The organism is Nocardia sp. 852002-51101_SCH5132738 (assembly GCF_001665695.1).
GTDB lineage: Bacteria > Actinomycetota > Actinomycetes > Mycobacteriales > Mycobacteriaceae > Nocardia > Nocardia nova.
The window spans coordinates 1-57,671 of record NZ_LZML01000068.1; the positions used below are offsets into that span (position 1 = coordinate 1).

49 protein-coding genes, 2 tRNA genes and 1 other RNA gene (1 of these 52 running past the window's edge) are annotated in these 57,671 nt (G+C 67.7%); 30 read left to right on the top strand and 22 right to left on the bottom strand.

Annotated elements, in window-relative coordinates:
• Window positions 1-406, top strand: a 406-nt coding sequence (locus A5789_RS10380) for an AraC family transcriptional regulator (protein ID WP_156747603.1), incomplete at its 5' end; no start/stop codon positions are given.
• Window positions 407-431: 25 nt separating this feature from the next.
• A complete protein-coding gene (locus A5789_RS10385; RefSeq protein ID WP_064902795.1) occupies window positions 432-1,265 on the top strand; it encodes a dienelactone hydrolase family protein in 834 nt (277 codons plus the stop codon).
• Window positions 1,266-1,275: 10 nt separating this feature from the next.
• Here A5789_RS10385 and A5789_RS10390 read toward each other — a convergent pair whose 3' ends face one another.
• Complete coding sequence (locus tag A5789_RS10390) at window positions 1,276-2,052, bottom strand: maleylpyruvate isomerase family mycothiol-dependent enzyme (RefSeq protein ID WP_063010834.1); 777 nt, start codon at window positions 2,050-2,052, stop codon at window positions 1,276-1,278.
• 113 nt (window positions 2,053-2,165) lie between these two features.
• Here A5789_RS10390 and A5789_RS10395 point away from each other — a divergent pair, with 113 nt between their 5' ends.
• Complete coding sequence (locus A5789_RS10395; RefSeq protein ID WP_227462883.1) at window positions 2,166-3,725, top strand: esterase-like activity of phytase family protein; 1,560 nt, start codon at window positions 2,166-2,168, stop codon at window positions 3,723-3,725.
• 171 nt (window positions 3,726-3,896) lie between these two features.
• On the opposite strand, the gene A5789_RS10400 is transcribed toward A5789_RS10395, so the two are convergent.
• From A5789_RS10400 to A5789_RS10410, 3 genes are all read right to left on the bottom strand, one after another.
• Window positions 3,897-4,679, bottom strand: a complete 783-nt coding sequence (locus tag A5789_RS10400; RefSeq protein ID WP_082856748.1) for a DUF998 domain-containing protein — start codon at window positions 4,677-4,679, stop codon at window positions 3,897-3,899.
• 78 nt (window positions 4,680-4,757) lie between these two features.
• The gene (locus A5789_RS10405; protein ID WP_064902794.1) at window positions 4,758-5,174 is read right to left on the bottom strand and encodes a very short patch repair endonuclease; all 417 of its coding nucleotides are present in this window, start codon (window positions 5,172-5,174) and stop codon (window positions 4,758-4,760) included.
• Window positions 5,175-5,454: 280 nt separating this feature from the next.
• On the bottom strand, window positions 5,455-6,597 hold the full coding sequence (locus A5789_RS10410; RefSeq protein ID WP_064902800.1) for a DNA cytosine methyltransferase: 1,143 nt from the start codon (window positions 6,595-6,597) through the stop codon (window positions 5,455-5,457).
• Window positions 6,598-6,956: 359 nt separating this feature from the next.
• Between A5789_RS10410 and A5789_RS10415 the strand changes: the two genes are divergently transcribed.
• From A5789_RS10415 to A5789_RS10425, 3 genes are all read left to right on the top strand, one after another.
• On the top strand, window positions 6,957-8,828 hold the full coding sequence (locus A5789_RS10415) for an ABC transporter ATP-binding protein (protein ID WP_082940612.1): 1,872 nt from the start codon (window positions 6,957-6,959) through the stop codon (window positions 8,826-8,828).
• Entirely contained in the window at window positions 8,782-10,755 is a 1,974-nt protein-coding gene (locus tag A5789_RS10420; RefSeq protein ID WP_082940615.1) for an ABC transporter ATP-binding protein, read from the top strand. The genes A5789_RS10415 and A5789_RS10420 overlap by 47 nt, the downstream gene beginning before the upstream one ends.
• A 64-nt stretch (window positions 10,756-10,819) precedes the next feature.
• Entirely contained in the window at window positions 10,820-11,440 is a 621-nt protein-coding gene (locus tag A5789_RS10425; RefSeq protein WP_030516859.1) for a putative glycolipid-binding domain-containing protein, read from the top strand.
• A 14-nt stretch (window positions 11,441-11,454) separates the two neighbouring features.
• On the opposite strand, the gene A5789_RS10430 is transcribed toward A5789_RS10425, so the two are convergent.
• Entirely contained in the window at window positions 11,455-12,405 is a 951-nt protein-coding gene (locus tag A5789_RS10430) for a prephenate dehydrogenase (protein ID WP_064902793.1), read from the bottom strand.
• A gap of 58 nt (window positions 12,406-12,463) precedes the next feature.
• On the opposite strand from A5789_RS10430, the gene A5789_RS10435 reads away from it, so the two are divergent.
• From A5789_RS10435 to A5789_RS10445, 3 genes are all read left to right on the top strand, one after another.
• Window positions 12,464-13,000, top strand: coding sequence for a tRNA adenosine deaminase-associated protein (locus A5789_RS10435; protein ID WP_030516861.1), 537 nt, complete (start codon window positions 12,464-12,466; stop codon window positions 12,998-13,000).
• Window positions 12,997-13,467 (top strand): nucleoside deaminase, encoded by a 471-nt coding sequence (locus tag A5789_RS10440; protein WP_063010857.1) that lies wholly within the window; start codon window positions 12,997-12,999, stop codon window positions 13,465-13,467. Before A5789_RS10435 ends, A5789_RS10440 begins: the two co-directional genes overlap by 4 nt.
• Window positions 13,468-13,513: 46 nt before the next feature.
• A tRNA-Ser gene (locus A5789_RS10445) sits at window positions 13,514-13,604 on the top strand.
• Window positions 13,605-13,721: 117 nt separating this feature from the next.
• Here A5789_RS10445 and A5789_RS10450 read toward each other — a convergent pair.
• Window positions 13,722-14,057: a hypothetical protein gene (locus A5789_RS10450; protein ID WP_064902792.1), complete on the bottom strand. Its 336-nt coding sequence runs from the start codon at window positions 14,055-14,057 to the stop codon at window positions 13,722-13,724.
• Between the two features lie 84 nt (window positions 14,058-14,141).
• On the opposite strand from A5789_RS10450, the gene A5789_RS10455 reads away from it, so the two are divergent.
• Window positions 14,142-14,732, top strand: coding sequence for a TetR/AcrR family transcriptional regulator (locus A5789_RS10455; RefSeq protein WP_064902791.1), 591 nt, complete (start codon window positions 14,142-14,144; stop codon window positions 14,730-14,732).
• A gap of 17 nt (window positions 14,733-14,749) precedes the next feature.
• On the opposite strand, the gene A5789_RS10460 is transcribed toward A5789_RS10455, so the two are convergent.
• Complete coding sequence (locus A5789_RS10460) at window positions 14,750-15,157, bottom strand: hypothetical protein (protein ID WP_146098704.1); 408 nt, start codon at window positions 15,155-15,157, stop codon at window positions 14,750-14,752.
• Window positions 15,158-15,661: 504 nt separating this feature from the next.
• On the opposite strand from A5789_RS10460, the gene A5789_RS10470 reads away from it, so the two are divergent.
• From A5789_RS10470 to A5789_RS10485, 4 genes are all read left to right on the top strand, one after another.
• Window positions 15,662-16,258: a GNAT family N-acetyltransferase gene (locus A5789_RS10470; RefSeq protein WP_227462882.1), complete on the top strand. Its 597-nt coding sequence runs from the start codon at window positions 15,662-15,664 to the stop codon at window positions 16,256-16,258.
• A gap of 120 nt (window positions 16,259-16,378) precedes the next feature.
• The gene (locus tag A5789_RS10475; protein ID WP_064923005.1) at window positions 16,379-22,705 is read left to right on the top strand and encodes a type I polyketide synthase; all 6,327 of its coding nucleotides are present in this window, start codon (window positions 16,379-16,381) and stop codon (window positions 22,703-22,705) included.
• Window positions 22,706-22,745: 40 nt separating this feature from the next.
• On the top strand, window positions 22,746-24,143 hold the full coding sequence (locus tag A5789_RS10480; RefSeq protein WP_064902451.1) for an aminotransferase class I/II-fold pyridoxal phosphate-dependent enzyme: 1,398 nt from the start codon (window positions 22,746-22,748) through the stop codon (window positions 24,141-24,143).
• 113 nt (window positions 24,144-24,256) lie between these two features.
• Window positions 24,257-25,192: an LLM class F420-dependent oxidoreductase gene (locus A5789_RS10485; RefSeq protein ID WP_063010939.1), complete on the top strand. Its 936-nt coding sequence runs from the start codon at window positions 24,257-24,259 to the stop codon at window positions 25,190-25,192.
• Window positions 25,193-25,214: 22 nt separating this feature from the next.
• Here the strand turns inward: A5789_RS10485 and A5789_RS10490 are convergent, their stop codons facing one another.
• On the bottom strand, window positions 25,215-27,524 hold the full coding sequence (locus A5789_RS10490; RefSeq protein ID WP_064902452.1) for an MMPL family transporter: 2,310 nt from the start codon (window positions 27,522-27,524) through the stop codon (window positions 25,215-25,217).
• A gap of 257 nt (window positions 27,525-27,781) precedes the next feature.
• On the bottom strand, window positions 27,782-30,163 hold the full coding sequence (locus A5789_RS10495; RefSeq protein WP_064902453.1) for an MMPL family transporter: 2,382 nt from the start codon (window positions 30,161-30,163) through the stop codon (window positions 27,782-27,784).
• Window positions 30,164-30,369: 206 nt separating this feature from the next.
• Here A5789_RS10495 and A5789_RS10500 point away from each other — a divergent pair, with 206 nt between their 5' ends.
• The 5 genes from A5789_RS10500 (at window position 30,370) to tgt (ending at window position 36,696) form a co-directional block, all read left to right on the top strand.
• Window positions 30,370-30,966 carry a TetR/AcrR family transcriptional regulator gene (locus A5789_RS10500; RefSeq protein ID WP_030516871.1) on the top strand — a complete coding sequence of 199 codons (597 nt, stop codon included), beginning with the start codon at window positions 30,370-30,372 and terminating at the stop codon, window positions 30,964-30,966.
• Complete coding sequence (locus A5789_RS10505) at window positions 30,966-31,451, top strand: Rrf2 family transcriptional regulator (protein ID WP_064902454.1); 486 nt, start codon at window positions 30,966-30,968, stop codon at window positions 31,449-31,451. Before A5789_RS10500 ends, A5789_RS10505 begins: the two co-directional genes overlap by 1 nt.
• Before the next feature lie 114 nt (window positions 31,452-31,565).
• Window positions 31,566-33,302, top strand: coding sequence for an ABC transporter ATP-binding protein (locus tag A5789_RS10510; protein WP_064902455.1), 1,737 nt, complete (start codon window positions 31,566-31,568; stop codon window positions 33,300-33,302).
• Window positions 33,303-33,447: 145 nt separating this feature from the next.
• Window positions 33,448-35,394: an ABC transporter ATP-binding protein gene (locus tag A5789_RS10515; protein ID WP_064902456.1), complete on the top strand. Its 1,947-nt coding sequence runs from the start codon at window positions 33,448-33,450 to the stop codon at window positions 35,392-35,394.
• A 33-nt stretch (window positions 35,395-35,427) separates the two neighbouring features.
• Complete coding sequence (gene tgt / locus A5789_RS10520) at window positions 35,428-36,696, top strand: tRNA guanosine(34) transglycosylase Tgt (RefSeq protein ID WP_063010883.1); 1,269 nt, start codon at window positions 35,428-35,430, stop codon at window positions 36,694-36,696.
• Between the two features lie 34 nt (window positions 36,697-36,730).
• Here tgt and A5789_RS10525 read toward each other — a convergent pair whose 3' ends face one another.
• Window positions 36,731-37,504: a queuosine precursor transporter gene (locus A5789_RS10525; protein WP_030516876.1), complete on the bottom strand. Its 774-nt coding sequence runs from the start codon at window positions 37,502-37,504 to the stop codon at window positions 36,731-36,733.
• Between the two features lie 49 nt (window positions 37,505-37,553).
• Between A5789_RS10525 and A5789_RS10530 the strand changes: the two genes are divergently transcribed.
• Entirely contained in the window at window positions 37,554-38,090 is a 537-nt protein-coding gene (locus A5789_RS10530) for a DUF4190 domain-containing protein (RefSeq protein WP_030516877.1), read from the top strand.
• A gap of 53 nt (window positions 38,091-38,143) precedes the next feature.
• Here the strand turns inward: A5789_RS10530 and gluQRS are convergent, their stop codons facing one another.
• Window positions 38,144-39,064, bottom strand: a complete 921-nt coding sequence (gene gluQRS / locus A5789_RS10535; protein WP_064902457.1) for a tRNA glutamyl-Q(34) synthetase GluQRS — start codon at window positions 39,062-39,064, stop codon at window positions 38,144-38,146.
• Entirely contained in the window at window positions 39,061-39,531 is a 471-nt protein-coding gene (locus A5789_RS10540) for a DUF309 domain-containing protein (RefSeq protein ID WP_155525693.1), read from the bottom strand. The genes gluQRS and A5789_RS10540 overlap by 4 nt, the downstream gene beginning before the upstream one ends.
• 396 nt (window positions 39,532-39,927) lie before the next feature.
• On the opposite strand from A5789_RS10540, the gene A5789_RS35440 reads away from it, so the two are divergent.
• The 3 genes from A5789_RS35440 to helR all read left to right on the top strand — a co-directional run bounded on the left by A5789_RS35440 (window position 39,928) and on the right by helR (window position 44,097).
• On the top strand, window positions 39,928-40,137 hold the full coding sequence (locus A5789_RS35440; protein WP_064902458.1) for a DUF397 domain-containing protein: 210 nt from the start codon (window positions 39,928-39,930) through the stop codon (window positions 40,135-40,137).
• 136 nt (window positions 40,138-40,273) lie between these two features.
• Window positions 40,274-41,701 (top strand): hypothetical protein, encoded by a 1,428-nt coding sequence (locus A5789_RS10545; RefSeq protein ID WP_155525692.1) that lies wholly within the window; start codon window positions 40,274-40,276, stop codon window positions 41,699-41,701.
• Between the two features lie 194 nt (window positions 41,702-41,895).
• Window positions 41,896-44,097, top strand: coding sequence for an RNA polymerase recycling motor ATPase HelR (gene helR / locus A5789_RS10550; RefSeq protein ID WP_193615518.1), 2,202 nt, complete (start codon window positions 41,896-41,898; stop codon window positions 44,095-44,097).
• A gap of 15 nt (window positions 44,098-44,112) precedes the next feature.
• Here the strand turns inward: helR and A5789_RS10555 are convergent, their stop codons facing one another.
• The 4 genes from A5789_RS10555 to A5789_RS10570 all read right to left on the bottom strand — a co-directional run bounded on the left by A5789_RS10555 (window position 44,113) and on the right by A5789_RS10570 (window position 47,178).
• Window positions 44,113-44,448, bottom strand: a complete 336-nt coding sequence (locus A5789_RS10555; protein ID WP_228794872.1) for a hypothetical protein — start codon at window positions 44,446-44,448, stop codon at window positions 44,113-44,115.
• A gap of 153 nt (window positions 44,449-44,601) precedes the next feature.
• Window positions 44,602-45,516 carry a methyltransferase gene (locus tag A5789_RS10560; protein WP_197516586.1) on the bottom strand — a complete coding sequence of 305 codons (915 nt, stop codon included), beginning with the start codon at window positions 45,514-45,516 and terminating at the stop codon, window positions 44,602-44,604.
• Window positions 45,517-45,590: 74 nt separating this feature from the next.
• Window positions 45,591-46,481 (bottom strand): RNA polymerase sigma-70 factor, encoded by an 891-nt coding sequence (locus A5789_RS10565; RefSeq protein WP_063010891.1) that lies wholly within the window; start codon window positions 46,479-46,481, stop codon window positions 45,591-45,593.
• 88 nt (window positions 46,482-46,569) lie between these two features.
• Entirely contained in the window at window positions 46,570-47,178 is a 609-nt protein-coding gene (locus tag A5789_RS10570; protein ID WP_064903243.1) for a TetR/AcrR family transcriptional regulator, read from the bottom strand.
• A 128-nt stretch (window positions 47,179-47,306) separates the two neighbouring features.
• On the opposite strand from A5789_RS10570, the gene A5789_RS10575 reads away from it, so the two are divergent.
• The gene (locus tag A5789_RS10575; protein WP_063010893.1) at window positions 47,307-47,804 is read left to right on the top strand and encodes a nitroreductase family deazaflavin-dependent oxidoreductase; all 498 of its coding nucleotides are present in this window, start codon (window positions 47,307-47,309) and stop codon (window positions 47,802-47,804) included.
• Window positions 47,805-47,863: 59 nt separating this feature from the next.
• Here the strand turns inward: A5789_RS10575 and A5789_RS10580 are convergent.
• Both A5789_RS10580 and A5789_RS10585 read right to left on the bottom strand, forming a co-directional pair.
• Window positions 47,864-47,951 (bottom strand) — tRNA-Ser (locus A5789_RS10580).
• A 44-nt stretch (window positions 47,952-47,995) separates the two neighbouring features.
• The gene (locus tag A5789_RS10585) at window positions 47,996-48,967 is read right to left on the bottom strand and encodes a hypothetical protein (RefSeq protein ID WP_064903239.1); all 972 of its coding nucleotides are present in this window, start codon (window positions 48,965-48,967) and stop codon (window positions 47,996-47,998) included.
• Between the two features lie 107 nt (window positions 48,968-49,074).
• Here A5789_RS10585 and ffs point away from each other — a divergent pair.
• Together ffs and A5789_RS10595 are read left to right on the top strand one after the other, a co-directional pair.
• Window positions 49,075-49,169, top strand: an RNA gene (gene ffs, locus A5789_RS10590) — signal recognition particle sRNA small type.
• Between the two features lie 125 nt (window positions 49,170-49,294).
• The gene (locus tag A5789_RS10595; RefSeq protein WP_030516553.1) at window positions 49,295-50,581 is read left to right on the top strand and encodes an aminotransferase class I/II-fold pyridoxal phosphate-dependent enzyme; all 1,287 of its coding nucleotides are present in this window, start codon (window positions 49,295-49,297) and stop codon (window positions 50,579-50,581) included.
• A 99-nt stretch (window positions 50,582-50,680) separates the two neighbouring features.
• Here A5789_RS10595 and A5789_RS10600 read toward each other — a convergent pair whose 3' ends face one another.
• A complete protein-coding gene (locus A5789_RS10600; protein ID WP_064903238.1) occupies window positions 50,681-51,520 on the bottom strand; it encodes a methyltransferase domain-containing protein in 840 nt (279 codons plus the stop codon).
• A 140-nt stretch (window positions 51,521-51,660) separates the two neighbouring features.
• On the opposite strand from A5789_RS10600, the gene A5789_RS10605 reads away from it, so the two are divergent.
• Complete coding sequence (locus tag A5789_RS10605; protein ID WP_064903236.1) at window positions 51,661-52,248, top strand: HhH-GPD-type base excision DNA repair protein; 588 nt, start codon at window positions 51,661-51,663, stop codon at window positions 52,246-52,248.
• Window positions 52,249-52,269: 21 nt separating this feature from the next.
• Here the strand turns inward: A5789_RS10605 and A5789_RS10610 are convergent, their stop codons facing one another.
• Both A5789_RS10610 and A5789_RS10615 read right to left on the bottom strand, forming a co-directional pair.
• The gene (locus A5789_RS10610; RefSeq protein ID WP_064903241.1) at window positions 52,270-53,025 is read right to left on the bottom strand and encodes an SDR family NAD(P)-dependent oxidoreductase; all 756 of its coding nucleotides are present in this window, start codon (window positions 53,023-53,025) and stop codon (window positions 52,270-52,272) included.
• A gap of 154 nt (window positions 53,026-53,179) precedes the next feature.
• The gene (locus A5789_RS10615) at window positions 53,180-54,331 is read right to left on the bottom strand and encodes an LLM class flavin-dependent oxidoreductase (RefSeq protein WP_063010949.1); all 1,152 of its coding nucleotides are present in this window, start codon (window positions 54,329-54,331) and stop codon (window positions 53,180-53,182) included.
• Window positions 54,332-54,505: 174 nt separating this feature from the next.
• On the opposite strand from A5789_RS10615, the gene A5789_RS10620 reads away from it, so the two are divergent.
• Both A5789_RS10620 and A5789_RS10625 read left to right on the top strand, forming a co-directional pair.
• Window positions 54,506-55,201, top strand: a complete 696-nt coding sequence (locus tag A5789_RS10620) for a hypothetical protein (protein ID WP_030516548.1) — start codon at window positions 54,506-54,508, stop codon at window positions 55,199-55,201.
• Between the two features lie 234 nt (window positions 55,202-55,435).
• Window positions 55,436-56,149, top strand: coding sequence for a hypothetical protein (locus A5789_RS10625; RefSeq protein WP_064922899.1), 714 nt, complete (start codon window positions 55,436-55,438; stop codon window positions 56,147-56,149).
• Between the two features lie 100 nt (window positions 56,150-56,249).
• Here the strand turns inward: A5789_RS10625 and bla are convergent, their stop codons facing one another.
• A complete protein-coding gene (gene bla / locus A5789_RS10630; protein WP_064902097.1) occupies window positions 56,250-57,200 on the bottom strand; it encodes a class A beta-lactamase in 951 nt (316 codons plus the stop codon).
• A gap of 127 nt (window positions 57,201-57,327) precedes the next feature.
• On the opposite strand from bla, the gene A5789_RS10635 reads away from it, so the two are divergent.
• Window positions 57,328-57,671 carry the start of a LysR family transcriptional regulator gene (locus A5789_RS10635; protein ID WP_227462804.1) on the top strand. The gene runs 553 nt beyond the window's last position, so 344 of the gene's 897 nt are visible here — the first part of the coding sequence; the start codon lies at window positions 57,328-57,330; its stop codon lies off the right edge, out of view.

The window sequence follows — 57,671 nt, forward strand, 5'->3', positions numbered from 1 at the left end:
CCGGCCCGAGCGCACACCGGATGCGGAAGTCGTGGCCGGGTGGAATCGTATCGTCGCGGACCGCGGGCAGGTCCGCGTCGCCGAACTGGCCGAATCCTGCGGCTGGAGTCGCAAACGGCTGTGGACCAGGTTCGAATCGCAGATCGGACTCACGCCCAAACGCGCCGCGATGCTGGTTCGGTTCCGGCGTGCGGTCGAGGGGCTGGTGGCGGGCCGGCCGGCCGCCGATGTCGCGGCCTCCTGCGGTTACAGCGATCAGGCCCATATGTCCCGGGAGATCGCGAGTTTCGCCGGGCGCACGCCGAACACGCTGGCACGGGAACCGCACACGCCGATCGGGCAGCACCGATACCAGGCCTGGGGAACATTTTTTCAAGACCCGGCGGGGGTGGTCGGCCGAGGGTGAAGGCCCGAACGAGAAAGGGCCGGCCATGGCAGACGACGATCTTCACGATTTCGAACACGCGACCTTCACCCATGAGGGCAAGTCCCGCACGATCTTTCGGCAGGGCAGCGGGCCCGCGGTGATCGTCATGGCGGAATTCCCCGGCATCTCGCCGGACGTCTTCGACTTCGCCCGGCGGGTAGCGCGCATCGGCTGTACGGCGGTGGTGCCGCATCTGTACGGCAATCCAGGGCGGGACCCGGATCCGGCCGCGCATGGCACTCTTGCCGCGCTGGCGAACGTCGCCGGTCAGTTCGGGCCGATCTGTGTCAGCCGGGAGTTCGTGGTGCTGGCGACCGGCCGCACGTCCCCGGTGGTGGAGTGGCTGCGGGCGCTGGCCGCCGATGAGCATCGGCGGTGCGGCGGACCGGGAGTCGGTGCCGTCGGAATGTGTTTCACCGCAGGTTTCGCGCTGGGGATGGCTGTGGACGACCGATTGGTCGCACCCGTGCTCTCACAGCCCGGCCTGCCGCTGGGTTTCACCACCCGGCAGAAACGCTCGATCGACCTCTCGCCCGACGATCTGGAGCGCGTCAAACAGCGTTGCGGCGAGGGTCTTTCGGTGATGGGGCTGCGTTTCCGCGGTGACCGGCGCTCACCCGCGCAACGTTTCGAATTCCTGCGCCGGGAACTAGGCGACGCCTTCATCGCCATCGAACTCGACGATGCCGCCGCCAATCCGGAGGGCGTGCTGAGCGCGCATTCGGTACTCACCGAACATCTCATCGACGAACCGGGCGAACCGACTCAGGCCGCGCTGCACCGCGTCCTGGATTTCCTCGCCGAACGGCTCGACGTTCCGGGGCGCGTGAACCGGTGAGTCCGCCGCCTCACAACCAGGCGGGCAGATTCGGCAGATATCCGGTGAGTCCCACGCCCTCGCTGCGGCCGATCAACCACGCCAGCAGCTCCGCTGCGGGCCCGGAGATGGTGTCGGAAGGGTCGGGGCCCACCTTGGCGGTGAAATCGGTGTCGGTGGCGACGAGGGTGAAACTCGGCGGCGGTGGCTGATCCGGGTCGGAGGTCATCGGCTTGGCATCGGCGGGGCGATGTGCGGAGGCCGCGTGGTCGAATCCGGCGGACACCTCCGGCAGCATGCGGGCCACGAAGGCGGCCGGCCAGTCCGCGGGCCGGTAGCCGATGTTCAGGTCGACGCGGTGAATCTCGATCTCGCGCAGGCGCAACCACGGCACCACCGCGGTGGCCAGCTCCTTACCCGTGCGAGCCCGCACCCGGTACTGCCAGCGTTCCGGCGGCATGGCCCGGGCGAGGCCGAGGAAGCGATCGGCGGAGGCGCGCAGATCGCCCAGTTGCTCGGCGAGCGGGCGCGGCGCACCGGCCTCGATATCGGAATCGCGCAGCAGTTGGCTTGCGTACTGCGGGGTTTCGATGCCGGTGCGGGCCCACAGCAGCAGGTTCACCAGACCGTCGGCATTGCGGGACAGGTGGGCCAGCAGATGGCCGCGCGTCCAGCCCGGCAGCAGTGACGGTTCGGCGATATCGCTGTCGTGCAAGGCTTCCACCGCGCCGACCAGCGACTCGGTCGCCGTATGCACGGCTTCGAGCAGGTCGACGGGAACGGCTGATTCCGGCGCTTCGCTGGTCACCTGGGTGACCCTACCCAGCGCTGGGAACGCGCGCTGGGCGAACTCGATTGCCGTCGGATAACTGTTCAGGTGCCCGACAGCTGATCGTCGACTCGGCAGGATAGGTATCACCGGTGGGAACCAGGCACATGCTCCGATTCGCCCTCGCCGGCGCCGTACTCTGCGCGGCTGCCGCCTGTTCGTCCGGCGGTGGCGAACCGCAATGGCACACCGGCCGGGACCGGCCGCTGACCGTATCGCTCGACGATCTGGCCGCCCGCACCGGCGGTGGTGCGGCCGTCGCCTTCGGCACCCCGGCCCACGGCCGCCTGGACCGCACCGCCGACGGTTCCCTGCGCTACACGCCGGAGCCCGGATACCAGGGCGAGGACACCTTCACGGTGACCACCTCCGATGCGGTTCACCTCTACACCACCGATATCGCGCCGCTCGGCGAGTTCGGTGGAACCACGGTGCAGGGCAGCGGATTCGGGTCCGCGTGGACGCCGGTGCCGGGGTCGGCCGACGAATTCTACGGACTCACCGACCGCGGCCCGAACGTCGACGGACCCGGCAAGAACGAAAAGCTCGTTCCCATCCCGAGTTTCGTGCCGAAGATCGGCAAATTCCGGTTGACCGGAACGCGCGCGGCGCTGGAATCCACCATCGACCTGAAGAACCGTGCGGGCGTCGGCTTCAACGGACTCGTCGACACCGCGGCGTCGACCGGCGAAACCATGCGCGATCTCGACGGCCACCTCTTGCCGCCCATCGACCACGGCCTGGATCCGGAAGGATTGGTCGCGCTGCCCGACGGCACCTTCTGGGTCTCCGACGAATACGGTCCGTTTCTCGTGCACTTCGACGCATCCGGCACCGAAATCGACCGCCTCGCACCCGGTTCCGGGTTGCCGCGCGAATTGTCGCTGCGGGCGCCGAATCAGGGCATGGAAGGCCTGACCGTCACGCCGGACGGGCGGCGATTGGTCGGTGTGATTCAAAGCGGTTTGCAGACACCGGGATCGGCTTCCGCACGGGAGGTGCCGATGACCCGAATCGTCACGGTCGACTTGCAGACCCGCGTCGTAGCCGAATTCGTGTACCCGCTCGAGGATCCGAAGCGCAAACTGGCCGTCTCCGAAATCACCGCACTCGACGACCACACCTTTCTCGTGGACGAACGCGACGGCGAACTCGCGCCGAAGGCGAACAAGAAACTGTGGACGATCGATCTGAACGGCGCCACCGATATCGGACCGCGAGCCGCCGTTCCCGGCACCCGATACGATCCGAATCTCGGCCTGCTGGTCGGCGACGAACCGCTGGAAACCTATGTCGGCAAGGTATCGACCGCCGACGGGATCGCCGCGCTCGGCAAGGCGGGTATCACCCCGGTCGCGAAGAAGTCGAACCTGGATCTCGCCGGATTGGTCGCGGGGCTGAATCCGGCCGGCGCATTCTTCGGCCACGACAAAATCGAGGGGGTCGCCACCACCGACGGCGGCCGCACGCTCTACATCTCCGACGACAGTGATTTCGGATTGGCCGGAAGCAGCGGTAGCGAGCCGCCCTTCGGCCTGAAACCGAAGATCTTGCCGGACGGCCGCCAGGACACCGGCGAAATCCTGCGCGTAGATACCGGGGCGCTTCCGGCACGCACCACGACGCACACCGTCACCGTCTCGGTGGGCTAGCCGGCATTCTCAGGTTTTACCCATGTTCTGCACAAATGCATGCCAGTCGCCGCTGTCACCGTGGGTATATGAACACAATTGTCGAGGTACTGGTAATGGGCGTCATACTGGCCACCTTCGCGGCCATGGCGATCGCGGGCGCGGTGGCGGAATCGGCGCCCCGCTCACTGGTCATGCTGCGGAACGACGAGCCCGTGCGCGCTTCCGCCCGTCGCCGCTGATCACGCGCTGCGCAACCCAGATCTGCACCGCGAGCGCGATCAGCCACAGCGACATGGATCCGACCTGGATGCGCTGGGCGATGCCCAGTGCGTAATTGCCCGGCAGATTGTCGGCGATCAGCATCCAGGCCGTAGCGGTCGAGCCGATGATGAGGATCCACAATCCGGAATGCCGCAGAATCGGCCAGCGCCGATAGCGGAAGGCGGCGACGCTGAAGGCGATCATCGCCACGAATATCGACGTGACCGCGAGCGTGCTGGTCAGCGCGTGGATCTGGTGCAACTGCGGAAACATGCCGCTGTCCGACGGCGGGCACGGCGCCGAGCAGGTGTGCAACGGCCATTGCGCATCGGCGATCGTGGACGCGCCGAAACAGCCCAGCGCCACCCAGCCGACGGTCGACAAACGCCGCCGCGAGAAAACGAACATCGCCGTAATCGCGGAAATCAAGGTGAGCGAACCGGCGATGGTGTCGCCCAGGTCGAACACCCAGCGAAAAGGACGGCCCTCGGCGTCCAATTCGCTCAGGAACGACCTGATCGGATTCAGATGGATCGGCAGGACGAATTCCAGGACCCACGACGAATAGCAGACCCCCGCGACGGCGACAGCGGCCGCGATCAGTAAGCGGACCAAGCGGAACCGCACGCGCGCGGGCGCGTGGTCTCGCTCCAGTACGGCGACCGCACCGGATCGGTCCGCCGCACGATCATGCGGCTCGCTCGGCGTCATTGCCCTCGTTTCACGTCATCGCCCACGTCCGGAAGTGCCGTATTTCCGCTGCAATGTCGGCTGCACTTCCATCATGGTCTATCGATCCGACAAAGCCGACTGCACCCGTTCCGCGGCGGCCATCGAATCCTCGTGTTCCCAGACCCGAACCACCAGCCAGCCCGCGGCGGTGAGCCGCGCATCGGTATCGCGGTCGCGGGCCACGTTGCCGGCCAATTTCTCGGCCCACCACTCGGCGTTGTTCTTCGGGTAGGTGGCGTGTTCGGGGCAGCAGTGCCAGAAACACCCGTCCACGTACACCGCCACCTTGCGGCGCGGGAAAACCAGGTCGGCCCGGCGGCGCAAACCCGGAAGCGGGGCGCGGTCCACGAAGTAGCGCAGGCCTCGCCGATGCAGTTCGGTACGCAACGCGGTCTCCGGGGCCGTACCCGTCCGCCGCTGCCGAGCCATCCGGGCACTGGTCACCGCGTCGGTGACGGGACGGCCGGAACTCATGCACAACCCTTACAGCGTCCACCGGCGGGCGGGTGTTCCCGGGGTCGGATTCGGTGACCTATTCGACACCTCACGCCGCCGCTGAGACGTGCGGGACACCCGCGCCCGGTCGGCCGCGCGAGTGGGCTGCGCATTATCACTCACGCCGCCGCTGGGACGTGCGGGACACCCGCGCCCGGTCGGCCGCGCGAGTGGGCTGCGCATTATCACTCACGCCGCCGCTGAGACGTGCGGGACACCCGCGCCCGGTCGGCCGCGCGAGTGGGCTGCGCATTATCACTCACGCCGCCTCCTGTGGCAGGCCTCCCATGCGGATCAGGTGGTTCTCCACATCGGCGAGGAAACCGGGCGGGAAGCGCAGCGTGCCGCGGGCGGCGCGGCGCAGGAAACCGGCGGTCGCGCGGGCCGACAGCAAGCGGGCGTCGTCGAGGAACCAGCGCAGATCCTCGTACGGCTCGTGCACCGGCCACGTCGAGACCGGGACCCGATAGGCCGTGCCGGCATGACCCCAAGCCGCCGCCGGCCAGCGATGCGCGGTCAGCGGCGCGTAGTCCGCGGCCACGCCGTCGGAGGGAGACGCCAAGCGGGAGCCGATCCACGACGCCATCCGCACACTCACCGCGTTGCCGACCAGCTTCCACCGATGTCCGGGGCGGACCCCGGCGGCGGAGAGTGCGGGCGCGGTCCAATCGTGGGAAAACCCTTGCAGCCGTTCGGCATCGGTGATTCCCGGAGTGACGATCTCACCGGCCGGCAACCGGACCGCGGGCGGACTGGCGATCCCGAGCCCGGACCCGCCTTTCAGCGTCGGCACCGCGTTCACCGCCCAGCCCAGCCCGCGCACCCCCTCGGTCCAGTAGAAGCCGCACGGATCCACCTCCGGATCGCCGATCGTGCGTGGCCCCGCATCGGTTCCGAACAGCACCGGCCGCGGATCCTCCGACCGCGACGCCAGCATCAGCACCCGCTGCCGCCGCTGTGGCAGCCCGAAGGCGCGTGCGTCGACCACCCGGTAGGCCCAGGTGTAGCCCAGCTCCTCCAACGCGGCCGTGATGTGCCGCATCGCCTGTCCACGCCCCAGCTGCAACATGAACGGGACGTTCTCGATCAGCAGCCAGCGCGGGCCGCGTTTGCGCCGGACCAGCCGGAACACCTCGTCGACCAGACCCGAGCGCTCGCCGGTGATGCCCGCCGTCCGTCCCGCCTGCGACAGGTCCTGACAGGGAAATCCGGCGGCGACCAGCTCCGTCCCGGCGGGCAGCCCGCGCAGGCGGGTCACATCGGCGTGGGTCTCGACATCGGGGAAGCGGGCGGAGAGGACCGCGCGTGCGCCCGGGTCGATCTCGCAGAGCAGCTCGGTACGCCAACCGTGGGCGCTGAGCCCGAGCTCCAAACCCCCGATCCCGGCGAACAACCCGACCATCCGCGTGTTGTTCACAGCCGGTGGTCCTTTCGCCCGAATCCCCGTCGGGCACCGGCGCGGTCGCGAAGGGCCCGGGTGTGGAGGTTACTCGAGCAGGTCGAGGGCGTCAGCAATCAGTGGGTGGTGTTCTTCGGATGTGCACGGGCCCGTGGGGAAATGAGAGGCGGAGCGGGCGAGCCCAGCATGCCGGTTCCCAGCTGTGCGGTTCGGAGAGGTCGGGCGGCCCAGCGACCGAAAATCGGTTGGCGGGCGGGGGCGGCGCTGGCAATCTGGAAGGTCGTACGGGCGCTCGGTCGGGGGCCGGGGCGGTGCGGTAGTGAGCGATTCGGCGAAAGACGACCTGGCGAAGGGGGATTGTTGTGTCCGTCGCTACGACGGAGACCGTATCCGATTCGGAGGACGACAGAACCGGAACGGTCGACGAAAATCACACCACCCGAGTGACGGGTGCGGGTTCATTGCGGCGTCTGTGGCCGGAGATCCGGCCCTATCGCGCGGCGCTGTTCGGCAGCGCCGTGCTGTCGGGGCTCGGCATGCTGTGCGATATCGCGTTGCCGTTCGTCACCGCGCGGATCGTCGACGGGCCGGTCGCGCAGCGGGATTTCGGCGGCATCTGGGTGCCGATCGGCCTGGTGGTGGGGCTGGCGGTGCTCAGCACGGTCACCTCGTGGTGGCGGCGGTGGATTATCGCGGCGCCCGCGAGCCGGCTGGAGGTGTCGTTGCGCGGCAAGCTTTTCCAGCGATTGCAGGTGCTGTCGGTCGGCGTGCACGACGGGATGGAGTCCGGCCAGCTCACCTCGCGGGCGATCACCGACATGTCCACCCTGCGGCGCTTCTTCGCCTTTGTCGCGCCGTCGCTGCTGTCGCTGAGTGCGACGCTGGGCGTGGGTGTGGCGCTGCTGTTCGTCTTGAGCTGGCAGATCGGGTTGATCGAACTGCTCATCGCGGTTCCGCTCGTCCTGCTCGCACTGCAATTCGAACAGGGCTACGGTCGCGCCTCCCGTCGCGCGCAGGACCAGTCCGGCCATCTCGCCACCACGGTCGAGGAATCCGCACAGGGCATTCGCGTCCTCAAGGCGTTCGGCCGCGGTCCGTGGTTCGGCCGCCGGTTCCGGGCCGAGGCGCGCGAACTGCGAACCCTCGAGCTGGCCAAGGTGCGGTTGGCGGCGCGGTTGTGGACCGCGCTGAACACGCTGTCCGCGTTGGGTATCGCGGCCGCACTCGCCATCGGCGGATATCTGCTCACCGAACAGGCGATGACGGTCGGCGCCCTGGTCGCCGGCATCACCCTGACCACCTATCTGCAGTGGCCGATCATGGGCTTCGGCTTCCTGCTGGCCGAGATGAACCACGCCCGCACCGCGGCGCAACGGTTCTGGGAGGTGATCGACACCCCCGTCGAGATCACCGACCCGGAGCATCCCGTGCCCGCGCCGCAGCCGCTGCGTGGTGAATTGCGGTTCGAGCGGGTGCGTTTCCGCTTCCCGGACGCCGACCGCGATCTGCTGCACGATATTTCGCTGCACGTGCGTCCCGGGGAGACCGTCGCGGTGGTCGGCGCCACCGGCAGCGGTAAGTCGGCGTTGCTGGGCCTGGTGCCGCGACTGTTCGACGTCGCGGCCGGTGCGGTGACCATCGACGGTATCGACGTGCGCTCGCTACGACTGTCGGATCTGCGGTCACAGGTCTCGGTGGCCTTCGAGGATCCGGTGCTGTTCTCGGCCAGCGTGCGCGAGAACATCACCCTCGGCTACCCCGACGCCGGCGAGGACCGGATCCGCGCCGCACTGGATGTGGCCTGCGCCGCGCAGTTCGTCGACGAATTGCCGTGGGGTCTGCGCACCCGGATCGGGGAACAGGGCCTGAGCCTTTCCGGCGGTCAGCGGCAGCGGCTGGCGCTGGCGCGAGCCGTCCTGGACCGGCAGAAACATGCCGGCGGGCACGTCGTGGTTCTGGACGACCCGCTCTCCGCTCTGGATGTGAGCACCGAAGAACAGGTTCAGAAGCGACTGCGAGAGGCGCTGGCCGGTGCCACCGTGCTGCTGGTGGCCCACCGCCCGTCGACCGCGGCCTGGGCGGATCGGGTCGCGGTCCTCGACGGGGGCCGCATCATCGCCGACGGACCTCATGAACGACTGCTCGAAACCTGTTCGCGCTACCGGGAACTGATGGGAGGTGATCTCGATGCCGGAGAACCCGAACGAGGACGCAGCTTCGCGCACGAACACTGACCGGGCGGGCACGAGCAGCGGCCGCCCGGAAACCGCGGCCTACGAGGAGGCCGGCGGCGCCGTGGCCCTCCGCACCGACGCCGAATCCGAGGCCGACTGGCGGGGCGTGGCCGCCGAGGAAGGGGAGCAGACCGAGGCGGTCAACCTCGCCCTGGCGGCACGGTCGCGCCGCCTGCTGTGGTCGCTGATTCGTCCCTACCGCCGGTGGGCGGCCGCCGCGCTGGTGTTGATCGTGATCGACAATGCGGCCCTGGTGGCGACGCCGCTGTTCGTCGCACACGGAGTCGACACCGGTGTCGCACGCGCGCTCGACGGCGACTGGTTGCCGCTGGTGCTGGCCGTGGGCGGCATCCTCGGCTGCACCGCGCTCGGCGGCGTGACGACCTTCCTGTTCCTGCGCATCTCCGGCAGGTTGAGCCAGCAGGTGCTGTTCGATCTGCGGCTGCGGGTCTTCACGCACGTGCAGCGGCTTTCGATCGATTTCCATGAGAACTACACCTCCGGCAAGATCGTCGCGCGGCTCACCAGCGATCTGGAATCGCTCGAGGATCTGCTCGAGCGCGCGCTCAACGACGCGCTGAGCGCCGTGCTGTCGGTGGTGACGATCGCGGGAATTCTGCTGTGGCTGGACATTCCGCTCGCCGCGGTGGTGCTGCTCGGTTTCGTCCCGCTGGTCTTCGTGACCCGCTGGGCACAGCGGCGTCAGCGCGCCGGCTACCGCCGCACCCGAGGCGCGATCGCGAAGGTGGTCGTGCATTTCGTCGAGACCATGGGCGGAATCCGTGCGGTGCAGGCCTTTCGGCGCGAGGAGCGCAACGAGGCCATTCTGGTCGACTCCGATGCCGAGTACCGCTCGGCCAATATCAGTGCGCTGCACGGGATGGCGGCCTACATCGGGCTGGTGCGGTTGATCAGCAATGTGACCAACGTCGTCATCCTGGTCGTCGGTGCGTGGCGAGTGATCCACGGCCACACCGAAATCGGTGTGCTCGCGGCGTTCCTGCTGTACCTGCGGCAGTTCTACGGCCCCTTGGACGAATTGGCCCAGGTGTTCAACTCCTATCAGTCCGCGGCGGCCGCGCTGGAGCGGATCTCGGGAGTGCTGGAGGAGCGGCCGAGCGTGGCCGAACCCGATGCCCCGCGTCCACTCGCGCGGGCGCGAGGTGAACTGCGCCTGAGCGATGTCGTCTTCGGCTACCCGAGCCGGGACGACGTGTCCGGCACCGCGGATCGGCCGGTGCGGTCGGTGCTGCCACGCTTCTCGCTCACCGTCGCGGCCGGCCAGATCGTCGCGCTGGTCGGGGCCACCGGCGCCGGCAAGTCGACCCTGGCCAAGCTGATCGCGCGGTTCTACGATCCCTCGTCGGGCACGGTGTCGCTGGACGGTATCGATCTGCGCACGATCGCCGACGCGGATCTGCGCCGCGCGGTCGCGATGGTGACGCAGGAGTCGTACCTGTTCTCCGGTTCGGTCGCCGACAACATCCGGCTCGGCAGACCCGAGGCCACCGATGCCGAAGTGTTCGCGGCGGCCCGCGCGGTCGGGTTGTACGACTTCGTGATGTCGCTGCCGGACGGATTCGACACCGATGTGCGCAAGCGCGGCGGGCGATTGTCGGCCGGCCAGCGCCAGCTCGTCGCCTTCGCGCGCGTCTTCCTGGCCGATCCCGCGGTGATCGTGCTGGACGAGGCCACCTCGAGCCTGGACATCCCGGGTGAGCGGCAGGTACAGCGGGCGCTCGAGACCGTGCTGCGCGGACGCACGGCGGTGATCATCGCGCATCGCCTGTCGACCGTCGCCATCGCCGACCGGGTGCTGGTGATGGATTCCGGGCGCATCGTCGAGGACGGGACGCCCGCGGATCTGATCGCATCGACCGGACGTTTCGCCGCTCTGCACACCGCGTGGCGCGAATCGCTGGTGTAGCGCAGGTGAACAACTCGCGTGCCGCGACCACACCGCAAGCCCGGTTGTCACATACGGTAGAGGGGTGAGTAAGCCAGCCCAGGGCAATTCCGAGACCGCCCAGGCGAGCGAGGCCGCAGCGCCCCGCTGGCCGGCGGTGCTCACCTGGCGCGCGCACGACGGATCACGGATGGAATCGGTGCGCGTGGTCCTCACCGGCAACCGGATCCGCGCGTCCGGGCGCATCATCGCCGGCGGCTGCGGTGAACATCCCGCGTTCAGCGCGTCCTACGACCTCGTCACCGACGAGGTGGGACGCACCAAGCGGCTGTCGCTGCGCAGTACGGTCGCCTCGGGCGAACGCCATGCCTCGATCGCCCGGGACGAGGAGAACTACTGGCTCGTCGATGCCGGCGGCACCCACGTGCGGTCCATGTTCGGCGGCGCGCTGGATGTGGACGTGGTGCTGAGCCCGTTCTTCAACACCCTGCCGATTCGCCGTTTCGGGCTGGCGCATGCCACCGAGGACGTGCAGGTTCCGGTGGTCTACGTGCGGGTTCCGGATCTGCTCGTGCAGGAGGCGATCCTCACCTACAGCAGCGGCGCCGACGGGATCCACGTGCTCTCGCCGGTGTCGAGCGCGACCGTCACCGTCGACGACGACGGATTCGTCCTCGACTATCCGGGCCTGGCCGAGCGGGTCTGACGCGGTGCGGTCGCTCAGTCCAGCGAGCGGATCACCCCGCCCTGCCGTCCCGCATCGCGCATCCGTTCCAGCCAATCGTGGTCGCCCGGGCGGATATCGGTGATGTCCCAGCGGCGCAGGGTGTCGTATCGGTCGCGTTCGCTGTAGCCCGCGTCGATCAGTTCGCCGAGGGTGCCCTCGTCACGCAGGCTGTCGCGCGCGGCCGCGAGCAGCCGCAGCGCGTCGTCGATCGCCTCGGTGAGCGCGGCCGCGTTCGGTTCGCAGATCGCGCGCACCAGATCGGGTGCGGTCGCCGCGACCCGGGTGCCGTCGCGAAACGATCCGGCGGCCAGGCCCAGTGCCAGATCGCCGCCCGCGGCCCCCGCGACCGCCAGCGCCTCGGCCAGCACGTGCGGCAGATGCGAGATCCGTGCCACCGCACGGTCGTGTTCGTCCGCCAGGACCGGCACCACGATCGCACCGCAGTCCAGCGCCAGCCGCGCGACCCGGTTCCACGGCTCGGCGCGGGTGCCCGGATCCACGCCGACCGCCCAGGCCGCGTCGCGAAACAGGTCGGGAGACGATGCGGCCCAGCCGGATTCGGCCGTCCCCGCCATCGGATGCCCGCCGACGTAGTACGCGCCCAGTTCCTGCCGGTGCACCTCGACGCGCACCGGTTCCTTCACGCTCACCACATCGGTGAGCGTGCAGTCGGGCGCGTATGTCTTCACATCCGCGAGAACGGTATCGATGGCCGGCATCGGCACCGCCAGCACGATCAGCGCATCGTCGGCGGCGGCCCGGGACAGCACCGCCGCGATGTCGGATTCGACGTCGAATCCGTCGGCCCGGGCGGCCTGCGCACCCGGGGCCGACCGGTTGTAACCCCAGGCCCGGTAGCCGGCCGCGGTCGCCGCGCGCAGCAGCGAACCGCCGATCAAACCCGTACCCAGTACGCACACCGAGGAATTCCGATCGCCCGTCATCGGATCAGATTCGCATACGACTTCAACATTTCCGCCGAAGCCGACTACCGTTGCGGCCATGGCACAGCGCTCGAGCACGAACAGGGCCGCGTCGGACGATTACGACGATGTGGAAGGGTTCGCCGTGGCGGTCGTCCGCGAAGACAGCACGTGGCGCTGCAGCCCGCTCAGTGCCGCGGCACTGTCGAGTCTGTCCGCGGCCGAGAACGAACTGCGCGCGCTGCGCAGTACCGGTGCGGTGTTCGGACTGCTGGACGTCGACGACGAATTCTTCATCGTCCTGCGGCCGGGGCCGACCGGTAGCCGGTTGCTGATCTCGGACGCCACCGCCGCGATCGATTACGACATCGCCGTCGAGGTGCTCGACGCGCTGAATGTCGAAGTCCCCGATATCGATCCGGACGAACTGGACGAGATCGATCCGTGGGAGGAAGGCGATCTGGGTGTGCTGGCGGACCTCGGCCTGCCCGAGCCCGTGCTCAGCGTCATCCTCGCCGAAACCGATCTCTATCCGGACGAGCAGCTGGGCATGGTCGCACAGCGGCTGGGCTTCGCCGACGAGTTCTCCGCGGTCCTGGACAAGCTGCACCGTTGAGCCCGGCGTCACCGCGCGCAGACGAGGACCTCGTCCGGGCCGCCCTCGCCGCGGCGGCGGAGACCGATCCGCGGGACGTCCCGGTCGGCGCGGTCGTCTTCGACGCGGACGGTCGGGAGCTGGCTCGTGCCGGCAATGCGCGAGAGGCGCTCGGCGACCCGACCGCGCATGCCGAGATCCTGGCGCTGCGCCGCGCGGCACAGGTCCACGGTGACGGTTGGCGGCTGGAGGGCACAACGCTGGCCGTGACGTTGGAACCCTGCACGATGTGTGCCGGGGCCCTGGTCTTGGCCCGGGTCCGCCGCGTGGTCTTCGGCGCGTGGGAACCCAAGACCGGTGCGGTCGGCTCGCTGTGGGATGTGGTGCGTGACCGTCGCCTCAACCATCGTCCCGAAGTCCGCGGGGGTGTACTGGAGGCCGAATGCGCGGCCGTGCTGGACGCCTTCTTCCGCACTCAGCGCCCCTGACCACCCGATTTCGGTTTCGCTCCGCCTGTCCGGTAAAGTCACCTGCGGTGGCGTGTCCGAGCGGCCTAAGGAGCACGCCTCGAAAGCGTGTGTGGGGTAACCCCCCACCGAGGGTTCAAATCCCTCCGCCACCGCCACAGCGCCCAGGCCGGGGCTGGCCTTCTGCCAGTCCCGGCCTTCGCGTAGGACGCGTGAAGCGTTCCGTTCCCCCGGTCGGCGCAGAGGGTTGCGCAGTAATCAGCCGGTGAGCATGTTCAGTGCTGTGTGACCGACTCCGAGTGCCGCGGTGGATTCGCCAGGCCCAGAGCGGTATTCAGGCGAAAGGCGCCACTGCACCCGTGGAACACCGCCATGAGCAGAGCGCCGGCCAGCCCACCGATGATGGCTGGGGCGACGTGGGCGGGCATGTCGGCCAGACAGCCGATCGCCACCGCGATGGCGAGACCGAAGGTTCCGGCCACCGCGTTACGCAGTGCGGAATTGCCCCACACGTTCGGAAACTGTTCCCCCACCATGCCTTTGACGAAATGGGGGACCGCGTTCGCACCCATGACGCCGGCCAGCATCGAAAGCAGGATCGTGAGCCACATGGCATATCACCTCTAATTCGGTCAACAATGTAGACCGAGGGTAGCGAGAGTCTCGGTACTCGGTCAACAGCGTAGACTGACCGAGTGAGTTCCCGACCCCTTAATCGTGCCGAGCAACGCCACAGCACACAGGCGCGCATCCTGCAGGCGGCGCGCAGGCTGTTCTCCGAAGAGGGCTACGAAGCGGCCACCATCCGCGCGATCGCGACTGCGGCAGACACCGATCCCGGACTCGTGATGCGCTACTTCGGTTCCAAAGCCGAGCTGTTTGCCCAGGTGGCGGGAATCGAGCCGGACGCCGAGGTGACGGGCACGCCCGAAGAGGCGGCAGAACAACTCCTCGCCGCGCTGGCGGACAAACTCGATCAGCAGCCCATGGACGCCCTTGCCGCGATTCGAGCGATGTTCACACATCCTCAGGCCGCCGACGACATCCGATCCGCCATGGCCGCGCGACAGCATCAGGCCGCGGGCCACATGGTCGACGATGACGCGGTCCTGCGCGCCGGGCTCATCGGCGCAATCACGCTCGGCACCGTCATAGCGCGCCACCTGCTCGGGCTGGATGGTGTGAACACCGCGTCTTCCGAACAGATCACGGCCATACTCCGGCCGGCGTTCCACGAGATCGCGCACGGCACACCGCAAACCGCAGCGGACGTATTCGACCGGTAGGCACCCGCCGCTGCGGCTTATCCGGCCGAACCGGTACGAACCTTCGGCGCGTCCGGATCGTGGTGGACGGCCTTGAAGAAGCTGATCCGGGTCGGCTCCGTCCGCAGCACCGTGGTGTCCGTGCCGCCGATGGTGTCGGACCGCTCGATCACCAGCGGCGGGCACTCCACACCTTTCACCGGCACCGTCTCGTGCGCTCGCACGACCATGTTGAACGGGGTTTCGGTCTCCGCGGTCCCGCCGACGACCCGGCAGTGCTGCCACGCCTCGATCAGGTAGGTGTCGTCCGTGTCGTTGGTGCAGGTCGTCTCCGAGCACGACACCCCGGCGGGAAACGGCTGAGCGGATGCCGAGGGAGCGATGGCGGCGACCGTGGCGCACACCGCGCCCGAAACGATGCCGACGGCCAGAATCCGTGTATTCAAGTTTCCGGTTCCTTTCGACCTCCACGCGGCGATCGCGGTCGAGGCCCAGATTCGTAGCGGTGACGGCGAACTCGCCGTCATCCCGATTGTCCAGATTGTCGCGGGGGCGGACGTCCCGATTTACCGCCATTGGTAAACCGCGAGGCGAGTGCGGTCGCGCGGGCGGTCGCCGCGGTGGTTTGCCTGTATATCGCTGTGCGACCGAGCTTCCCGCGGGGATCGGTGACCGCGCGCGGTGTGAGCTGCCGACCCCGCCGTGTATTTCCTTGCGGAAGGACGTGTTTCACATCGGGCGCCCGGCGATAGCCCGGTGTCGAGGACTGTGGATATTCATAGCGTCGTGTCGTACCCGCGTGTTCTACTGCACATTACCGACTAGTAGGAAGTGTGGCGGGCTGAGGTAATCTAGCGTCCAGTTGCTTGCCGGACGTCCCGCCGACGTAGTCGGGCAGTGTGCAGATCATGTGAGGGACAACAGCTTTGAACAAACCGGAGAGTCCGGTCGTGCGGACCGCGACGCGCGACGACATCACCGGAATGGTGCGGGTACTGGCCGCGGCCTTCGCCCACGACGATCCGATCGAGGAATACGTCTTTCCGGACGAAGCTGTCCGGCACCGTCGGTCGCCGCGCATGTTGCGGACGATGATCACGCATCGCTTCCTGCCGGCCGGCGGCGCCGAGGTCGCGGAGCTGGACGGCCGGATCGTCGGCGTCCTGCTCTGGTACCCGGACGGTTACCGGCCCGGCGGACTGCGCGAACTCCTCGCCGGCCCGCTGTTTCTCGCGGGAATGGGCACCGCCGTGGGACGGGGAACCGAGGTCGATCGCACCATGGATCGGGCGGCCCCGGCCGAACCCCACTTCTTCCACGTCTACCTCGGCACCGATCCGGAACTGCAGCGCCGCGGCATCGGCCGGGCGTTGTACGCGTCGTTCACCGACAAGGCCGACCGGCAGGGCGTACTCCTGTGCGGAATCTGCAAGGACGAGAACGTCGGGTACTACGAGGCCCTGGGTAACGAACGCACCGGGTCCGTCCGGCTGGGCCGGACGGGTCCGGAATTGAACATCATCATTCGCCGACCGCGTCCGCTCTGATCGGCGGGGCGAAGGCCGCCGCGGAGGGGTCGCCGGTTTCCGGCGAACGCGGAACCAGGCCGATCGCCCGAACTGCTCCGGGGGAGCGAGAAGTATTTCCGAGTCGGCCGAGGAGTCGCTGTGTCTGACATTGCCATCGTCGGAATCGGATGCCGGTATGCCGGCGGCATCGATTCGCCGGAGTCCTTCTGGGACTTCGTGATCAACAAACGGGACGGGGTCACCGAGATCCCGGCCGACCGCTGGGACTGGCGGCGCTATTACGACGCCGACCGCCGCACCCCCGGCCGCATGTACACCAAGCGCGCCGCCTTCATGACCGGCGATCCGTGGGAGTTCGATCCCGACTTCTTCGGCATCTCCCCGCGCGAGGCCGCCGCCATGGACCCGCAGCAGCGACTGGTCCTGGAAGTGGTGTGGGAGGCGCTCGACGACGCGGGCGTCGCGGGACGCAGCGCGGGCTCGGGGCTCGGCGTCTACATCGGCGCCTTCACCCTCGATCAGCTGGCGGTATCGGTCGGCGGACCGGCGCTGCCGCATGTCGACATGCACACCGCCGCCGGCGCGTCGTACACGATGCTCTCCAACCGGATCGCATACGCGCTCAACCTCACCGGTCCGGCGGTCACCGTCGACACCGCCTGTTCCTCGTCGCTGGTCGCGCTGCATCTGGCCTGCCAGGCCATCGAGAGCGGGGACTGCGAATACGCCCTCGCCGGCGGTGTGACCGTGATGGCGCAGCCGGAGCCGTTCGTCTCCATGTGCAAGGGCGGATTCCTCGCCGCCGACGGCCGCAGCAAACCGTTCGACGCCGCCGCCGACGGTTACGGCCGCGGTGAGGGCGCCGGCATCGTGGTGCTGAAGAAGCTGGCCGATGCCGAACGCGACGGCGACCGCGTCTACGCGGTCGTCAAGGCCACCGGATCGAATCAGGACGGCCGCACCACGGCCATCACCGTCCCGAACGCGGATTCTCAAGAAGCACTGGCCAAGACCGTGATCGAGCGTTCCGGAATTCCGGCGCACGAGATCACCTACGTCGAGGCGCACGGCACCGGAACGCCGGTGGGCGACCCGCTGGAACTGCGAGCCATCGGCCGGGCCTACGGCGCTGCCACCGGGCGGCCCGGTCCGCTCGGTGTCGGCTCGGTGAAGGCGACGCTGGGGCACACCGAGGCGGCCTCGGGTATCGCGAGCGTCATCAAATCGGCGCTGGCCATCACGCATCGCACCATCGCGCCGCAGGGCTGGCTGGACACCCCGAATCCCGATATCCCGTTCGAGGAACTGGGAATCCGCCTGCAGACCGAGGCCGAACCGGTGGGCGGCGAGGTCGAGCGGATGACGGTGGCCGTCAACGGTTTCGGATACGGCGGCACCAATGCGCACGCGATTCTGCAGGAGTACCGGGGTGGCTCCGAAAACGACCGGGCGCCACAGCATTTCGGCGTCCTGCCGCTCTCCGCGCGGAGCGAGGCCGCGGTTCGGCAATTGGCTCGCGGCGTCGCCGAACTGATCGCCGAGGGCGCCGATCCCGGCCGGCTGGCCGAAGCCGCGTGGCGGCGCCGCCACCACCACAACCATCGCGCCGCGATCACCTTCGGCGACGACACCGAACTGGTCCGCGGCTTGGTGGATCTGGCGAGCGGGGAGGGCCGGGTCGGTCGCACCGTCGCCAAGCGCACCGCCGAGCCGGTGTACGTCTTCACCGGTATGGGTCCGCAGTGGTGGGGCATGGCACGCGAGCTGCTCGGCACCGAAGGCCCGTTCGCCGATGAGGCGCGCCGCATCGATGCCGTGTTCACCGACATCGCCGGCTGGTCCGTCGTCGAGGAGTTGCTGCGGCCCGAGGAGCAGTCGCGGGTTACCTCGACCGCCATCGCGCAACCGGCGAACTTCCTGGTGCAGGTCGCGCTGTACGCGGCGTTGCGGGAGTACGGAATCGAACCCGCCGTCGTCGTCGGCCACAGCGTCGGCGAGGTATCGGCCGCCTATGTGACCGGAATGCTGTCGCTCCACGACGCGCTGCTGGTCAGCTATCACCGCGCCCGGTTGCAGGCCACGACGGCCGGGACGGGTGGCATGCTGGCGATCGGATTGCCGGCCGAGGCCGCTCGCGAGGTCATCGCCGCCGACGGTTCGGTCGATATCGCGGCGATCAACTCACCCTCGGCCGTCACGCTGGCCGGTGCGGTCGACCGTCTCGACGAGATCGCCGAAAAGCTCACCGCCGACGGTATTTTCGCGCGCCGACTGCAGGTCGAGGTGCCGTACCACAGTCATCTGATGGACCCGATCCTGGATGAACTGCGCGCGGTGCTGGCCGGGCTCACCGTCGCCGAACCGCGTATCCCGCTGTACTCCACGGTCACCGGCGAACAGGTCACCGCGGCCGACTGGAATGCCGAGTACTGGTGTGCCAACGTCCGGCAACCGGTGCGGTTCGCCGATGCCATCACCGCGCTGGTCCGGGCCGGCAACCGGGTGTTCGTCGAGGTCGGTCCGCATCCGGTACTCGGCGCCAACATTCGCGAAATCCTCATCGGCGCAGGCGAAAGCGGTACGACGGTGGCCACCCTGCACCGCAAACAGCAGGACGCGGACAGCCTGCGCCAGACCCTGTCCGGTCTGTACGCGGCCGGAGTTCTCGACATCGACGCGCTGTTCGCGGGTGTGCCGGACCCGACGCCGCATATCGATCTGCCGCGCTATCCGTGGCAGCGCACCCGGCTGCGCAACGAACTGCCCGAATTCCGGCTGCTGCGGCACGGCACGCCCGACGCGCATCCGATGCTCGGTGATCAGAATCCCGACGACTCCAACGCCTGGCGGGTGGAATTGTCGCTCGCCGCGCTGCCCTGGCTGGCCGATCACGTCGTGGGCGGCACCCGGATCCTGCCGGGCGCGGGATATCTGGATGCCGCGCTGAGCGCCGCCGCGGTGCGCACCGAATCGGATCAGGTCGCCGTGGAGGGCGTGCGGTTCGTCGCGCCCCTGGTCGTCGAGGAGGGCGAGGCGCCGATCGTCGAACTCCACGTGGAGGATTCGACCGGGCGCTTCACCATCCGCTCCCGGGGCGCGGCCGGAACCATCTGGACCGTCCACGCGATGGGCCGCCTGGTCGAAGGCAGTTACGCGCCGATCACCGCGGACGTGCCCGACACCGAGCAGATGCTCGCGGTCGAGCCCGCCGAGTTCTATGCCGGATTGGCCGCGCGCGGATTGGAATACGGGCCGGCCTTCCGGCGCGCCACCTCGATCCGCATCTCGCCGGACACCGTGGTCGCGCGACTCGACGGCACCATCGGCCAGGGCGAGAGGTATCTCGCACATCCCGCGATCGTCGATGCGGCGCTGCAGAGTGTGGCCGCCCTGCTCGCCGGCCGCGGTGGTGCCCAGGAGGGCGCGATGGTGCCGGTCGGCGTGCGCACCGTCCGCCGCCTCGCGCCCCTGCCGGAGGAGGTCACGGCCGTGGCCCGGTTCGCCGAGGGCGACCGGCCGCTGGCCGATATCGATCTGCTCGATGCCGAGCGCACCGTGGTCATGCAGATCAGGGGGATGGAATTCGGTTCCCTGACCCCCGGCCGCGGCCCGCTGCAGCGCATGACCGACATGTTCTACGAGGAACGGTGGGAGCTGCGCGATCCGGTCGACACGTCCGCGCTTCCCGGCAACGACGGCCTGTACACCCTGGTCCTCGGCTACGGCGAGAACATCGACTCGCGGATCGAGCGGGTGCGCGATGCCGTCGCCGGTGGTGCCGGATCGGAAGTCCTCCGCCTCGATCCCGGCGACGCCGAGCTGGAACCGGAACTGGCACAACGGCTTCGCGACATCTTCGGCACCGAGGGTGTGCAACGGTTGCACGTGTGCGTGGTCCCCGGACATTCGCCCGACGGTGATGTGGCGGCGCTGTGGACGCTGCGCCGGATCGCGGTGACGCTGGACGGTTACCTCGAGGAACGGGTCACCGAGCACGAGATCGAAATTCCGCTGACCGGCGACGGATCTATGTACGTGACCGTGGTCAGCGCCCACGCGTACGCCCACCCCGCGGATGGGACGGCACCGGACCCCAGCCAGGCGGCCATCGCCGGCGCTCGTCGCGTGCTGCTCAACGAGCAGTCCCGGCTGCGGTGGCGACTGGTGGATATCGATGCCGACACAACGGTCGCGGACCTGTCCGCCGAACTGGCGATCCCCGGCGGCTTCCAGTACGACCTGGTCGACGAGGCCGTGCTGCGCAACGGCCTGCGCTGGACCACGGTCGTGACCCGGACGCTGCCGGAGCGGCTCGACGCCCTCGACACCGCCGAACCGCTCACCGACCCCGAGGCGAATTTCGAACTGGAACTGCCTCGTTCGCGCACCTTCGCGCGGCTGGGCTGGCGGCGCTGTGATCGGCGCGAACCCGGCCCGGGTGAGGTCGAGGTCCGGATGCGTGCGGTGGGCCTCAACTACAAGGACGCGCTGAAGGTGATCGGCGTCCTCGGCGAACGTGAACTGTCGGAGACCTTCTTCGGCTTGGTGCCGGGGATGGAAGGCGGCGGCGAGGTGGTCCGGGTCGGCCCCGGCGTCACCGACTACGCGGTCGGCGACTCGGTGAGCCTGACCTCCAAGGGCATGGTCGCGCGCTATCACACCACCTCGACCGATTCGCTCACCCACGTCCATCCCGACACCGATGCCGGCCGGTGCAGCAGCGTCACCGCGTTCACCACCGCCGAGTATTCGTTGCTCGAACTGGCGCGGATCCGTGCCGGTGAGACCGTGCTGGTGCACGGTGCGGCGGGCGGTGTCGGCAGCGCGGCGGTGCAGATCGCGAAGTTGCACGGCGCCACCGTGATCGGCACCGCGAGCAGCGAACAGCGACGCGCCTATGTCCTGGCCGAGGGCGCCGATCACGTGGTCGGCTCGCGGTCGCTGAACTTCGTCGACGAGGTGCTCGCCCTCACCGGTGGACGCGGTGTGGACGTGATCATCAGCTCGGCGCCCGGTGAGATCCTGCGCCAGAACTTCGCGGTGATCGCCGAATTCGGCCGCATCGTGGAGATCGGCAAGGCCGATATCTACACCGGCGGCATGCTGGATCTGTCGGCGTTCGACAAGAACGTCTCCTACTTCTCCTTCGATCTGGACCGGATGCTGCGGTTGCGGCACACCGAGGTGATGGAGCTGGGCCGCAAGGTCAACGCCAGCTTCGACGACGGCACCTATCGGCCGCTGCCGTTCCAGAAGTACGGCACGGCGGAGGTGGCCCAGGCCTTCGAGGAGGTGGCCCGCTCGACCCGAATCGGCCGGGTCGCGCTGGATCTGACCGAGGAAGCACCGCTGGTCCGCCCGCAGCTACCGGACATCGAGATCGACCCGGCGGCGCAATACCTGATCACCGGTGGTTTCGGCGCCTTCGGCCTGGCCACCGGACGGTGGCTGGTGGGCCACGGCGCCCGCCGGCTGACGCTGCTCGGCCGCGGCGGTGCCACCACCGAGGCCGCCGTCGCGCAGCTCGCGGCCTGGGAGGCGCAGGGCATCGAGGTCACCGTCGAGCGGGTCGACATCACCGATGCCGATGCCGTCGCGGCGGTCCTCGCTCGCGCCCACCGGCCCGAGCATCCGCTGCGCGGGGTGTTCCACACGGCCGGCGCCATCGACGACAAGCGCATCACCGTCATGGATGCCGAGAGCCTGGCCAAGGTGTTCCGCGCGAAGGCCGACGGTGCGCGCGCACTCGTCGCCGGCATCCAGGCGGCCGGGGCTCGGCTGGATCAGTTCGCGCTGTGGTCCTCCGGCAGTGCGATGTTCGGCGGTGTCGGCCAATATGCCTATACCGCGGCCAATATCGCGCTCCAGGCCATCGGGGATACGGTGGTCCGCGCGGGCGGTACCGCCCTGGTCGTCGGCTGGGGGCATATGTCCGGCGGCGGTATGGCCGACGACGAACATATCGCGCGGTATCTGCGCAACACCGGCTTCGATTCGATCACCATGGACGAGGGGACCGAATATCTGGAGCAGGCGCTGCGATTGGGCGTCACGCAGGTCTCGATCATTCCGGTCGACTGGGCCAAGGTGAACGCCACCGCGCCGTTCTTCGCCCAGACCGGACGCACCGAGGAACTGATCGCCGCTGCGGCACAGGACGATTCGGCCGCCGCGCGGCTGCGCGTCCAGCTCGCCGAACTCGACGAGGGTAAGCGCAACGAGGTGGTCGCCTTCATGCTGGCCGAGCAACTTGCGCAGGTCATGGGTGTTTCGGCGGATTCGATCGACTTGACGGTTCCGGTGCCCGAACTCGGATTGGACTCGTTGATGGCGGTCGAATTCGGCGCGCTGGTGACGAAGTCGCTGGGTGTGGAACTGATGTCGATGAAGATGGGCCGCTCGTTCAGCCTCGAACAGGCGGGTGCGCGGGTGGCCGAGGCGATCGTGCAGGGGGCGGCGGGATGAGAGGGCCGCAGCTGCCTGCTGCGCCGGGAAAGGATGCGGGATGAGTGAGTCGGCGCGGGATCTGGCGCGGAAGTTGTTGTCCAGCACGGCATCTGGTGCCTCTCCGGCGCCCACACCCACCCCTGCGACGTCCGGAAGCTCGCGCGGTTCGTTCACCGGCGGCAACAGCAAACCGGCCCGCCCGCGCCGGGGCCCCGGACGCCAATTCGCCGACCACCCCGAGGTCGCGGCGATGGTGCAGAAACGCGCGGCGATCGCGGCGGTGCACGAGCACAGCGGCACGCCGAATCCGATGTTCCTCGTGCGGGAGAGCCCGAACGACACCGTCATCCGGTGGCAGGGCCGGGATCTGGTGAATTTCAGCGCCTACAACTATCTCGGCCTGGGCAACCATCCGAAGGTGGTGCAGGCCGCCAAGGACGCGCTGGACACCTACGGCGCGTCCGCCTCGGCCAGCCGCATCGTCGCCGGGGAGATCCCGATCTACGCCGAACTCGAACAGCGCCTGGCGGCGATGTACGACGTCGGTGACGCGATGGTCACCACCAGTGGTTATCTCACCAATGCCGGCGTGATCGGCTTCCTGCTGGGCGCCGACGACGTCGCGATCTGCGATTCGCTCATCCACGGCAGCGTGGTGTCCGGGGTGCAGTGGTCGGGAGCGCGGCGGCTCAACTTCCGCCACAACGATCCGGAGTCGCTGCGTTCGGTGCTGCGCATGTCGCGCGGGAACTTCGATCGGGCGCTGGTCGTGGTCGAAGGGCATTACAGCATGGACGGCACGGTCGGCCGGGTGAGCGAAATAGCCGCCATCGCAAGAGAATTCGACTGCGGGGTCATGGTCGACGAGGCGCATTCGCTCGGCGTCTTCGGCGAACGGGGCCACGGCATCCGCGAGCACTACGGCATGGCCGGCGACGATGTCGACATCTGGATGGGCACCCTGTCGAAGGCGTTGGGCAGCTGCGGCGGTTTCATCGCCGCCGACGCGGACCTGATCGCCGCGATGAAGGCCGCCGCACCGGGTGTGGCCATGCTGACCGGCGGCCCGGCGCCCTCGACCATCGGCGCCGCGCTGGCCGCACTCGACGTCCTCGAGGCGGAACCGCAGCGACTGCGCCGGCTGTGGTCCAACGCCGAGCACTTCCGCACCCTGCTCGGCGAGCGCGGCATCGACCTCGGCATCTCCGAAGGCACCCCGATCTGCCCGGTTATCGTCCCCGGTGAACTGCGCGCCGGCTACGTCGCCACCACACTGCTGCGCAACGGCGTCTACGCGGGCGCGATTTCGTCTCCGGCGGTACCGGCGGGTCAGGAACGACTGCGCTTCTTCCTGACCTCCGAACACGAACACGCGCAACTGGAGGCCACCGCCGATCTGCTGTCCGAGGCCGTCACCGCCGCCGCGCAGTTGCCGGACCTGGGCGTCACCGGCTGACATGCGCGGCCGACCGCCGCGCGAGAGGGCCGTGCCACGACGTGTCCGGTCCCCTCGCCGGGCGGTTCGGCAGGTCCGCGGGCCGGCGCAGCCGGCCCGGTACGTTGGTGCGCGTGGAACTACGAATCTTCACCGAGCCCCAGCAAGGGGCTACCTACGACGATCTGCTCCGGGTTGCGAAGGTGACCGAGGAGGCGGGGTTCGACGCATTCTTCCGGTCGGATCACTATCTGAAGATGGGCGGGGTCTCCGGCCTGCCCGGGCCCACCGACGCGTGGATCACCCTGGCCGGGCTCGCGCGCGAGACCTCCCGGATCCGGCTGGGCACACTGGTCACCGCCGCGACGTTCCGGCATCCGTCGGTGCTGGCGATCTCGGTCGCGCAGGTCGACCAGATGTCGGGTGGCCGGGTCGAACTCGGACTCGGTTCGGGGTGGTTCGCCGACGAGCATCGCGCCTACGGCATCGATCTGCCGGAGCTCGGCGAGCGCTTCGATCGCTACGCCGAGCAACTGGCCGTCATCACCGGCCTGTGGCAGACCCCGGTGGGCGAGACCTTCGATTTCACCGGCAAACACTATGTGCTGCAGGGCAGTCCGGCACTGCCCAAGCCGGTGCAGCAGCCCGGCCCGCCCGTGATCATCGGTGGCGCGGGCAAGAAGCGCACACCGGCCCTGGCCGCGCGGTACGCGCACGAGTTCAATCTGCCGTTCACGGATGCGGAAACGGCTGCGGCGCAATTCGATCGGGTTGCCGCGGCCGCGCGCGACATCGGCCGCGATCCCGGTGAGATCGTCCGCTCGGCCGCCCAGGTGCTGTGCGTGGGCCGCGACGAGGCCGAGATCGCTCGCCGCGCCGAGGCGATCGGCCGCGAGGTGCACGAACTGCGCACCAACGGCCTGGCCGGCACCCCGGCCGAGGTGGTCGACAAGATCGGCCGCTACCGCGAGACCACCGGCATTACCCGCCTCTACCTGCAGGTGCTCGACCTGTCCGATCTCGACCACGTGGAATTGGTCGCCGGCGAGGTCGCCGCCCAGCTGGGCTGAACCCTCCGGTGGCAGCGCCGGCTCAGCCGACCTTCACCGGACTCCTGGGCTCATCCGGATTGTCGACGTGGAGCGCGCGCAACCGCGCACCCTCCACGTCGATATCCGGCACGATCCGGCTGAGCCACCCCGGAATCCACCAGGCCGCCTTACCCATCAGCACCAGCAGCGACGGGATCAGAACCATCCGCACCAGGAAAGCGTCGAACAGGACGCCCGCGGCGAGCGCGAAACCCATCGACTTGGCGGTCGCATCCGATTCCAGCAGGAACGAACCGAAGACCGAGATCATGATGACGGCGGCCGAGGTCACCACCCGTGCTCCGTGGTGGTAGCCGGAGATCATCGCCTCGGTGGGTGGTTTCCCGTGCACGTATTCCTCGCGCATGCGGGTGACGAGGAAGACCTGGTAGTCCATGGCGAGGCCGAAGACCAAGCCGATCAACATGATCGGCAGGAAGCTCACGATCGGCCGCGGTTCGGAGATGAGACCCAGCGCGCCCTTCTGGAAGATCAGCACCGTGGCGCCGAAGGTCGCCGCCATGGAGAGCAGGAATCCCAGCGCGGCGGTGAAAGGTACCAGCACCGAACGGAATACCGCGATCAGCAACAGGAATGCCGCACCCGCCACGATCGCCAGATAGGGCAGGATCTTACTGAGCAGCGCATGGTCGACATCGGCGTAAATGGCTGTGGTGCCGGTGATTCCGTAGTCGATGCCGTATCTGTCGTGCAGTGCGGCTTCGGCATTGCGCGCGTTGCGCACCAGATCCTTGGTGGCCTGATCGTTGGGCCCGGTGGTGGGTACCGCGGTCATCAACGCGCCGCCGCCGTCCCTGCTCAGCTGCGGTCGGGTCACATAATCCATACCCGGATAGGCGGCCAGCTCGTCGTGTAGCGCGGTCAGCGCCGCCTGCCGCTGATCGGCGGGCACCTGCGACAGATCGGCGACGACTTGCAGCTTGCCGTTACTGCCGGCCCCGAATCCCTCGGTGCGCAGGTCGTAGGCCTTGCGAATGGTGGTGGTCCTGGGCTGGCTGTCCTCACCGGGCAGGCCCAGATTCAAGCTCAGCGCGGGCGCGGCCAGCAGACCCAGCACGATGATGCTCGCGACCAGCGTCAGCCACGGCATCCGCCCGATCACCCGCGCCACCCGCATACCGTTGGTGACCACCGAATCGTCCTCGGGATCGTGTTGCGCGATCGCCGGGAGCTTCGGCTCGAACAGGTACTTGCCGAAGGCGCCGAGCAGTGCCGGCATCAGGGTGATCGCGGTGAGCACCGCGAACGCCGCCGCGATCGCCCCGCCCAGTCCCATGAAGGTCAGGAAGCTGATGTTGACGATGGCCAGGGCGACCAGCGCGATGATCACCGTCGCGCCCGCGAACACGACCGCCGAACCGGCCGTCCCCAGGGCCGTGCCCGCGGCGATCTCCGGCGAATTCTGCACCGCGCGTTCGTGTTTGTAGCGCGAGACGATGAACAGCGCGTAGTCGATCGAGAGCGCGATGCCGATCATCGAGGCCAGGAAGGTGGTGAAACTCGGTACCGACATGAACGATGTGCCGAGGAAGATCACCGACGTCGCCAGTCCGAGTCCGACGATCGCGGTGATGATCGGCACGAAGGCCGCCACGATCGCGCCGAAGGCCACCACCATCACCACCAGCGCCACGGCCATGCCGATCATCTCGGCCCGACCACTGGGCTGTTGTTGTTCCATCGCCAGCGACCCGCTCATCTCAACCTGAAGTCCGGCGGCCCGTGCCTCGTCACCGACCGCGTAGGCGGCCGCGCGATCGGCGGCGGTGATATCGGTGAATTTCTGGATCGTGAACGGAACGGTCAGCACCGCAACGGTATCGGGGTTCTCCTTGTTCAACACGTTGACCGGCGCGGCACTGCAGCGCGAGACGAATTCCGGCGAACTGCGATCGGTCGCGAAGCAGCCCATCTGTTCGGTGGCGGTGATCGGATCCACCAGCGGCGTCTTGTGATCGACGAGGTTCAGATCGTTCAGCTTCGAAACCACACCACCGACGGCCGCGCGCTGGGATGCGTCGGTGAGTTTCTGCCCCGGTGCCGCCCCGAAGACATAGGTACCGGTGACCGCCTCGAAACTGAACGCCTGCGACATCCCCGGGAAGTGTTTGTCCATGATCTCGGTGGCGCGTTCCGACGGCAGATTCGGGATCGTGAAGTCGTCGTTCATCGGCTTCTTCAACTGCGTGCCGAGACTGCCGATGATCAGGAACAGGATCAGCCAGACCGGGAGCACGATCCACTTGTGCCGAAAGGCGAACCTTCCCCACCGATACAGATACACGGACACGAGGCGCTCCTAGTGGTCGCGGGCCTCGATTGGCGCTGACTGCGAACCGGGGCCGGTCGCTGATCGAGCTGTGCGGTTGCCGGCACACTCGCCGGTACCGTCGGTCCGCCGAGTGGCCGAGCTGGAGAGCATCAGGTTCGAGTCTGCTGTGTCGTTGCTGCAAGATCAAGATCTTTGCGGTCCGAGATCCCCTGGACCGGATACGGCACGAGCCCCCATCCGCTGTTCGGATGAGGGCTCGTGCCGTGGTTCGCGGATCAGCCGACCGGGACCGGCTCCTTCTCCGCCGCGGTGTCGCGGTCACGCTGCTGCAGCTCGCGCAGCTTGGTGCCCTCGACATCGATATCGGGCAGGATCCGGTCCAGCCACTTCGGCATCCACCAGGCCCACTTGCCCAGCAGGACCAGCAGCGACGGAATCAGGACCATCCGCACCAGGAAGGCGTCGAACAGCACGCCGGCCGCCAGTGCGAAGCCCATCGACTTCGCGGTCACGTCGGACTCCAACATGAATCCGCCGAAGACGGAGATCATGATGATGGCCGCGGAGGTGACCACGCGAGCGCCGTGGTGGTAACCGGACACCATGGCCTCCTTCGGGGATTTGCCGTGCACGTATTCCTCTCGCATCCGGGTCACCAGGAACACCTGGTAGTCCATGGCGAGGCCGAATACCAAGCCGATCAACATGATCGGCAGGAAGCTCACGATCGGATGCTGGTCGCCGATCAGGCCGAGCTTGTCCTGCTGGAAGATCAGCACGGTGGCGCCGAAGGTGGCCGCCATCGACAACAGGAATCCCAATGCGGCGGTCAGCGGCACCAGAACCGAGCGGAACACCAGTACCAGCAGGATGAACGCCGCGATCGCCACGATCGTCATGTACGGCACGATCTTGCCGAGCAGGGCATTGGACACATCGGCGTAGATGGCGGTCGAGCCGGTGATGCCGTACTCCATACCGTATTTCGCCTGCAGGTCCGACTCTGCGTCCCGGGCATGTTTCACCAGGTCCTGGGTTTCGGAGTTGTTCGGGCCGTGATCGGGTACCGCGGTCAACTGGGCGCCGGTGCTGTTCACATAGTCCGGAGTCTTCTGCGGCGTGAGCTTGTTCGTCGACGGCATGGTCACGAAGTCCATGCCCTGGTAGCCGGCCAGCTTGTCGTGCAGGGCCATGACGGCCTCCTGACGCTGCTCCGGCTTGACCTTGGTCAGATCCGCGACCACCAGCAGGGTGCCGTTGCTGCCCTCGCCGAACCCTTCGGTACGCAGGTCGTAGGCCTTACGAACCGTGGTGGTCTTGGGCTGGCTGTCCTCACCGGGGAGGCCGAGGCTCAGATTCACCGCGGGTGCGGCGAGCAGGCCGAGCACGATCACGCTCGCGCCGAGGGTCACCCACGGTGCCTTGGCGATCAGCCGGGCGAAACGCTTGCCGTTGGTGACGGCGTCGTCGTCCTCGGTGTCGGTCCGCGCGACCAGCGGCAACTTCGGCTTGAACAGGAAGCGGCCGAAGGCGCCCATCATCGCGGGCAGCAGGGTCAGCGCGACCAGGATCGCGAACAGCGCGGCCAGCGCGCCGCCCAGACCCATCCAGGTGAGGAAGCTGACGCCGACGATGCTCAGGCCGCACAGCGCGATGATGACCGTCATACCGGCGAAGACCACCGCGGAACCGGCAGTGCCGATGGCGACGCCCGCAGCCTCTTCCGGCGAATCCTGCACGGCGAGTTCATGTTTGTAGCGCGAGACGATGAACAGCGCGTAGTCGATCGACAGCGCGATACCGATCATCGCCGCCAGCACGGTGGTGAAGTTCGGGATGTTGGCGATCGAGGTGCCGGCCATGATCAGCGAGGACGCCATGCCGACACCCACGATGCCGGTCAGAATCGGCACGAACGCCGCGATCAGCGCGCCGAAGGCGATCATCATCACGATGAAGGCGACGGCGTAACCGATCATTTCCGACTGTCCGCCCGGCGGCGCCTGCTCGGTGGCGATGGTGCCGCTGATCTCCACGTCCAGTCCGGCCGCGCGCGCCTCGTCGGCGACCTTGTATGCCTGGTCCCGATCGGCCTTGGTGATATCGGAGAACGACTTGATCTTGAACGGCACGCTGAAGTAGGCGACGGTATCGGCATTGTTGTTCTTGCCGAGCACGTTCAGCGGCGCCAGGCCGCATTTCGCGACGAAGTTCGGGTCGGTGCGATCACCGGAGGTGCAGCCGATCGCCGTCGTCGCGGCGACCGGGTCGGTCAGCAAACCCCGACGTTGCGGGTCGGGGTCCTGCGCATTGATCTTGGACTTGTCGACGATGTCGAGGTTGTTGATCTTCTCGACAAGCGCGGTGAGTGCCTTGTGATTGTCCGGATCGGTGAGCTTGCCGTGGCTGGCCGCGGCGACATATGTGCCGGTCACCGCGTCGAATTTGAAGGCGGCCGATTGTCCAGGAAATTCCCTGTCCAGGATGTCGGTGGCCTTCTGCGAGGGCAGATTGGGCATGTTGAAGTCGTCCTGGCTCTGCTTCTTCAGCCCGACGCCGACGGCGCCCACGATCACGAAGATCAGCAACCAGACCGGTAGCACGATCCATTTTCGGCGGAAGGCGAACTTCCCCCACCGATAGAGGTACACGGACACGCGGTATCTCCTAGCGATAGCTGATTTGCGGTGCTGAGTTCAGGCCCCGTAGACAGCACTACTGCGGACGCCGCACTGCGATCCGCCTCCATCGACGCTTTCTGCCTACCGTGCGGTAGGTAGACTACCCAATCGCTAAGCGGAGGAACAACCTCGATTTTCGGGGCGTGCCCTCCGCTTCGATCGGTTGATGAGAGGATCATCGCATGAGCGCCCGAAGTACCTCAGGAACCGTTGTCGCAGGTCAGAGCACCAAGGACGCGATTCGTGAGGCGGCGATCCGGCTTTTTTCGAACAAGGGTTTCGAGCAGACGAGCCTGCGCGAGGTCGCGGATGCGGTGGGAATCACAAAGGCGTCGCTCTACTATCACTACGCGTCGAAGCTCGATCTGCTGCTCGCGATCATCGAACCGATCTTCGACGACATGAAGCTCGTGGTCGACGAACTCGACGGTGTGACCTACAGCCCGGCGGGCGCTCGGGAGGTGCTGAATCGCCAGCTCCGGACCCTGTTACGACATCGCACCGCGGGCGCGATGTGCGTGCGCGACACCGTGGCCATCCTCAACGCGATCGGAGATCGGCATCCGGACATGTTCGATATGCACCGGCGATTGTGTGTCTGGCTGGCCGGACCCGACCCCTCGCACGAGGCGCAATTGCGTGCCAGCGCCGCCCTGGAGGTGCTGGGCACGGCGCTGTGGTCGAACGAGCTCGTGCCCGATGCCGGTGACGAGGTGATCGAGCGGGTTTTGATCGAGGCCGCTCTCGGTGTGCTGAACGGACCGGGTGGACAGCGCTAGTGCACATCTCGGCGAGGATCGACTACGCGGTCCGCAGCCTGTTGGAAATCGCTCGCGCGCAACCGAATTCGGTGAAGGCGGAGACGATCGCCACGGCGCAGGACATTTCCCCGAAGATTCTGGAATCCATTGCGGCGCAACTGCGCCGGGCCGATCTGGTGGTCAGCCGGCGCGGCCCCGACGGCGGGTACCGGCTGGCTCGCGCGGCCGGTGAGATCAGCATCGCCGACGTGATCCGCGCGGTCGAGGGGCCGCTCGCCTCGGTGCGCGGGCAGCGTCCCGAGGATGTGGTGTATTCGGGGGTGGCCGAACCGCTGCAGCGGGTGTGGATCGCGCTGCGGGTCAATATCCGGGCGGTGCTGGAACAGGTCTCGATCGCGGATATCGCCACCGACGAACTGCCGGATTTCATCGCGAACCTGGTGTCCGATCCCGGTGCCTGGACGCGACGGCCCGCGCCCGTCCCGCCCGGCGTCGACGCCTAGGCCGGAGGTGAGGACTGTGCCGGTCGAGCCGGTTTCGCGGGTGTGCGGGCCGGCTTTCGCCGAGCGAAAAATCTTGCCGCCACCGCCCCGGAATGACGGTAGCCTGCACCCATCATGTTGATCAGGTTGCTGCGCGCCTTTCTCGCCCCCTACCGCACCCAGTTGGTGGGGGTTGTTGTGTTGCAGCTCATCTCCGTCATCGCGATGCTCTATCTGCCCAGCCTGAACGCCGACATCATCGACAACGGCGTCACCAAGGGTGATATCGGTTACATCTGGACCACCGGTCTGTGGATGCTGCTGGTGTCGGGCGTGCAGATCATCGCCTCGGCGAGTTCGGTCTATCTGGGCGCACAGGCCGCGATGGGTGCGGGGCGGGAAATGCGCGCGGCACTGCTGCACCGGGTGGGCACCTTCTCCGCCCGTGAGGTGGGCATCTTCGGCGCGCCGTCGCTGATCACCCGCAACACCAACGATGTGCAACAGGTGCAGCTGCTGGTCGTGATGAGCGTGACCATCCTGGTGATGGCGCCGATCATGTGCATCGGCGGCATCGTGATGGCGCTGCGCCAGGACCTCGGACTCTCCTGGATCCTGCTGGTCGCGGTGCCGGTGCTCGGCCTGACGATGGCGCTGATCATCTCCCGGATGGTGCCCGGGTTCCGGCGCGTGCAGGAGCGCATCGACTCGGTGAACCGAGTGCTGCGCGAGCAGATCACCGGTATCCGCGTGGTGCGGGCGTTCGTGCGCGAGCGCTACGAATCGCAGCGCTTCGGCGTGGCCAACGACGAGCTGACCTCGGCCTCGCTGTTCGTGGGCCGGTTGGCCGCGCTGATGTTCCCGGCCGTGATGTTGATCAGCAACGTGACCACGGTCGCGGTGATCTGGTTCGGCGGGCATGCCATCGACTCCGGCAGTATGCAGATCGGTTCGCTGACCGCGCTGCTGTCCTACATCATGCAGATCCTGATGGCGGTCATGATGGCCTCCTTCCTGGCGATGATCGCTCCGCGCGCGGCGGTCTCGGCCGAACGCATCGCCGAGGTCCTGGAAACCGACTCCTCGGTGCTGCCGCCGGCACAGCCGCAGACCTTCGTCGCCGATCCGGGGACGGTCGAGCTGGTCGGCGCCGAATTCGCGTTTCCGGGCGCCGCGGAACCGGTGCTGCGAGATATCAGCTTCCGGGTCTCGCCCGGGCAGACCACCGCGATCGTCGGTTCCACCGGATCCGGTAAGACCACGCTGATCAATCTGATTCCGCGGCTGATCGACGTCACCTCCGGCGTGGTGCGGGTCGGCGGCACCGATGTGCGGCAGGTGGATATGGATCTGCTGCGCTCGCAGATCGGGCTGGTGCCGCAGAAGGCCTATCTGTTCTCCGGGACCATCGCGGAGAACCTGCGCTACGGCGATCCCGAGGCGACCGACGAACAGCTGTGGCACGCACTGGAAATCGCGCAGGCCGCCGACTTCGTGCGGGCCATGCCCGAAGGGTTGCGGACCCCGGTCGCCCAGGGTGGCACCACCGTCTCGGGCGGCCAGCGGCAGCGGCTCGCCATCGCGCGCGCCCTGGTGAAGAAGCCCAAGATCTATCTGTTCGACGACTGCTTCTCCGCACTCGACGTCGCCACCGACGCCCGGGTGCGCGACGCGCTGCGGCCGGAGACGCGCGAATCCGCGGTGATCACCGTAGCCCAGCGCGTGTCGACCATCCGCGACGCCGACCAGATCGTCGTCCTCGAGGACGGTGCCATGGTCGGCCTCGGCACCCACGAACAGCTGTTGCGCGAATGCGAGGAGTACCGGGAGATCGTGGAATCGCAGTTCAGTCCGGAAGAGGCGGCGCGATGAGCTACCTTGGCGCAGCCGCTCATCGGGCCGCCCCGGGTGCGGGTGTCCCGCAGAACACAGCAGGCGGCGCGATGAGCTACCTTGGCGCAGCCGCTCATCGGGCCGCCCTGGTGCGGGTGTCCCGCAAGACACAGGAGGCGGCGCGATGAGGCCAGGGGCGCCGATGCCGGGTGCTCCCGGGCAGAAAGCGAGATCGTTCGGCCCGACGCTGAAGCGGTTGTTGCGCCGCCTGGCTCCGGATCGGACGGCCGTCGTGGCCATCCTGGTGCTGGCCGTCGCCTCGGTCGTCATGAACACCCTGGGGCCGCAGATCCTCGGTAAGGCGACCAACCTCATCTTCGACGGCGTCGTCAGCAAGCAGTTGCCGGCGGGGCTGACCAAGGATCAGGCGGTGGCGTCCCTGCGTGCGCAGGGCCAGGACCGGCTCGCGGACATGATGTCCTCGATGAACATCAACCCCGGCCACGGCGTCGACTTCGGCGCGGTGGGCCAGGTGCTGACCCTGGTTCTGGTGCTCTACGTGCTGGCCGCGCTGTTCAACTGGCTGCAGGCGTATCTGCTGGCCACGGTGATCAACCGCGCGGTGCAGCGGCTGCGCAGCGAGGTGGAGGACAAGATCCACCGGCTGCCGCTGAGCTATTTCGATACCAACGCCCGCGGCGATGTGCTCTCCCGCGTGACCAACGACGTCGACAATGTGGCGCAGAGCCTGCAGCAGACCATGAGCCAGCTGGTCATGTCGGTGCTGTCGGTGATCGGCATCCTGATCATGATGTTCTGGATCTCGCCGCTGCTGGCGGTGATCGCGCTGCTCACGGTCCCGGCCGCGGTGGTCGTCACGGCCCGGATCACGAAGCGGTCGAAACCGCATTTCGTCGATCAGTGGAAGTACACCGGCCTGGTCAACGCGCAGGTCGAGGAGGCCTTCACCGGCCACGAGGTGGTCACGGCGTTCGGCCGCATCCGCGAGGTCGGCGAGGAATTCGACAAGCGCAACGACAAGCTCTATCAGGCCAGCTTCAAGGCGCAGTTCATCTCCGGGCTGATCATGCCGGTGATGATGTTCATCGGAAACCTGAACTACGTGCTGATCGCCGTGGTCGGCGGTCTGCGCGTGGCCTCGGGCAGCCTGTCGCTGGGTGAGGTGCAGGCCTTCATCCAGTACTCGCGCCAGTTCAGCCAGCCGCTCACGCAGATCGGTTCGATGATCAATCTGCTGCAGTCGGGCGTCGCGTCAGCCGAGCGGATCTTCGAAATCCTCGACGCCGACGAGCAGGTTCCCGATCCGCGCGAGGAGGATCCGCGCCCGATCGATCGCGGCCGGGTCGAATTCGACGCGGTGTCGTTCCGCTACGAGCCCGACAAGCCGGTGATCGACGATCTGTCGCTGGTCGCCGAGCCCGGCCACGTGGTCGCCATCGTGGGCCCGACGGGTGCCGGTAAGACGACGCTGGTCAATCTGCTCGAGCGGTTCTACGAGCTGGATTCCGGCGCGATCACCATCGACGGGGTCGACATCACCGGCATCGGCCGCGACCGGCTGCGCTCGCGGATCGGCATGGTGCTGCAGGACACCTGGTTGTTCGGCGGCACGATCCGCGAGAACATCGCCTACGGCAACCCGGAGGCGAGCGAAGAGGAGATCCTCGCGGCCGCCCGCGCCGCCTACGTGGACCGCTTCGTCCATTCGCTGCCGCTGGGTTACGACACGGTGATCGACGAGGAGGGCTCCGGAGTCAGCGCCGGTGAGAAGCAGCTGATCACCATCGCCCGCGCCTTCCTGGCCAAGCCGACCATCCTGATCCTCGACGAGGCCACCAGTTCGGTCGACACCCGCACGGAGTTGCTGGTGCAGCAGGCGATGGCCGCGCTGCGCCGTGACCGCACCAGTTTCGTTATCGCGCACCGTCTTTCGACGATCCGCGATGCCGATCTGATCGTGGTGATGGAAGGTGGCCGCATCGTCGAGCAGGGCACCCACGAGCGGCTGCTGGCCGCGCGCGGCGCCTACTTCCGCCTTTACAACGCGCAGTTCACCGGCGCGGCGGTCGATCAGGATCTGGTCGACGAGGAGACGCTGGACGTGGTGTAAGGGCCGTGGTCACCGGCCTGGCAGGATAGCGGCGTGTCCGATCCCGACCAGTTCTCCTTCACCGTCGGTACGTCGCTACCGGGGCGTCGCGACGGCGGGCCGTCTGTCAGGCACGGCCGCACCGGTGTGATCACCACGCCGCACGGGCAGATCGCCACTCCGGCGTTCATTCCGGTCGGCACCAAGGCCACGGTCAAGGCGGTCCTCCCGGAGGCGATGGCCGAGATCGGCGCGCAGGCCCTGCTCGCCAATGCCTACCACCTGTATCTGCAGCCGGGATCCGACATCGTCGACGAGGCGGGCGGCCTGAGCCGGTTCATGAACTGGCCGGGTCCCACCTTCACCGACAGCGGCGGCTTCCAGGTGATGTCGCTCGGCGTCGGCTTCAAGAAGGTGCTGGCCATGGAGGCCGTCGGCGTGCAGAGCGACGAGGTGATCGCGAAGGGTAAGGAGCGGCTGGCCGTGGTCGACGACGACGGCGTCACCTTCCGCTCCCATCTGGACGGATCCAGCCATCGGTTCACCCCCGAGGTGTCGATGGGGATCCAGCACCGCCTCGGCGCCGACATCATGTTCGCCTTCGACGAACTGACCACGCTGTTCAACACCCGTGGCTATCAGGAGAAGTCGCTGCGCCGCACGCACGAGTGGGCGCAGCGCTGCATCGACGAACACGAGCGGCTCACCGCCGCACGCGCGCACCGGCCGTATCAGGCGCTGTTCGCGGTGATCCAGGGTGCGCAGTACGAAGACCTGCGCCGCAAGGCCTGCCGCGATCTGGACGCGATGCGGGGAAGCGGCGGAACGGGTTTCGACGGTTACGGCATCGGCGGCGCGCTGGAGAAGGCCAATCTCGGCACCATCGTGGGCTGGTGCTGCGACGAACTGCCGGCGGAGAAACCGCGGCATCTGCTGGGTATCAGCGAACCCGAGGACTTCTTCGTGGCGATCGAGAACGGCGCCGACACCTTCGACTGCGTCAATCCGTCCCGCGTCGCGCGCAATGCCGCGATCTATGTGGCGGCCGGCCGATTCAACATCAACACCAGCCGGTTCCGCCGCGATTTCACCCCGATCGACGACACCTGCGACTGCTACACCTGCGCTCACTACACCCGTGCCTACATCCATCACCTGTTCAAGGCGAAGGAGATGCTCGCCGCGACGCTGTGCACGATTCACAACGAGCGCTTCACGATTCGGCTCGTGGACGATATCCGCGCGAGCATCGAGGGCGGCTACTACGACGACTTCAAGGCGGAGTTCCTGGGACGGTGGCAGGGCCGGATCCGCTTCGACTGAAACGAAACGGCCCCGCCTCGCGCCCGGTTCCGCGTCAGCTGTAGAGCGCCGGCTTGTCCAGCGGTGCGTAGCTGGGTTCGTGCTTCTTCAGATAGGCGATGCAGCGGTAGCTGATCGGCATGATCAGCACCTCGCACAGCGTCTTCCACACGAAGCCGACGATCACGTAGTTGATGAACGCGCCCCACGTGTTGATCCCGATGGCCGTCGCCGCGATCGAGCAGAACACCAGCGTGTCACCGAATTCACCGGCGACGGTCGAGCCCAGCAGCCGCGCCCACAGATGCTTCTCCTTGGTGCGCTCCTTGATCAGCACCAGCGTCATCGAGTTCAGGAACTGGCCCACCACATAACCGGCGAGCCCGGCCGCGACGAGTTGCGGCGTGGTCCCGGCGACGGTGCGGAACGCGTCCTGATTGTCGTAGAACCCGGCCGCCGGCAGGCCGATCGCGATCCAGAAGCAGACCACCATCAGAATCAGCATGCCGAAGCCGTAGTAGATGGTGCGGCGGGCGGCCTTGAAGCCGTACACCTCGCTCAGCACGTCGCCGATCACATAGGCGAGGGGGAACAGGAAAAATGCTCCGTCGGTGGTGATCGGCAGGATTTCGATGGGTCCGAGGGACACCTCGTGCCCGGTGAAGAACTGCACGCCCTTGGTCGCGCAGATGTTGGAAATCATCAGCGTCGCCGTGAACAAGGTCACGATCAACGTGAAGGGACCCCCCGCGGCCTGCGCGAATGCTGCGTGTTCGACCGCGGGGCGTCCAGACTCCCCGGTCGGTGTCGTTTCTTGTGTCTCACTCACGACCTGTGCACGATACCGGCAACCCGGCCCGGTGGAATAGGCTGGACCGATGACGAATCCCGGCGATTCCGACGAATGGTGGAAACAGTACGGCGGCGAAGGTGTCTCGTCCGATTCGGGCGGCCACCAGTCGGTTCCGCCGACCCCGCCGCAGCAGCCCACCCCGCCGCCCAATCCGCAGGCCGGATACTCCTCGGCCCCGCATCAGCAGTCGTCTCCCTACCAGCAGCCGACCCCGCCGCCGCAACAGCAGCAGTCCTACCCGAGCTATCCGCAGCAGCAGCCCTACGGTCAGCCCGGCTACGGCTATCCGGCCGCGACGCCGTATCAGCCCTACGGCTACGCGGCGCCGCAACAGGGCACCAACGGCCTGGCGATCGGTTCGCTGATCGCGTCGATCCTGGGACTGTGCACCTGTATCGGATCGATCGTCGGGATCATCCTGGGTGTGATCGCGCTGAATCAGATCAAGGAGCGCGGCGGTCAAGGCCGCGGTATGGCGCTCGGCGGAATCTGGGTCGGTGCCGTCGGCATCGTGCTCACCATCGTGTGGGTGATCGTCAACGTCGCGGCCGCGAACTGGTAGGAGCCGGGCGGGAGCAGCAGTGCGTCCGGATCGCCGGACGCACCGTCGCCGGATCAGCTGTGGCGCAGCGGATCCGGATGTTCGGGGTCCAGAATCCACGGTTCGTGCGGCACCGTCGCCGGAGTGAACTGATCCAGTAGCGCGCGCGGCGTCTCACCCCGCAGGCCGAGCGAGGCCGCGAGCAAGGTGAAAACCTGACGCGGCGTCTCGCCGAGAGCGGTTCTGTCGCGCAGGGTTACGGCACCGTCGCGCTTGGCCAGCCGCGCGCCCTCGGTGTTGAGCACCAGCGGGACGTGCGCGTAGGAGGGTACGGCGAATCCGAGGACCGTGGCCAGATAGGCCTGCCGCGGTGTCGAGGGCAGCAGATCGTCACCGCGAACGACCTGGTCGAAGCCCTGGCCCGCATCGTCCACCACAACCGCGAGGTTGTAGGCCGCCGTTCCGTCGCCGCGACGCAGCACGAAATCGTCGACCAGCCCGCGATACCGGCCGTGGATTTCGTCGACGATCTCGAATTCCGTGGTCTGCGAGCGCAGCCGCAGTGCGGCGGGGCGACCCTCGGCGCGCTTGGCCGCCCGCTGTCCCTCGCTCAGGTCGCGGCAGGTTCCCGGATAGGCGCCCATCGGCCCGTGCGGTGCGGAGACGGCCTTCTGAATCTCCTTTCGCGTGCAATAGCACTCGTAGGTCATGCCGGCCGCGCCGAGCCGCTCGATCGCCGCCGCATACTGCGGGGTGCGATCCGATTGCCGGACCACCTGGCCGTCCCAGTCCAGCCCGATCGCGGCCAGATCTTCGAGCTGACGCTGCTCCGCACCCGGCCGCACCCGGTCCAGGTCCTCGATCCGCAGCCGGAAATTGCGTGCGGTGCTGCGGGCGAACAACCACGCCAGCAGGGCGGTGCGGAGATTGCCCAGATGCAGGTCACCGGAGGGGCTGGGGGCGAAGCGACCCGCCCCGGCGGTATGCGGGATCATCCGCGCAGCCGGGGGCACAGCGCGTCCTCCGGAATGTCGCGGCCGGCCTCCAGATCCGCCAGCAGACCCTCGGCATGTGCGACGAGCCCGGTCGAATCGATACCGTACGGCGGCGACGGCGCGGCCGACAACCGGCCGATCGCCCGCTCGAGCAGGGTGCGAGCACCCTTCGGATTACCGCGCTGGATGTGGGTGATGCCGACGGCGTACTGCGCCAGCCCCTGCCACAGCATCCTTTCCGCGAACGGTCCGTTCTTCCATGCGGCCTCCAGCACCTCGTGTGCGTTGAAGGCCAGTCCCTCGTTGAGGAGGCGCTGGGCATAGTCCAGGGTTTCGTCCGGTGGGAGGTCGAGATCATCCGGAATCCGGGCGACGCCGACGCTACCGGGCGGTAGTGGTCGCCCGAACCGGTCTCGAGGACGGGCATTTCGGGCGTGTCCGGCATCGTCGCGATCTCGTTCCACCACTACTCCATGATCCATACCGAGCAACCGCACGGTTTATCCGGGGCGTAGTGCGGCCGTGCCCGAGCGAATTTCGCGACCCGGTTTTGTTTAGCGGATCATTCTCCTGTCATTTGGCAATTCCCCCGCTATTAGTGAACGGGAATTATTTAGCGCAATTCGAGTGGTTGAAAGTGAAAAGACGCGGGACATGGATTGTGGGTGCTGCTAGGGTGCTCTCCCGGGGTCAACGCGAGCGCGCACCATGGCGGTGTGTACCTCGTGGCCCATTCTGTTCATCGAGTAGTTCGTGCCTATGACCAGGCGCATCGTGGAGCCGTCGAGTCTCGAGAAACCCGGGTCCGGCGACGAGGGAAGCATGATTGTCGCGTTATCTACGGCGGTAAAGGAGAGGTTGAGGTGAAGGTTGATTCGACCGGTGCGGTGTGGCGCAAGAGTAAATACAGCGGTCCCGATGGAAACTGTGTCGAGGTAGCTTTTCTGAGTGACGGCAATGTCGGGGTTCGCGATACCAAAGACTGCGGCAGCGGGCCGATTCTGGCTTTCACACCCGGCGAGTGGGATGCGTTCGTCTCGGGCGTGACCGACGGGAAGTTACGTCCCGCCTGACCCCGGGCGATCAGGTGATGGGCCCCGAGTCGATGCGACTCGGGGCCTTGTTGTGCCGGTCGATGCGGCCGATCCCGGGTGCCGATGGATCTCGGTGGGTGCGGGATATGTGGACGGTTGTGGATATCGTCGGCGGGTGGATCTACTGACCCCGCAGGATGCCACCAGGTTCTGGCTGTCGCGCCGGGCCTGCAACGACCTGTTCCTGCTCTACTGCTTCGACGACGCCGGATGGTCCGCCGACGCGCTGCGGGCGGCGGTGATCGCGCGCAGCGCCGAAATCCCGGAGTTGAGCGTCTGTGTCCGGGAGCACCGTTTCGCTTATCCGGCCTGGGAGCCTGCGGATTTCGACGAGGCGCAGGTCGTGGTCCACACGTCCGAGGAGCCGCTGTGGACGACTGTGGAAGCCTCGCTGGGGGAGATTCTGGCGCACTCGGTCCCGGCGCGGCGATACACCTGGCGGATCCATCTGTATCGCGGCGTGCGAGACGCGCCGGGCGGATCGGGGCCCGCACTCGTTGTGGTGCTGCAGCTTTCGCATGCGCTGGCGGACGGAAAACGGGCCGCGCAGATCGCGCGCGAGTTGTTGCGGGGCTCGGACGCGGCAGCTCGCGGGATCGCCGAACCGGGTGACGGTTCGGATCGCGTCGGATCGTCCATCGGCGCGATGGTCGATCGGCATCACGGCCGCCGGGCGCGAGCCCGGTTCGCGTCATCTGTGGAAACCCTTGCGGTCGAAGCCCTGGCGCTTCTTTCGTTCCTGCCCGGCATGGCCCGCACGGTGCGGCGGGGATTCGTCGCGGCAGGTGCGGACAGGGAATTGAACAGCCTCGCCGAGGCGGGAGAGATTCCCCCCGCGGCACCGAATTTCGCGCCGACCCGGCTGAACCGCCCGCCGGCGCCGGAGCATCGGGCCGTCCGTGTGATCGCGGGGGAGAGCCTGCACGTTCCCGGCTATACGGTCACGGTCGTCGCGCTGACCGCGATCTCCGTCGCGATGAGTCGATACCTCGCCGCCCGCGGCGAATCCGCCGACCCGTTGGGCGCGCAGGTCTCGATGGCCCTGCCTGTGGTGACCGATCGAAAAGCTGTCCCGCACAACAACTATCGCGACCTCGGTGTCGATCTGTGTGTCGCTGAACCGGACCTGCGGCTGCGGGCGCGCCGCATCGCCGCGGCGCTGGCCGAACGACGGATCCGCGCCACCCATCCGCTGCAGTCCGCGCGTGACCGCGTCACCGACGCGATCCCGGCCCCGGTTCTCCGTCGCGATATCGCCGGCTATCCCTTGGATCTGGTTCCCGACCGGATCTCGGGCCACACCGTGCTCTCCAGCGTCCACCGGGGCGAGGCGGATCTGTCGATCGCCGGCGGCGCGGTCCGCTTCACCGCCGGTTTCCCCGCCCTCGGCGCGGTGATGCATCTGACCCACGGCCTGCACGGCCTCGGAACGACGGTGACCCTGTCGGTCCACGCCGATCCCCAGGTGGTGGATGTGGACGATTACGTCCGCCTCTTGCGTGGCGCGGTCCGTGAGGTCGGTACGCGGCTGACCGCCGACTGATTGCGGAAGAGGCTGGTGCACCTCTTTCCATATTCAATATATAGCGGAGTGGGGGGCTTGCGGCAAGGCCCCGGTCGTGCCGCACAATGGCCCGCCGAGGCCGTGTACCTGCGAAAACGAGAGGAGACCCGCAGCGGCCGAGACGGACACGGGTGTCCACATGAACCATGTCGAGCCAGGGAAATGAGGGACACATGTCGGAACCGGGGTATCAGGACGAGTTGCGGGCCGAACAGGACTACGTGTCCGGGCTCTACGCACGCCTCGACGGCGAGCGCGCCGAGGCGAAGGGCCGCTACAGCGCGGCGTTGCGCGGCAACGGTGATGCGCTGGTGGACCGCGATGTGGAGGTGCGCACGCTGGCGCGTGAGGTGAAGCGCTTGGATGTAGCCGACAACGGGCTGTGTTTCGGCCGATTGGACAGCGATTCCGGCGAGCGGTCCTATATCGGCCGGATCGGGCTCTTCGACCGGAGCAACGACTTCGAGCCGTTGCTGCTGGACTGGAGGGCTCCGGCGGCACGGGCCTTCTACACCGCCACCGCCGCCAGCCCGGAGCGGATGCGGCGGCGCCGGCAGTTCCATTCCCGCGGCCGCCGCGTCGTCGACTACACCGACGAGATCTTCGGCCGTCCGGGCGCCGGGGAACGCGGGGATGCGGCGCTGCTCGCGGCCGTCGACGCGCCTCGCGGCGAGGGCATGCGCGACATCGTGGCCACCATCCAGGCCGAACAGGACGAGATAATCCGGTTCGATCATCCCGGCGTGCTGGTGGTCGAGGGCGGACCCGGTACCGGCAAGACGGTGGTGGCGCTGCATCGTGTCGCCTATCTGCTCTACACCCAGCGCGAGCAGATGGAGCGCCACGGCGTTCTCGTGGTCGGACCCAATCCGGCCTTTCTGCGTCATATCGACCGGGTGCTGCCGTCGCTCGGCGAAACCAACGTCGTCTTCACCACCACAGGCGATCTGGTGCCGGGCCTGCACGTCACCGCCGAGGACACTCCGGACGCGGTGCGCATCAAGGGTTCGCTGCGCATGCTGGATGTGCTCGCCGCCGCGGTCGCGGACCGGCAGTGCTTGCCGGCGGAACCGCTGACCATCGAATTGACCGATGTCACCGCGCGTATCGATGCGGCGACCGCGGAATGGGCGCGCGAGGAGGCGCGCACCAGCGGTCTGCCGCACAACGAGGCGCGTGCGGTGTTCCGCGAGATCGTCACCTACGTGATCACCGAGCGCGCGATCGCGCGGATCGGCAAGGGCTGGATCACCCGCGACGACCGGAAGGCGTGGGAGAACCTGCGCGCCGACCTCGTCGCCGAGCTCGCCGAGAGTGAGCAGTTCGGTGCCGCACTCGAACAGCTCTGGCCCGTGCTCACCCCGGAAACGCTGCTCGCCGAGCTGTATTCGTCGTCCGAGCGGTTGCGAGCGACAGGCGCCGACCCGGCCCTCCGGCGTGCCGACGGCGCCGCGTGGACGGTGTCGGACGTACCGCTGCTCGACGAACTGGTCGATCTGCTGGGCCGGGAGAAGCCGGCGGACGACACCGTGGAACGTGAACGTGCGGCCGAAGCCCGATATGCCGCAGGGGTTTTGGAGCTCATGACCGGCCGCGAGGATTCGATGGACGACGAGGACCACCTCTTCGCCACCGACCTGCTCTACGCCGAGGACCTCGCCGACCGATTCGCCGATCGCGATACCCGTGATCTGGCCGAACGCGCCGCCGCCGACCGGGATTGGACCTATCGCCACATCGTGGTCGACGAGGCTCAGGAGCTCTCCGAGATGGACTGGCGGGTGCTGATGCGGCGGTGTCCGGGCCGCTCCTTCACCGTGGTCGGCGACCTCGCCCAGCGTCGTTCGACCGCCGGCGCGACATCGTGGGACGCCATGCTCGAGCCCTATGTTCCCGGCCGGTGGCGCTACCGCTCCCTGACGGTGAACTACCGTACGCCGGCCGAGATCATGGCGGTCGCGGCGGCGGTGCTCGCCGAATTCGCGCCGGGTGCGCGGCCACCCGAGTCGGTGCGCGCCTGTGGCGTGCGGCCGTGGTCGCGCCGCGTCGACGAAAGCGAATTGACCTCCGCCATCGCGGATTTCGCTCGCGACGAGGAGGGTCGCGAGGGCACCGCCGTCGTGATCGGCCCGCCCGGCGTGCCCGGCACGGTTGCGGCATCGGAGACGAAGGGCCTCGAGTTCGATGCCGTACTCGTCGTCGAACCGGAGCGCATCCTGTCCGATGGGCCGCGGGGCGCGGCCGAACTCTACGTGGCCCTCACCCGCGCCACCCAGCGCCTCGGAGTTCTGCACCGAGACCCGCTGCCCACGGCACTCGCCGGTCTGGTCCCGGTCGCCGAGCCCGCGGCGGCCGGAAATCGCCGCTCCGCGTAGCGATGTGGCGGGCCGCTAATCCGGCGGCCCGCACCCGCCGCGCATGATCAACGCATGCGCCGGACACCATTGTGTGACCGGTAGCCGACTGCGCCCGTTCCCGGTGCGCAACTCGAATTCCACCAGCCCCAGCCATGTTCCGTCCGCCGCCCGCGCCCAGGCGTGCAGCCGCCCCGGAATTCGCCCGGTGATCTCGAGCCCGCCCGCCCGCACCTGCCCCGCCACCGCGTCGTGATCGGCCATCCGTGGATACGTGGGGATAGCGGCAGCCACGTCCACCAGCACCGGCATCGGCGGAACCACCACCCGATGCAGTGCGAACTCCCCCTTCTCCGGCCAATGTTCGAACATGTGTTCGATCATAAACCGAAGCGCCGACAAATAGCTCGCGGATTTGCCGGCCGCGTCGCAGTGTCACCGACTCCGGAACTCCAGTGCGTCCCGCGCGTCCGCCACCGGCCTCACAGCACGCAGCATCAGACCGCACGTCTCACCCAGCGCCCCCTACTCGGTCACCGTCCGCTCCCGCCCGCCGAAGCACATCGCCATGAACAGGTCGATCGCCGTATCGGCCCCCCGCCCCCGAATCGGCTCGATCACCACAACCGCCCCGTAAGCCCCTGCGGCGCGGGCGCATTCGGCGAGGATGGCTGCGGCGAGTTCGTCGTCCCAGTCGTGCAGGATGTCGGACAGAAGGTAGGCATCGGCACCGGTGGGGAGCGGATTGAAGAAGCTGCCCGCAACGGCGGATGCGCGGTCACTCAGGCCGGTCGCCGTGAATCGCTCGGTGGCGGCGGCGGCCGTCGGCGCCAGGTCCAGCACTCGTCCGCGCACGCCGGGATGCGCGCGGAGAATCGCCGTCAGTAGGGTGCCGTCGCCGCCGCCGACGTCGAGAACGTCGGGGAAGCGACTCCTGTCGAACCGCGCCGCGATCTGGTCCGCGTAAACCCGGAAGCGGCAATTCATCTGGGCGTCGAAGGACGTGCGCAGCGCGGGCTCGGCTTCCAGATCGGCCCAGAAATCACGTCCATACCTGCGCGGATAGGCGGGCCGGCCGGAAGTGATCGTGCTCAGCAGTTCCACGAAGGCCAGTTCGGCGCGCCCGCCCGCGCTGCCGATATCGAGCAGCAGCAGCGCGAACGGGTCGGGGGAGTCCGCGCTCATCTGGTTGCCGAGGCTCGTGGGCCGGTAGCGGCCGGACGCCGCTTCGTCGTCGAAGACGCCGATGGTGACCAGATGGTCGAGCAGTCGACGGAGCGCGGGAGCGGAGGTTCCCGTGCGAGCCGCCAGTTCTTCGGCGGTCGCGCCCGTGCTGCCCGCGTGGTCCACCAGCCGCAGCGTCGCGGCCACGCGGACGGCCATCGGTGTGGCCAGATCGGCCAGGGCGAGGATCGAGGCGGGTTGCTCCGGCGAATTCACCGGCCCAGACTATCCGGCAGACTCCCGGCGGCCATCGAATATCGTTGTGGCGCAGTGGTTGTGGGCCTCGTCGTTCAGCGGCTGACGGTGGTCTGCTGTTCGACGCGGGAGAGTTTCTCCGGGTTTCGGACCACGTAGAGGCCGGTGATCAGGCCGTCGTCGAGGCGCATTGCCACCACGTCGTCGATTCGTCCGTCGATCCGGACGATCAGTGCGGGGCAGCCGTTGATCTGGACCGCCTCGACGGTTGCCTCGGTGCGCAGTCGGGGCAGGCCGGTACGCAGGGCGCGGGCGACCCGGTCGGCGCCCGCGATCGGCCGCAGGACCGCCTGGACCACGCCGCCGCCGTCGCCGAGCAGCACCACGTCGGGAGCCAGCATGTCGACCAGATGCTGCAGGTCGCCGGTTTCGATGGCGTGCTGGAAGGCTTCGACGGCGCGGCGGGATTCGTCGGCGGACACCACGCCGCGGGGTCGGCGCGCGGCGACGTGAGCCCGTGCGCGATGGGCGATCTGGCGTACCGCGGCGGGCGTCTTGTCGACGGCCGCGGCGATCTCGTCGTAGCTCAGGTCGAACACCTCGCGCAGCACGAACACCGCTCGCTCCGTCGGTGCGAGCGTTTCCAGCACCAGGAGCATCGCCATCGACACGCTGTCGGCCAGTTCGACGTCCTCGGCCACATCGGGCGCGGTCAGCAGCGGTTCCGGCAACCACGGACCGACGTAGGACTCCTTGCGGCGGCCGAGCGTGCGGAGCCGGGTCAACGCCTGGCGGGTGACGATCCGGACCAGGTAGGCGCGCTGATCACGGACGTCGTCGAGGTCCACGTCCACCCAACGCAACCAGGTCTCCTGCAGGACGTCCTCGGCGTCGGCCGCCGAACCGAGCATCTCGTAGGCAACCGTGAACAGCAGATTGCGATGGGTGACGAACGCTTCGGTGGCGCCGTCGATGCGCTCGCTCATGGGGGCTCCTGTCCGTGCTGTCTCGACTCCGGCACACACGAGACGCTCGCCGGATCCGCCGCGTGACACCTCCTGCAAGTGATACGCGTCACTGCAGCGGTGATCTCGCGGCGATGGCCGGGGCGACCCACGCCGTGAGGTAGCGGCGCAGTTCCGGGCCACGCCGAGGCGGACGGCCCGGATCGACGACGAACGATTGCACGGTGCGAAGCATATGTTCGACGAGTTCGTCCAGATCGGCGCCGGACACTCCGGCCGCGGTCCAGTCGACGGCGAAGCGTTGCAGGATCGATCGTCCGAATGCCAGTGCGGTGTCGGAGGTTACGCCGGCGGAGAAGGCCCCGGCCCGCCCCGGAGTGAGCAGTAGGTTGAGGTACCGCTCGTGCGGCAGCCGCTCGAGGGTGTAGGCGATGCCCTCGACCACCGCCGTGGCGGGGTCGCGGATTCCGCTCAGATGTTCGGCCAGAACGTCGAGGAACTGCCCGGTCTGCGCGACGGCGGTCGCGGTCAGCAGGCTCTCGGCACTGGGAAAGTAGCGGTACACGGTCTGACGGGTGACGCCGAGGTCCCGGGCGACCTCGGCGATGCTGAAATCGCTGCCGGACCGGTCGATCGCGGTGCGGGCGGCGGCGAGGATCCGTGCGACGGCTTCGTCGTCGTCCGCGGGCGTCGCCCCCGCCCAGCCATGCGTGCGCACCGAATGCCCCATCCCTTCCTCGAAGCGTCGACGGTACCGATCCTGCCGAGAGGGCAGCACTCGGCTCTTGACCATACATATGGAACCAACTGTATGGTCGTCCGGAAGTACCGGAGAGAAGGAAGACCATGCCAGCCACGACGCCGCCCCGTCCGAAACAACTCGATTCCCCGCTGCTGCCCAAGATCTTCAAGATCGTGGGCCGTGCGCAGGTGTGGACCTATCGGCGCACCAGCGGCCGCATCGGCGGCAAGTGGCGCATCGGGGCCGGCTTCCGCAAACCGGTGCCGACCCTGCTGCTCGAACATCGCGGCCGGAAGTCGGGCGTGCTCTACACGACGCCGCTGCTCTACATCACCGACGGTCCGAATACGGTCATCGTCGCCTCACAGGGCGGCCTTCCCAAACATCCGCAGTGGTATCTCAATCTGCGCGCCGAGCCCGACACGCACATCCAGATCGGACGGGACCGCCGTCCGGTTCACGCCGTCACCGCCGACCCGCAGGAACGGGCCCGCCTGTGGCCGCTGCTCGTCGACGCCTATGCCGACTTCGACACCTATCAAGCGTGGACCGAACGCGAAATCCCCGTGGTCGTCCTGCGTCCCCGCCCGGACGGCCGCTGACGAGAAGTGCGACGGACGAAACAGAAACGCCCGCTACCACTGAGGTAGCGGGCGTTTCGTGGCGGAGGATAGGGGATTTGAACCCCTGAGGGCGTTAACCCAACCCGCGTTCCAGGCGAGCGCCATAGGCCACTAGGCGAATCCTCCGCAGAGCAATATACCGGGTGGACCCCCCGGAACAGCAAACCGGGCTATTTGTGCAGGCCGGCGAGGGCCTTCTCCAATTGCTCCTTGCAGGTGGTGCCGACGTCGGCGCTGTCGATGCTGCCCTCGGCCTGGATCCGCAGTTCCACTTTCACCGAGACGTTGGAGTCCAGGGCCGCGCAGGTGTAGTCGAGCGTCACGAAGCTCGAGTAGTTCTGCTGGTAGGCGGCGTAGTAGGCCTGGCTGCCGATGCCCGCGATATCGCCGGAGGTGCGGCCGCTGCCGGTGGTCTTGGTGTCGTAGTTCTTCCAGCTGTTGAACTGCGGATCGCTGTATTTGCTCTGGAAGTCGGCCTCGAGGTCGATATCGGAACCGTCGGTGCCGTACTTGCCGGCGCCGTCGTACCGGGCGCGGCAGGTCAGGTTGCCACCACCGAAGCTGGAGTCGGGTGCGCGTTCGGTGTGCTCGGGCGCGTCCTTGGGTGTGGGCGCCCACTTGCGCAGCACCGTGGCATCGATCAGCGAGCAGGCGTCGCTGACATTGGCCATCGAATAGTTGCCGTCGACACCCTTCTTGTCGCCGAGCGGTCCCTTACTTCCGCCCCCGCCACCGCCGGTGAGCGCGATCACGCCGATCACGATGCCGATCACCACGACCAGGCCGACCACGCCGCCGACGATCCACGGTGCGTTGTTCTTCTTGGGCGGCTGTGGATAGGCCGGCTGTTGCGCATAAGGCGGCGGGAACTGCTGCTGTGGATAACTCGGCACGGACGGTGGTGGCTGCTGTGCGTAGGGCTGCTGCGGGGCGCCACCGTGATAGGCGTCGAAACCCGCCCCCAGAACGGTCGGATCCGTGCCGGTCACCGGCCCGGGACGCCCACCCATGACGGTCGGATCGGTACCGGTGAGCGGCTGCTCCGGAGCCGCCGGCGTCGACCACCAGTGCACGGTTTCGTTGGGCGGATTGCCTTGCCCCGGATACTCGGGCCCACCGTGCGGTGGATTACTGCCTGTCACGTCTTTCCTCCGGTCCTGGCGCGGAAGCCCCCTCGAAAAATGTCGCAGGTGATCGTATCGACTCCGCCCGGATTCCACTCGAGTGGACAGTTGTGACTACACTGGCCGACGGATCCCGCGCGGCGCGCATCCTGTGAACTCCCCCAGGGCCGGAAGGCAGCAAGGGTCAACGGGCTCTGCCGGGTGCGCGGGGTCCCCTTTCTTTCCCGGGGGAAATATTCTTATCTGCCACGCGGCGCATCCGGCGAGTAACGTGGTCGGCTGGGTCGGCGCCAGAAGCGCACGATCCGTCAACCTGTTACCTCGCTGCTTGAAAGGCTGCTCAGGATGCCCCGGCAAACGCAGATCGGTTTGATGAGCCATGCGGAACTCGTATCGGAACACGAGACGCAGACCGCGAACTACGCGAAGCTCCAGACCGAGAAGCTCACGCTGGATCTGACGAGGGGTAAGCCCTCGCCGGAGCAACTCGACCTCTCCACCGGCCTGCTCGCCCTGCCGGGCGCCGACGACTACCGTGACGGCACCGGCACCGACTGCCGCAACTACGGCGGCCTGCACGGACTGCCGGAGTTGCGCGCGATCTTCGGTGAACTGCTGGGCATTCCGGTCGAGAACCTGCTCGCCGGCAACAACGCCAGCCTGGAGCTGATGCACGACGTGATCGTGTTCGCGATGCTGCACGGTACGGCCGACTCGCAGCGCCGCTGGGCCGACGAGCCGATCAAATTCCTGTGCCCGAGCCCGGGATACGATCGCCACTTCGGGATCACCGAATCGCTGGGCGTGCAGATGATTCCGATCGCCATCAACCATGACGGCCCGGACGTGCACGCCATCGCGGAGCTGGTCGCCGCCGACCCGCTGATCAAGGGTCTGTGGGCGGTCCCCAACTACTCCAACCCGACCGGCGTGAACTTTTCCGAAGAGGTTGTGCGCGAACTCGTTTCGATGCCCACCGCGGCGCCGGACTTCCGCCTGTTCTGGGACAACGCCTACGCGGTGCACCCGCTGACCGATACCGCCGCCCCGGTGTTCGACGTGCTCGGAATGGCCGCCGCGGCCGGAAACCCCAACCGGCCCTTCGTGTTCGCCTCCACCTCGAAGATCACCTTCGCCGGTTCCGGAGTCAGTTTCTTCGGCTCGTCCACCGAGAACCTCACGTGGTACCTGAAGTACGCCGCCAAGAAGAGCATCGGCCCGGACAAGGTGAACCAGCTGCGTCACCTGCGCTTCTTCGGTGATGCCGAGGGTGTGCGCCGGCATATGCAGGCCCACCGTGCGGTGCTGGAGCCGAAATTCAAACTGGTGCTGCGCATTCTGGAGGATCGTCTGGGCGCCTCGAAGGTCGCCTCCTGGACCGAGCCCAAGGGCGGCTACTTCATCAGCCTGGATGTGGTCGAGGGCACGGCCGCGCGCGTGGTGGCGCTGGCCAAGGAGGCCGGCATCGCCCTGACGCCCGCCGGTTCGGCGTTCCCCTACGGAAAAGATCCGGAGGACAAGAACATTCGCATCGCCCCCAGCTTCCCGTCGCTCGCCGACCTGGAGAAGGCGATGGACGGTCTGGCGACCTGCGTCCTGCTCGCGGCGACCGAGAAGCTGCTGGAGAAGTAGGGTCGGCGCGACCCGCCACGGAGTCGGAAGACCGGTTCGCGAGCCCCTGTTCGGGGACCGCGAACCGGTCTTTGCCTCGCGTTGTCCGGTCGGAACCGGTTACTGCGGCTTGTGCGCCAGTACCGCGAACATCGTCACCGAGAGGTGGATGTCACCCGTGCGCGCGCCGGCTTCCAGTTCCGCCAGCAACTCCCGCCGCTGCGCCTCGGTGATCGCCCCGCGCGCCTCCGCCATCTCGGCGATGCGGGCCACCAGCGCACCCGCGCCGGCGCTCGCGTCCTGGACCAGCGCATGCGAGCCGATATCGTCGACGACCAGTCCGGCCCCGGCGAGCAGGCCCGGCAGCCGCCGTCCCGAGAACGGGTTGGTGGTGTTGGTGATCAGGGTCTCGATCACCTCGTGCACGACCCGCCGGTCGCCCGGGTGCACGATGGCGGTGCCCCAGTCGCTGTCCATGACGACGACGCGGCCGCCCGGCTTCAGTACCCGGGCGATCTCCCGCGCGGCGCGCGCCGGGGCGGTCAAATGCTGAAAGACCCGCTCGCACAGCGCGACATCGAAGGTGTCACCGCCGAACGGCAGTCCGTAGGCATCACCGGGTACGAACCGGGCCAGCGAATTGTGCTGGGCGGCACGGCGTTCCGCCCCGGCCAGCAGATTCGGATCGGGTTCGACGCCGACCGCGTCACCGGTCGGGCCGACCGCGTCGGCGAAGACCAGCACCTCCGAGCCGGTGCCGGATCCGATGTCGACCGCACTTTCGCCCGGAGCGACGGCCAGGGCGTCGTGCGCCCAGCGGCGTAGTCCGCGAATTCCGGGGAGTGCAGCCTGCAGATCGTTGACGTCGATGAGTTGGTCGCGGCCCGCGCGATCGAAACGGTCCGGCCTCAGCCCTGAGGGCGAGGAATTGTCTGCCGAGGAGCTGTGTGTGGGCGCCATATCTTCCACCGTGGGTGTTGCCAAAGTGTCGGGCATGAAGATTCACCCTACGCGCGCAGAAAAGCTACGGGTGGGTAGGCATGTGAGTCCGGTCACGTCCGTCGGTAGGCGGAGATCCGGCCGTCTGCGATGATCGATACATGGTGAGCCGCAAATTGTGCCTCGCGCAGGAACCGGAGGCGGACAAGCTGTTGTCGGAGGACGACTTCGCCCTCTTGACCGGGATGCTGCTGGATCAGCAGTTTCCCCTCGAACACGCTTTCCGCGGTCCGAAGAAGATCGCCGACCGCATGAACGGTTTCGATATCCACCGGATCGCCGAGGCCGATCCGGAGGAATTCGAGGAATTGGGCGCGACCCCGCCCGCCATTCACCGCTACGGCCGGTCGATGGCCCGGCGCACCCAGGAACTGGCCCGATACGTCGTCGAACACTACGACGGCACCACCTCCGAGATCTGGACCCGCGACGATCCCGACGGCAAGGAAGTGCTGCGCCGGCTGAAGGAGCTGCCCGGCTACGGGGACCAGAAGGCACGCATTTTCCTGGCGTTGCTCGGCAAACAACTCGGTGTGCGCCCGGCGGGGTGGGAGAAGGCGGCCGGCGCCTACTCGGAGCCGAATTCGCGCCGCTCCGCCGCCGATATCGTCGACAACGAGTCACTGCTCGAGGTGCGGGCCTTCAAGAAGCAGATGAAGGCCGCCGCGAAGGAAGCCAAAGCGAAATAGCCCGCGCCTGCGGCGATCCGGCTACTGCGCGGTGTAGCCGCCGTCGACCAGGTGGTAGCTCCCGGTGATGAACGTGGCCGCATCGCTGACCAGGAATGCGACCAGCCCCGCGACCTCCTCGGGTGTACCGAGCCTGCCCAGAGCGTGTTTCTGTGCCAGGAAGGCCTGTGTTTCCTCGTCGAGGTTGGCGCCGAGCAGCGGAGTGTGGATGAAGCCGGGCCCGACGGCGGTGACCCGCACGCCCTGGGCCGCGTATTCCAGGGCCGCGTTCTGGGTGAGGCCGAGCAGGCCGTGTTTGGCCGTCACGTACGCCGAGGAATTCGCGAATCCCACGCTGCCGAGGATCGACGCCATATTCACGATGGCGCCGCCGCCGGCCGCCGCGACCGCCGGAAGCTGTTCGTGCAGTGCGTAGAACACGCCGTCGAGGTTCACCGACAAGACCTTGCGCCAGCCCTCCAGCGAATAGTCGCCGATCAGCGCGCTCTCCCCGCTGATACCGGCATTGTTGACCGCGATCCGCAGCGGTCCGAGTTCAGCGGCCGCCGCGACGCTGCGCTGGACGGTCTCCGGATCGGAGGCGTCGCCGGCGAAGGCCGCCGCCTGTCCGCCCGCCCCGCGAATTTCCTCGACCACCGTATGCGCGTTGTCCTCGTCGAGATCGAACACCAGGACCGCGGCGCCGCTGCGCGCGAGTTCGTGCGCGACCGCGCGTCCGATCCCGGAACCGCCGCCACTGACTATTGCCGCACGGTTGCTTACGTCATAAACGGCCATGATCGACACCCTCTCCGAGACATCGGTTAGCTCATGTACGGGGTCCTATTCGCTCGACGCCGAGTGTAGCTACGAGTTAGCGGTTATGGGGCGGGTGGTGCCGAATCGGTGCTGTCCGCACCGCGGCCGTGCGTACGCCGGACTGCGCGCCCGGTCAGCTGCTGCTCGCCGCCGCGGTGGCGAAAGGCGTTGTGGTGACGCGGGTTTCGCGATGGGCGGGCGGCTGCCACAGTCCGCGACGCTGCAGGATCGGCAGGACTCCCTCACCGAACCAGTACGCCTCCTCCACATGCGGATAACCGGAGAGAATGAACTGCGTGATGCCGAGGCGGGAGTATTCGATCAGCCGCTCGGCCACCTCTTCGTGCGAGCCGACCAGCGCCGTTCCCGCGCCGCCGCGCACCAGTCCGACACCAGCCCACAGGTTGGGCGCGATCTCGAGCCGATCGGTGTTGCCGCCGTGCAGTTCCAGCATGCGCCGCTGGCCCTCGGATTCGCTCTGCGCCAGATTCGCCTGCACCCGTTCGATATCCGCCGGATCGACCGCCGACAGCAACCGGTCCGCCTCGGCCCAGGCCTGTTCGGAAGTGTCGCGGGAGATGACGTGGATGCGCAGGCCGTAGTCGAGAATCCGCCCCTGATCGACCGCGAGGCGGCGGATCCACTCCAGCTTCTTGCTCACCGCGAACAGCGGCTCGCCCCAGGTGAGATACGTGTCGGCATAGCGGGCGGCCACGGGTCCGGCGGCGGCCGAGGAGCCACCGAAGAACACCGGCGGAATCGGATCGGGCCGATTGTTCAGTTGCGCGTTGCGCACCTGCAGGTGCTTGCCCTCGAACGTCACCGGAGCACCGGACGCCCACAGCTCCCGCACGATGTGCAGGAATTCGCCGGTGCGCTCGTACCGCTGTTCCTTGTCCAGGAAGTCGCCGTAGGCCTGCTGTTCGTGCGGTTCGCCGCCGGTCACGACGTTGAGGAGCAGACGTCCCCGCGAATGCCGCTGGAATGTTCCGGCCATCTGCGCGGCGAGCGTGGGACTCACCACCCCGGGGCGGAACGCGACCAGGAATTTGAGGGTTTCGGTGGTCTCCACCAGCATCGCCGTCGTCAGCCAGGCGTCCTCACACCATGCCCCCGTCGGCGTCAGCACCGCCTCGAAGCCGTTCTCCTCCGCGGCACCCGCGATCTGATTCAGATAGCGCAGCGACGCCGGACGGTCGCCCGACATCGAGGTGCCGTGACCGCCCGCGACCAGATTGCGGGAATCGCCATAGGTGGGAAGAAACCAGTGGAACGAAAGGCTCATTTCGGACATGATGGCCGACGACCGGAAGTGAGTCACCGGTTGTAATCGGGCTGGTTCTTAATCTGGCCCATCCGCATCGAACGCCCGCAAACTCCACCGATGCCGTGTGTCTGTGCCGGACACGGCAACCTGTGCTGCCGCGTGCCGGCAGTCGGAAAGTCGAGGAATCAAGCAGTGAAGATGAGGAAATTCGCCGTGCTCACGGCGCTGGTCGCGACGACGTTGGGTGCGCTGGCGGGGACGGTTCAGGCCGCTCCGGCCGCCGACGACGGTGTGGTGAACTACCAGGCGAGGTCCACCGAGAACGCGGCCGTCATTTCGACCGATGCCGGGTCGATGGATGTCGAGGACGGCGTATTCAAGATCAAGGCCGCCGATGGGACCACCGTCGCCGGAACGCAATTGACGTTCCGGGTCGACGATTTCGAGTTCCCGATCGCCGCCGATATCTCCGGTCGTACCGCGACGCTGACTCCGCAGTTCGATCTGCAGCATGCGGTCTACAAGCCGGTCGCGCTCCCGTTCGAGGACAGCGCGCCGTGGAAGACCCCGTATGAGCGCGAGGTCGCCGCCTTCACTCGTCTCAAGGACACCATCGCTACCGGCGCTGCCATCGGCACCGCGGCCGGTGGTATCGGCGGCGCGGTCATCGGCTGCATCGCCGGCGCTGCCCTCGGTGTCGTCGCCACCGGCGCGCTGGCCACCCTGTTCGGCCTCGGCCCGCTCGGCGGCTGTGTCGCCGGTGCCGCCGCCGTCGGCTTCCTGGGCGTGCTCGCCGGCCAGATCTTCGTGACCGCTCCGGTCGCCATCGCCGCCGTGATCCAGTACTTCTCCACCATCAACGAGCCGTTCAAGGCTCCGGCCAAATGAAGCGGTTACCGGCCCCACCCCTGAGCCGGTAATTATTTCAGCGGTCGAATTGAAGGACCCCCGCACTTTCGAGTGCGGGGGTTCTTTTTTAATTTGTGAGATTCGATCTATTTTTCCCTGTGGAGCTATTCGAATCGACCTGGTTATTAACCTCGTCGCTTTTTCGCATTCACCACAAACTGGATAAAGCCGATGCGGCCGAATGCAATGAGTGATGAGGGAAAAACAGTGAAGATGAGGAATTTTGCCCTGGTCGCGGCCACGGTGGCCGCCGCCGTCGGCGTGACGGCCGGCACCGTGAATGCCGCGCCCGACACACCCGACGAAGGTGTCGTCAATTATCGGGCATCGACGAACGAGAAGTCGACGATCATATCCACCGACGCCGGTTCGCTGGATGTGGAAAATGGTGTCTTCAAGATCAAGGCCGCCAATGGGACGACTCTGGCCGGAACGCAATTGACGTTCCGGGTCGACGATTTCGAATTCCCGATCGCCGCCGATATCGCCGGTCGCACCGCCACCCTGACTCCGCAGTTCGATCTGCAGCACGCGGTCTACAAGCCGGTCGCGCTCCCGTTCGAGGACCAGGCGCCGTGGAAGACGCCCTATGACCGGGAAGTAGCGGCGTGGACCCGCCTGACCAGCACCATCACCGCGGGCGCCACGATCGGCACGCTGGTCGGTGGCATCACCGGCGGAGCCGTGGGCTGCTTGCTCGGCGGTATGGCGGGTGCGACCGTCGCCGCGGCCGCGATCGTCGGACTGTTCGGCGCCTTCCTGCCGGCGGCCGTGATCGGCTGCTTCGGCGGCATCATCGCGGTCGGTGCGCTGGGCACGCTGGCGGGCCAGTTGCTGGTCACCGCACCGGTGGCGATCCTGGCTGTCGCCCAGTACTTCACCACCGTCAATGCGCCGTTCAACCCTGCTCCGGCTCCGGCCAAGTAGGGCAGAGCGGTATCCCGCCGGGTACCCCGGGTCGATCGGCACCGACCCGGGGTACTCGGTCCTCGCGAAACACCCTGTAGTACAGGGTGTTTCGGCACAATCAGCGTGGAACAGGGGTGCCGTCCAAGGTGGCGATCGCGATCGTGGCGGCACGGGCGATCGTCGCATTGTCGTATTCGGCGTCCGGCCGGTCGCGGGTGGACAGGATCGTCAGCACGATCGGCGCACGTCCCGGCGGCCACGCCACGGCGATGTCGTTGCGCGTTCCGTAGCTGCCCGCGCCGGTCTTGTCGCCGACCTGCCAGCCCGCCGGCACCCCGGCCCGGATCAGCGCACCGCCGGTGGTGTTGGCCCGCAGCAGTCCGGTGAGCACGTCGCGATCATCGGCGGCGACCGCCGGGTCGAGCACGTAGTGCCGCAGATCGGCGGCCAGCGCGCGCGGCGTACTGGTGTCGCGCTCGTCGCCGGGCAGGGCCTCGTTCAGCGTGGTCTCGGTGCGGTCCATCCGCGTGGTGGTATCGCCGATGGCGCGCAGCCGCTGCTGCAACCCCTGCGGGCCGCCGAGTTCGGCGAACATCAGATTGCCGGCGGTGTTGTCGCTGAACCGCACCGCGGCGTCCATGATCTCGCGCAGAGTCAGACCCTGGTCGACATGTTGTTCGGTGACCGGGGAATTGGGCAACAGATCGGCCCGGGTGTAGGTGATGCGACGGTCGAGTTCGGCGGGTGGGAGGGTGCTCAGCAGCGCTCCCGCGGCCAGCGCCTTGAACGTCGAGCAATACGGAAACCGCTCGTCCGAGCGATATTCCACGACCCGTCCGGTGCCGGTGTCGAGCGCGTATACGCCGAGCCGGCCGTGCAGGCGAGCCTCCAGATCGTGGAATTCGGCCAGCGATTCGGCGGCGAGCGGAACCGTCGATGTGGGCGCCGCGGTCGATACGGGCGCGGTCGATACGGGCGCGGCGCTTCGATCGGCACCGCAGGCGCTCAGCGGGATGAGCGTGGCAGCGGCCGCGAGCAGCACGGCCGAGCGGGTGAAGCGAGGGGGCATCATATGCGTTCCTTGTGGATGGATGGCTGTGAGCGCTCGCAGCAAGAGTGGCAGCCCTCGCGCATGCTGTCCAAGACACCTGTGGCGGTATCCATGCTGTTTCGGCATAGACTGCGCGATCGTGGACATGGTCGCCGCCTGCAAGGCGTTCGTCGCGGTGAGCGGGCTCGGTAGCTTCACCGCGGGTGCGGCCGCCGCGCAGATCCCGCAGTCGGTCGCGAGTCGCCGGATCGCGGCGCTGGAACGGCACTTCGGCGCGCGATTGCTCGAACGAACCTCGCGCACGGCCACATTGACCTCGTTCGGCCGCGATATGCTGCCGTCGGCGCGGCGGCTGGTCGAGGCCGCCGAGGCTCTGGCCGAACATGCCGAGCGGGCCCGGCAACGCCCGTTCCGGTTGGCTCTGCCCGCCACCTGCGGGCCGGTGCCGCTGGCCGCGCTGATCGCCGAATGCCGCGCCGCGCAACTTCG

Coding starts and splice junctions, on each gene's coding strand:
- A5789_RS10385 (WP_064902795.1), top strand. CDS start 432: ATGGCAGACGACGATCTTCACGATTTCGAACACGCGACCTTCACCCAT.
- A5789_RS10400 (WP_082856748.1), bottom strand. CDS start 4,679: ATGACGCCGAGCGAGCCGCATGATCGTGCGGCGGACCGATCCGGTGCG.
- A5789_RS10405 (WP_064902794.1), bottom strand. CDS start 5,174: ATGAGTTCCGGCCGTCCCGTCACCGACGCGGTGACCAGTGCCCGGATG.
- A5789_RS10410 (WP_064902800.1), bottom strand. CDS start 6,597: ATGGTCGGGTTGTTCGCCGGGATCGGGGGTTTGGAGCTCGGGCTCAGC.
- A5789_RS10420 (WP_082940615.1), top strand. CDS start 8,782: ATGCCGGAGAACCCGAACGAGGACGCAGCTTCGCGCACGAACACTGAC.
- A5789_RS10430 (WP_064902793.1), bottom strand. CDS start 12,405: ATGACGGGCGATCGGAATTCCTCGGTGTGCGTACTGGGTACGGGTTTG.
- A5789_RS10435 (WP_030516861.1), top strand. CDS start 12,464: ATGGCACAGCGCTCGAGCACGAACAGGGCCGCGTCGGACGATTACGAC.
- A5789_RS10450 (WP_064902792.1), bottom strand. CDS start 14,057: ATGTGGCTCACGATCCTGCTTTCGATGCTGGCCGGCGTCATGGGTGCG.
- A5789_RS10480 (WP_064902451.1), top strand. CDS start 22,746: ATGAGTGAGTCGGCGCGGGATCTGGCGCGGAAGTTGTTGTCCAGCACG.
- A5789_RS10500 (WP_030516871.1), top strand. CDS start 30,370: ATGAGCGCCCGAAGTACCTCAGGAACCGTTGTCGCAGGTCAGAGCACC.
- A5789_RS10510 (WP_064902455.1), top strand. CDS start 31,566: ATGTTGATCAGGTTGCTGCGCGCCTTTCTCGCCCCCTACCGCACCCAG.
- A5789_RS10515 (WP_064902456.1), top strand. CDS start 33,448: ATGAGGCCAGGGGCGCCGATGCCGGGTGCTCCCGGGCAGAAAGCGAGA.
- A5789_RS10530 (WP_030516877.1), top strand. CDS start 37,554: ATGACGAATCCCGGCGATTCCGACGAATGGTGGAAACAGTACGGCGGC.
- gluQRS (WP_064902457.1), bottom strand. CDS start 39,064: ATGATCCCGCATACCGCCGGGGCGGGTCGCTTCGCCCCCAGCCCCTCC.
- helR (WP_193615518.1), top strand. CDS start 41,896: ATGTCGGAACCGGGGTATCAGGACGAGTTGCGGGCCGAACAGGACTAC.
- A5789_RS10555 (WP_228794872.1), bottom strand. CDS start 44,448: ATGTTCGAACATTGGCCGGAGAAGGGGGAGTTCGCACTGCATCGGGTG.
- A5789_RS10565 (WP_063010891.1), bottom strand. CDS start 46,481: ATGAGCGAGCGCATCGACGGCGCCACCGAAGCGTTCGTCACCCATCGC.
- A5789_RS10575 (WP_063010893.1), top strand. CDS start 47,307: ATGCCAGCCACGACGCCGCCCCGTCCGAAACAACTCGATTCCCCGCTG.
- A5789_RS10595 (WP_030516553.1), top strand. CDS start 49,295: ATGCCCCGGCAAACGCAGATCGGTTTGATGAGCCATGCGGAACTCGTA.
- A5789_RS10600 (WP_064903238.1), bottom strand. CDS start 51,520: ATGGCGCCCACACACAGCTCCTCGGCAGACAATTCCTCGCCCTCAGGG.
- A5789_RS10605 (WP_064903236.1), top strand. CDS start 51,661: ATGGTGAGCCGCAAATTGTGCCTCGCGCAGGAACCGGAGGCGGACAAG.
- A5789_RS10610 (WP_064903241.1), bottom strand. CDS start 53,025: ATGGCCGTTTATGACGTAAGCAACCGTGCGGCAATAGTCAGTGGCGGC.
- A5789_RS10615 (WP_063010949.1), bottom strand. CDS start 54,331: ATGAGCCTTTCGTTCCACTGGTTTCTTCCCACCTATGGCGATTCCCGC.
- A5789_RS10625 (WP_064922899.1), top strand. CDS start 55,436: ATGAGGAATTTTGCCCTGGTCGCGGCCACGGTGGCCGCCGCCGTCGGC.
- bla (WP_064902097.1), bottom strand. CDS start 57,200: ATGCCCCCTCGCTTCACCCGCTCGGCCGTGCTGCTCGCGGCCGCTGCC.